This window comes from Bacillus sp. FSL K6-2861, assembly GCF_038630725.1.
GTDB lineage: Bacteria > Bacillota > Bacilli > Bacillales > Bacillaceae > Bacillus > Bacillus velezensis.
Genome location: NZ_CP152037.1, coordinates 2,287,904 through 2,343,341 on the forward strand (window position 1 = coordinate 2,287,904; position 55,438 = coordinate 2,343,341).

The 55,438-nt window shown below is 41.5% G+C and carries 67 protein-coding genes and 6 pseudogenes (2 of these 73 cut by a window edge); 31 read left to right on the forward strand and 42 right to left on the reverse strand.

Features of this window, described 5'->3' with window-relative positions; genetic code table 11:
- Positions 1-314, forward strand: the 3' portion of a protein-coding gene (locus tag NYE62_RS11160) for an SDR family NAD(P)-dependent oxidoreductase (RefSeq protein WP_003153663.1). The gene continues 112 nt to the left of window position 1, outside the view; only the last 314 of its 426 coding nucleotides appear in the window; the start codon falls outside the window, past its left edge; the stop codon is at positions 312-314.
- Between the two features lie 51 nt (positions 315-365).
- Here NYE62_RS11160 and sprB read toward each other — a convergent pair whose 3' ends face one another.
- Together sprB and NYE62_RS11170 are read right to left on the reverse strand one after the other, a co-directional pair.
- Entirely contained in the window at positions 366-542 is a 177-nt protein-coding gene (gene sprB, locus NYE62_RS11165; protein ID WP_139134430.1) for a recombination directionality factor SprB, read from the reverse strand.
- Between the two features lie 362 nt (positions 543-904).
- A complete protein-coding gene (locus tag NYE62_RS11170; RefSeq protein ID WP_342497482.1) occupies positions 905-1,249 on the reverse strand; it encodes a DUF3221 domain-containing protein in 345 nt (114 codons plus the stop codon).
- A 443-nt stretch (positions 1,250-1,692) separates the two neighbouring features.
- Here NYE62_RS11170 and NYE62_RS11175 point away from each other — a divergent pair, with 443 nt between their 5' ends.
- The 4 genes from NYE62_RS11175 to NYE62_RS11190 all read left to right on the forward strand — a co-directional run bounded on the left by NYE62_RS11175 (position 1,693) and on the right by NYE62_RS11190 (position 4,939).
- Positions 1,693-1,926, forward strand: coding sequence for a hypothetical protein (locus tag NYE62_RS11175; protein ID WP_039254812.1), 234 nt, complete (start codon positions 1,693-1,695; stop codon positions 1,924-1,926).
- 879 nt (positions 1,927-2,805) lie between these two features.
- Positions 2,806-3,234 (forward strand): hypothetical protein, encoded by a 429-nt coding sequence (locus NYE62_RS11180; RefSeq protein ID WP_144664638.1) that lies wholly within the window; start codon positions 2,806-2,808, stop codon positions 3,232-3,234.
- Positions 3,235-3,308: 74 nt separating this feature from the next.
- Positions 3,309-3,830 carry a hypothetical protein gene (locus NYE62_RS11185; RefSeq protein WP_021493934.1) on the forward strand — a complete coding sequence of 174 codons (522 nt, stop codon included), beginning with the start codon at positions 3,309-3,311 and terminating at the stop codon, positions 3,828-3,830.
- A gap of 644 nt (positions 3,831-4,474) precedes the next feature.
- Positions 4,475-4,939, forward strand: coding sequence for a hypothetical protein (locus NYE62_RS11190; RefSeq protein WP_043021832.1), 465 nt, complete (start codon positions 4,475-4,477; stop codon positions 4,937-4,939).
- Between the two features lie 519 nt (positions 4,940-5,458).
- Here the strand turns inward: NYE62_RS11190 and NYE62_RS11195 are convergent.
- The gene (locus tag NYE62_RS11195; protein ID WP_144664637.1) at positions 5,459-5,644 is read right to left on the reverse strand and encodes a hypothetical protein; all 186 of its coding nucleotides are present in this window, start codon (positions 5,642-5,644) and stop codon (positions 5,459-5,461) included.
- Positions 5,645-5,985: 341 nt separating this feature from the next.
- On the opposite strand from NYE62_RS11195, the gene NYE62_RS11200 reads away from it, so the two are divergent.
- A complete protein-coding gene (locus NYE62_RS11200; protein ID WP_015240044.1) occupies positions 5,986-6,360 on the forward strand; it encodes a YoqO family protein in 375 nt (124 codons plus the stop codon).
- Positions 6,361-6,593: 233 nt separating this feature from the next.
- On the opposite strand, the gene NYE62_RS11205 is transcribed toward NYE62_RS11200, so the two are convergent.
- The gene (locus NYE62_RS11205; RefSeq protein ID WP_094032089.1) at positions 6,594-7,046 is read right to left on the reverse strand and encodes a hypothetical protein; all 453 of its coding nucleotides are present in this window, start codon (positions 7,044-7,046) and stop codon (positions 6,594-6,596) included.
- A gap of 378 nt (positions 7,047-7,424) precedes the next feature.
- Here NYE62_RS11205 and NYE62_RS11210 point away from each other — a divergent pair, with 378 nt between their 5' ends.
- The 3 genes from NYE62_RS11210 to NYE62_RS11220 all read left to right on the forward strand — a co-directional run bounded on the left by NYE62_RS11210 (position 7,425) and on the right by NYE62_RS11220 (position 10,219).
- Positions 7,425-8,540, forward strand: coding sequence for a Rap family tetratricopeptide repeat protein (locus NYE62_RS11210; protein ID WP_043021835.1), 1,116 nt, complete (start codon positions 7,425-7,427; stop codon positions 8,538-8,540).
- Positions 8,537-8,659, forward strand: coding sequence for a phosphatase RapK inhibitor PhrK (phrK, locus tag NYE62_RS11215; RefSeq protein WP_016936664.1), 123 nt, complete (start codon positions 8,537-8,539; stop codon positions 8,657-8,659). Before NYE62_RS11210 ends, phrK begins: the two co-directional genes overlap by 4 nt.
- 540 nt (positions 8,660-9,199) lie before the next feature.
- Positions 9,200-10,219: a hypothetical protein gene (locus tag NYE62_RS11220; RefSeq protein ID WP_064115745.1), complete on the forward strand. Its 1,020-nt coding sequence runs from the start codon at positions 9,200-9,202 to the stop codon at positions 10,217-10,219.
- Positions 10,220-10,279: 60 nt separating this feature from the next.
- Here NYE62_RS11220 and NYE62_RS11225 read toward each other — a convergent pair whose 3' ends face one another.
- Positions 10,280-10,639 carry a hypothetical protein gene (locus tag NYE62_RS11225; RefSeq protein WP_047935828.1) on the reverse strand — a complete coding sequence of 120 codons (360 nt, stop codon included), beginning with the start codon at positions 10,637-10,639 and terminating at the stop codon, positions 10,280-10,282.
- 46 nt (positions 10,640-10,685) lie between these two features.
- Entirely contained in the window at positions 10,686-10,922 is a 237-nt protein-coding gene (locus tag NYE62_RS11230; protein WP_229024210.1) for a DUF4879 domain-containing protein, read from the reverse strand.
- 412 nt (positions 10,923-11,334) lie between these two features.
- Here NYE62_RS11230 and NYE62_RS11235 point away from each other — a divergent pair, with 412 nt between their 5' ends.
- On the forward strand, positions 11,335-11,424 hold the full coding sequence (locus tag NYE62_RS11235) for a putative holin-like toxin (RefSeq protein WP_076982784.1): 90 nt from the start codon (positions 11,335-11,337) through the stop codon (positions 11,422-11,424).
- A gap of 292 nt (positions 11,425-11,716) precedes the next feature.
- Here the strand turns inward: NYE62_RS11235 and NYE62_RS11240 are convergent, their stop codons facing one another.
- The 4 genes and pseudogenes from NYE62_RS11240 to NYE62_RS11255 all read right to left on the reverse strand — a co-directional run bounded on the left by NYE62_RS11240 (position 11,717) and on the right by NYE62_RS11255 (position 14,991).
- Positions 11,717-12,286 carry an SMI1/KNR4 family protein gene (locus tag NYE62_RS11240; protein WP_144664636.1) on the reverse strand — a complete coding sequence of 190 codons (570 nt, stop codon included), beginning with the start codon at positions 12,284-12,286 and terminating at the stop codon, positions 11,717-11,719.
- A gap of 14 nt (positions 12,287-12,300) precedes the next feature.
- Positions 12,301-12,792 (reverse strand): antitoxin YezG family protein, encoded by a 492-nt coding sequence (locus NYE62_RS11245; RefSeq protein ID WP_342496952.1) that lies wholly within the window; start codon positions 12,790-12,792, stop codon positions 12,301-12,303.
- Positions 12,779-13,267 (reverse strand): SMI1/KNR4 family protein, encoded by a 489-nt coding sequence (locus NYE62_RS11250; protein WP_144664634.1) that lies wholly within the window; start codon positions 13,265-13,267, stop codon positions 12,779-12,781. The genes NYE62_RS11245 and NYE62_RS11250 overlap by 14 nt, the downstream gene beginning before the upstream one ends.
- Before the next feature lie 8 nt (positions 13,268-13,275).
- Positions 13,276-14,991, reverse strand: a pseudogene (locus NYE62_RS11255) (T7SS effector LXG polymorphic toxin).
- 264 nt (positions 14,992-15,255) lie between these two features.
- On the opposite strand from NYE62_RS11255, the gene NYE62_RS11260 reads away from it, so the two are divergent.
- The 3 genes from NYE62_RS11260 to NYE62_RS11270 are packed head-to-tail and all read left to right on the forward strand — an operon-like array spanning position 15,256 to position 16,482.
- Positions 15,256-15,657: a MarR family transcriptional regulator gene (locus tag NYE62_RS11260; protein WP_222122215.1), complete on the forward strand. Its 402-nt coding sequence runs from the start codon at positions 15,256-15,258 to the stop codon at positions 15,655-15,657.
- A 13-nt stretch (positions 15,658-15,670) separates the two neighbouring features.
- A complete protein-coding gene (locus NYE62_RS11265) occupies positions 15,671-16,240 on the forward strand; it encodes a hypothetical protein (protein ID WP_064115854.1) in 570 nt (189 codons plus the stop codon).
- A 32-nt stretch (positions 16,241-16,272) separates the two neighbouring features.
- On the forward strand, positions 16,273-16,482 hold the full coding sequence (locus NYE62_RS11270) for a hypothetical protein (protein WP_064115853.1): 210 nt from the start codon (positions 16,273-16,275) through the stop codon (positions 16,480-16,482).
- Between the two features lie 186 nt (positions 16,483-16,668).
- On the opposite strand, the pseudogene NYE62_RS11275 reads toward NYE62_RS11270, so the two are convergent.
- Positions 16,669-17,102 (reverse strand): annotated as a pseudogene (locus NYE62_RS11275) (SMI1/KNR4 family protein).
- 255 nt (positions 17,103-17,357) lie between these two features.
- On the opposite strand from NYE62_RS11275, the gene NYE62_RS11280 reads away from it, so the two are divergent.
- From NYE62_RS11280 to NYE62_RS11290, 3 genes and pseudogenes are all read left to right on the forward strand, one after another.
- A complete protein-coding gene (locus tag NYE62_RS11280) occupies positions 17,358-18,335 on the forward strand; it encodes a thermonuclease family protein (RefSeq protein WP_342496953.1) in 978 nt (325 codons plus the stop codon).
- Between the two features lie 218 nt (positions 18,336-18,553).
- A pseudogene (locus tag NYE62_RS11285) lies at positions 18,554-20,238 on the forward strand (recombinase family protein).
- A pseudogene (locus NYE62_RS11290) lies at positions 20,214-20,834 on the forward strand (polysaccharide biosynthesis protein); the annotation flags it as partial. The pseudogenes NYE62_RS11285 and NYE62_RS11290, both read left to right, overlap by 25 nt.
- Before the next feature lie 40 nt (positions 20,835-20,874).
- Here NYE62_RS11290 and msrB read toward each other — a convergent pair.
- Together msrB and msrA are read right to left on the reverse strand one after the other, a co-directional pair.
- A complete protein-coding gene (gene msrB / locus NYE62_RS11295; RefSeq protein ID WP_007409536.1) occupies positions 20,875-21,309 on the reverse strand; it encodes a peptide-methionine (R)-S-oxide reductase MsrB in 435 nt (144 codons plus the stop codon).
- Between the two features lies 1 nt (position 21,310).
- A complete protein-coding gene (gene msrA, locus NYE62_RS11300; RefSeq protein ID WP_003153641.1) occupies positions 21,311-21,844 on the reverse strand; it encodes a peptide-methionine (S)-S-oxide reductase MsrA in 534 nt (177 codons plus the stop codon).
- 128 nt (positions 21,845-21,972) lie between these two features.
- Between msrA and NYE62_RS11305 the strand changes: the two genes are divergently transcribed.
- Positions 21,973-22,398: a MarR family transcriptional regulator gene (locus tag NYE62_RS11305; RefSeq protein WP_003153639.1), complete on the forward strand. Its 426-nt coding sequence runs from the start codon at positions 21,973-21,975 to the stop codon at positions 22,396-22,398.
- Between the two features lie 50 nt (positions 22,399-22,448).
- Here NYE62_RS11305 and NYE62_RS11310 read toward each other — a convergent pair whose 3' ends face one another.
- The 5 genes from NYE62_RS11310 to ilvA form a co-directional block, all read right to left on the reverse strand.
- A complete protein-coding gene (locus NYE62_RS11310; RefSeq protein ID WP_199022651.1) occupies positions 22,449-23,012 on the reverse strand; it encodes a DUF2140 family protein in 564 nt (187 codons plus the stop codon).
- Positions 23,013-23,021: 9 nt separating this feature from the next.
- Positions 23,022-23,777, reverse strand: a complete 756-nt coding sequence (locus tag NYE62_RS11315) for an SGNH/GDSL hydrolase family protein (RefSeq protein WP_060675241.1) — start codon at positions 23,775-23,777, stop codon at positions 23,022-23,024.
- A gap of 77 nt (positions 23,778-23,854) precedes the next feature.
- On the reverse strand, positions 23,855-24,436 hold the full coding sequence (locus NYE62_RS11320) for an SCO family protein (protein ID WP_099566858.1): 582 nt from the start codon (positions 24,434-24,436) through the stop codon (positions 23,855-23,857).
- A gap of 98 nt (positions 24,437-24,534) precedes the next feature.
- The gene (locus tag NYE62_RS11325) at positions 24,535-24,786 is read right to left on the reverse strand and encodes a DUF2535 family protein (RefSeq protein ID WP_007409532.1); all 252 of its coding nucleotides are present in this window, start codon (positions 24,784-24,786) and stop codon (positions 24,535-24,537) included.
- Positions 24,787-24,878: 92 nt separating this feature from the next.
- Entirely contained in the window at positions 24,879-26,147 is a 1,269-nt protein-coding gene (gene ilvA / locus NYE62_RS11330) for a threonine ammonia-lyase IlvA (protein WP_014418155.1), read from the reverse strand.
- Between the two features lie 184 nt (positions 26,148-26,331).
- Between ilvA and NYE62_RS11335 the strand changes: the two genes are divergently transcribed.
- Both NYE62_RS11335 and NYE62_RS11340 read left to right on the forward strand, forming a co-directional pair.
- Positions 26,332-27,324, forward strand: a complete 993-nt coding sequence (locus tag NYE62_RS11335) for a sigma 54-interacting transcriptional regulator (protein WP_144664630.1) — start codon at positions 26,332-26,334, stop codon at positions 27,322-27,324.
- A gap of 16 nt (positions 27,325-27,340) precedes the next feature.
- The gene (locus tag NYE62_RS11340) at positions 27,341-27,979 is read left to right on the forward strand and encodes a hemolysin III family protein (RefSeq protein WP_007409529.1); all 639 of its coding nucleotides are present in this window, start codon (positions 27,341-27,343) and stop codon (positions 27,977-27,979) included.
- A 39-nt stretch (positions 27,980-28,018) separates the two neighbouring features.
- Here NYE62_RS11340 and NYE62_RS11345 read toward each other — a convergent pair whose 3' ends face one another.
- The 10 genes from NYE62_RS11345 to NYE62_RS11390 form a co-directional block, all read right to left on the reverse strand.
- Entirely contained in the window at positions 28,019-28,642 is a 624-nt protein-coding gene (locus NYE62_RS11345) for a lysophospholipid acyltransferase family protein (RefSeq protein ID WP_342496954.1), read from the reverse strand.
- 21 nt (positions 28,643-28,663) lie between these two features.
- Complete coding sequence (locus NYE62_RS11350; RefSeq protein WP_007409527.1) at positions 28,664-29,149, reverse strand: dihydrofolate reductase; 486 nt, start codon at positions 29,147-29,149, stop codon at positions 28,664-28,666.
- Complete coding sequence (locus NYE62_RS11355; RefSeq protein WP_043021189.1) at positions 29,146-29,940, reverse strand: thymidylate synthase; 795 nt, start codon at positions 29,938-29,940, stop codon at positions 29,146-29,148. The genes NYE62_RS11350 and NYE62_RS11355 overlap by 4 nt, the downstream gene beginning before the upstream one ends.
- Positions 29,941-30,039: 99 nt before the next feature.
- Positions 30,040-30,648: a YpjP family protein gene (locus NYE62_RS11360; protein ID WP_007409526.1), complete on the reverse strand. Its 609-nt coding sequence runs from the start codon at positions 30,646-30,648 to the stop codon at positions 30,040-30,042.
- Positions 30,649-30,910: 262 nt separating this feature from the next.
- Positions 30,911-31,681, reverse strand: coding sequence for a class I SAM-dependent methyltransferase (locus tag NYE62_RS11365; RefSeq protein ID WP_017418003.1), 771 nt, complete (start codon positions 31,679-31,681; stop codon positions 30,911-30,913).
- Between the two features lie 39 nt (positions 31,682-31,720).
- Entirely contained in the window at positions 31,721-32,155 is a 435-nt protein-coding gene (locus tag NYE62_RS11370; protein WP_003153619.1) for a BrxA/BrxB family bacilliredoxin, read from the reverse strand.
- 81 nt (positions 32,156-32,236) lie between these two features.
- Positions 32,237-33,913, reverse strand: a complete 1,677-nt coding sequence (gene ilvD / locus NYE62_RS11375; protein ID WP_007409524.1) for a dihydroxy-acid dehydratase — start codon at positions 33,911-33,913, stop codon at positions 32,237-32,239.
- A 258-nt stretch (positions 33,914-34,171) separates the two neighbouring features.
- Positions 34,172-35,305 carry a conserved virulence factor C family protein gene (locus NYE62_RS11380; RefSeq protein WP_342496955.1) on the reverse strand — a complete coding sequence of 378 codons (1,134 nt, stop codon included), beginning with the start codon at positions 35,303-35,305 and terminating at the stop codon, positions 34,172-34,174.
- A gap of 68 nt (positions 35,306-35,373) precedes the next feature.
- Entirely contained in the window at positions 35,374-35,982 is a 609-nt protein-coding gene (locus NYE62_RS11385) for an HD domain-containing protein (protein ID WP_342496956.1), read from the reverse strand.
- Between the two features lie 11 nt (positions 35,983-35,993).
- Positions 35,994-36,476: a glutathione peroxidase gene (locus NYE62_RS11390; protein WP_007409521.1), complete on the reverse strand. Its 483-nt coding sequence runs from the start codon at positions 36,474-36,476 to the stop codon at positions 35,994-35,996.
- 283 nt (positions 36,477-36,759) lie between these two features.
- Here NYE62_RS11390 and metA point away from each other — a divergent pair, with 283 nt between their 5' ends.
- The 4 genes and pseudogenes from metA (at position 36,760) to cspD (ending at position 39,454) form a co-directional block, all read left to right on the forward strand.
- Positions 36,760-37,665, forward strand: a complete 906-nt coding sequence (gene metA / locus NYE62_RS11395; RefSeq protein ID WP_003153608.1) for a homoserine O-succinyltransferase — start codon at positions 36,760-36,762, stop codon at positions 37,663-37,665.
- A gap of 224 nt (positions 37,666-37,889) precedes the next feature.
- Positions 37,890-39,032, forward strand: a complete 1,143-nt coding sequence (locus NYE62_RS11400) for a diglucosyl diacylglycerol synthase (RefSeq protein ID WP_144664625.1) — start codon at positions 37,890-37,892, stop codon at positions 39,030-39,032.
- 94 nt (positions 39,033-39,126) lie between these two features.
- Positions 39,127-39,238, forward strand: a pseudogene (locus NYE62_RS11405) (hypothetical protein); the annotation flags it as partial.
- A gap of 15 nt (positions 39,239-39,253) precedes the next feature.
- Positions 39,254-39,454, forward strand: coding sequence for a cold-shock protein CspD (gene cspD, locus NYE62_RS11410; RefSeq protein ID WP_003153604.1), 201 nt, complete (start codon positions 39,254-39,256; stop codon positions 39,452-39,454).
- Between the two features lie 51 nt (positions 39,455-39,505).
- Here cspD and NYE62_RS11415 read toward each other — a convergent pair whose 3' ends face one another.
- Positions 39,506-39,688 (reverse strand): hypothetical protein, encoded by a 183-nt coding sequence (locus tag NYE62_RS11415; RefSeq protein ID WP_012117812.1) that lies wholly within the window; start codon positions 39,686-39,688, stop codon positions 39,506-39,508.
- A gap of 162 nt (positions 39,689-39,850) precedes the next feature.
- Here NYE62_RS11415 and NYE62_RS11420 point away from each other — a divergent pair, with 162 nt between their 5' ends.
- A complete protein-coding gene (locus tag NYE62_RS11420; protein ID WP_007409519.1) occupies positions 39,851-40,108 on the forward strand; it encodes a DUF2564 family protein in 258 nt (85 codons plus the stop codon).
- Positions 40,109-40,134: 26 nt separating this feature from the next.
- Here NYE62_RS11420 and NYE62_RS11425 read toward each other — a convergent pair whose 3' ends face one another.
- Together NYE62_RS11425 and NYE62_RS11430 are read right to left on the reverse strand one after the other, a co-directional pair.
- Positions 40,135-40,317: a zinc-finger domain-containing protein gene (locus NYE62_RS11425; RefSeq protein ID WP_033574700.1), complete on the reverse strand. Its 183-nt coding sequence runs from the start codon at positions 40,315-40,317 to the stop codon at positions 40,135-40,137.
- Positions 40,318-40,319: 2 nt separating this feature from the next.
- Positions 40,320-40,991, reverse strand: a complete 672-nt coding sequence (locus tag NYE62_RS11430) for a ribonuclease H family protein (protein ID WP_014418166.1) — start codon at positions 40,989-40,991, stop codon at positions 40,320-40,322.
- 81 nt (positions 40,992-41,072) lie between these two features.
- Between NYE62_RS11430 and NYE62_RS11435 the strand changes: the two genes are divergently transcribed.
- Genes NYE62_RS11435 through sspL form a run of 3 tightly spaced genes read left to right on the forward strand, consistent with a single transcriptional unit; the run spans position 41,073 to position 42,332 of the window.
- The gene (locus NYE62_RS11435; RefSeq protein WP_077392180.1) at positions 41,073-41,753 is read left to right on the forward strand and encodes a queuosine precursor transporter; all 681 of its coding nucleotides are present in this window, start codon (positions 41,073-41,075) and stop codon (positions 41,751-41,753) included.
- Between the two features lie 6 nt (positions 41,754-41,759).
- On the forward strand, positions 41,760-42,152 hold the full coding sequence (locus tag NYE62_RS11440) for a reverse transcriptase-like protein (protein ID WP_144664666.1): 393 nt from the start codon (positions 41,760-41,762) through the stop codon (positions 42,150-42,152).
- Between the two features lie 51 nt (positions 42,153-42,203).
- Positions 42,204-42,332 carry a small, acid-soluble spore protein L gene (gene sspL / locus NYE62_RS11445; RefSeq protein ID WP_003153575.1) on the forward strand — a complete coding sequence of 43 codons (129 nt, stop codon included), beginning with the start codon at positions 42,204-42,206 and terminating at the stop codon, positions 42,330-42,332.
- Between the two features lie 5 nt (positions 42,333-42,337).
- Here sspL and NYE62_RS11450 read toward each other — a convergent pair whose 3' ends face one another.
- From NYE62_RS11450 to NYE62_RS11480, 7 genes are all read right to left on the reverse strand, one after another.
- The gene (locus tag NYE62_RS11450) at positions 42,338-43,225 is read right to left on the reverse strand and encodes a 5'-3' exonuclease (protein WP_014418167.1); all 888 of its coding nucleotides are present in this window, start codon (positions 43,223-43,225) and stop codon (positions 42,338-42,340) included.
- Between the two features lie 94 nt (positions 43,226-43,319).
- Positions 43,320-43,463, reverse strand: a complete 144-nt coding sequence (locus NYE62_RS11455; protein ID WP_003153570.1) for a hypothetical protein — start codon at positions 43,461-43,463, stop codon at positions 43,320-43,322.
- A gap of 76 nt (positions 43,464-43,539) precedes the next feature.
- Entirely contained in the window at positions 43,540-43,797 is a 258-nt protein-coding gene (locus NYE62_RS11460; protein WP_012117818.1) for a YpbS family protein, read from the reverse strand.
- A 68-nt stretch (positions 43,798-43,865) separates the two neighbouring features.
- The gene (locus tag NYE62_RS11465) at positions 43,866-47,447 is read right to left on the reverse strand and encodes a dynamin family protein (RefSeq protein ID WP_144664623.1); all 3,582 of its coding nucleotides are present in this window, start codon (positions 47,445-47,447) and stop codon (positions 43,866-43,868) included.
- Between the two features lie 183 nt (positions 47,448-47,630).
- Positions 47,631-47,726, reverse strand: coding sequence for a Fur-regulated basic protein FbpC (gene fbpC, locus NYE62_RS11470; protein WP_025284905.1), 96 nt, complete (start codon positions 47,724-47,726; stop codon positions 47,631-47,633).
- A 72-nt stretch (positions 47,727-47,798) separates the two neighbouring features.
- Positions 47,799-48,305 carry an isoprenylcysteine carboxyl methyltransferase family protein gene (locus NYE62_RS11475; protein ID WP_003153565.1) on the reverse strand — a complete coding sequence of 169 codons (507 nt, stop codon included), beginning with the start codon at positions 48,303-48,305 and terminating at the stop codon, positions 47,799-47,801.
- Entirely contained in the window at positions 48,305-49,405 is a 1,101-nt protein-coding gene (locus NYE62_RS11480) for a 3-oxoacyl-[acyl-carrier-protein] synthase III C-terminal domain-containing protein (RefSeq protein ID WP_007409511.1), read from the reverse strand. Before NYE62_RS11480 ends, NYE62_RS11475 begins: the two co-directional genes overlap by 1 nt.
- 164 nt (positions 49,406-49,569) lie before the next feature.
- Between NYE62_RS11480 and NYE62_RS11485 the strand changes: the two genes are divergently transcribed.
- Complete coding sequence (locus NYE62_RS11485; protein ID WP_032866279.1) at positions 49,570-50,178, forward strand: GNAT family protein; 609 nt, start codon at positions 49,570-49,572, stop codon at positions 50,176-50,178.
- A 28-nt stretch (positions 50,179-50,206) separates the two neighbouring features.
- On the opposite strand, the gene NYE62_RS11490 is transcribed toward NYE62_RS11485, so the two are convergent.
- The gene (locus NYE62_RS11490) at positions 50,207-50,515 is read right to left on the reverse strand and encodes an MGMT family protein (RefSeq protein WP_039254759.1); all 309 of its coding nucleotides are present in this window, start codon (positions 50,513-50,515) and stop codon (positions 50,207-50,209) included.
- 221 nt (positions 50,516-50,736) lie between these two features.
- On the opposite strand from NYE62_RS11490, the gene NYE62_RS11495 reads away from it, so the two are divergent.
- Positions 50,737-51,000 (forward strand): hypothetical protein, encoded by a 264-nt coding sequence (locus NYE62_RS11495; RefSeq protein WP_032866282.1) that lies wholly within the window; start codon positions 50,737-50,739, stop codon positions 50,998-51,000.
- Between the two features lie 786 nt (positions 51,001-51,786).
- Positions 51,787-52,370, forward strand: a pseudogene (locus NYE62_RS11500) (DUF421 domain-containing protein).
- 239 nt (positions 52,371-52,609) lie between these two features.
- Here the strand turns inward: NYE62_RS11500 and NYE62_RS11505 are convergent.
- Positions 52,610-53,176, reverse strand: coding sequence for a cysteine hydrolase family protein (locus NYE62_RS11505; RefSeq protein ID WP_327973046.1), 567 nt, complete (start codon positions 53,174-53,176; stop codon positions 52,610-52,612).
- A gap of 345 nt (positions 53,177-53,521) precedes the next feature.
- Here NYE62_RS11505 and NYE62_RS11510 point away from each other — a divergent pair, with 345 nt between their 5' ends.
- A complete protein-coding gene (locus NYE62_RS11510) occupies positions 53,522-53,797 on the forward strand; it encodes a hypothetical protein (RefSeq protein WP_015417694.1) in 276 nt (91 codons plus the stop codon).
- Between the two features lie 245 nt (positions 53,798-54,042).
- Here the strand turns inward: NYE62_RS11510 and pbuX are convergent, their stop codons facing one another.
- Positions 54,043-55,347 (reverse strand): xanthine permease PbuX, encoded by a 1,305-nt coding sequence (gene pbuX / locus NYE62_RS11515; protein ID WP_012117824.1) that lies wholly within the window; start codon positions 55,345-55,347, stop codon positions 54,043-54,045.
- Positions 55,344-55,438 carry the 3' portion of a xanthine phosphoribosyltransferase gene (gene xpt / locus NYE62_RS11520; protein WP_012117825.1) on the reverse strand. Its footprint extends 490 nt past the window's final position, so the window shows 95 of its 585 coding nt (coding positions 491-585); its start codon lies beyond the right edge, outside the window — the gene reads right to left on this strand; its stop codon occupies positions 55,344-55,346. The genes pbuX and xpt overlap by 4 nt, the downstream gene beginning before the upstream one ends.

Consider the following 55,438-nt stretch of genomic DNA (forward strand, 5'->3'; position numbering starts at 1 on the left):
TAACCCCTAAAGAAGTCATTGTGTTCAGCAAAGATGACAGCAAACAATATGTGATGAAACAAAAATACGCGGATGAACAAAGACTGTCGTTTGTGCTCGGCGATGTTCGTGACTACAGAAGAGTCAACCAAGTGATGAAAGGTGTTGATATTGTCTTTCACACAGCTGCGCTGAAGCAGGTTCCGACATGTGAGGATAATCCCTTTGAAGCCATTCAAACCAACCTTATCGGCGGACAAAATGTCGCAGAAGCCGCTTTGCTGCAAGAAGTGACGCATGTGATTAATATCAGTACCGATAAAGCCGTTTATTAAGATACTTACTACAAACAAATCAAAAAAAGAAAACAAATCAAAAAAAGAAGCTTACTCTGCACTCCTTTCCAAAGCAGCCTCCAATAAATGCTGAGCAAATTGTTTATAAAATTCATCTAAGTCATCACTGGCTTCATCCTGTTCTATATAGCGGATACTGTAATTATCTTTATGGACAACCTTTATTGTTTTCTTCTTCAATTCCTCATAACGTTGGTAAGGTTCCAAAACTACACCCCCGCTTTCACAGGAGTATTATATGTATGTAATGGTTCGTCTCTTGACTGTTCTTTCTTTATCAAAACCTCGCAAGCTTGTTCAAATGTACGGTTAACTTTTTTCTTTATCCAGCGTTCAGTACCGATCTCATCTCATATGAATACGGGAATGCTGGTTTTATTCAAGGTGCCCAGTAATTCAAAAATGTGTTCTTGGCATGTGCCTTCTCTGCACTTGAGTCAACAATCGTCAAATAAATCTTGGGGCAGGATTAAGCCACCGCGAATGAGGTAAGGTTTGAAGACATTATTTCTGTTCAATATGCCGCTTCAGTTTTTTCAGCGGTATTCCTAGGAATTACAGAATATGTACTAAATACTTTCAAACTTTGAGATGTTTGTTTTTGGCGGTGAAGATTCATTTAATTTTTTATACCAAATACGAATTTTTTGTCCTTTGCTCAAGTCATCTTTATTGTTAAGTTGACTAAGTCCCAGTAATACTATATCCGATCTATACTTTTCAATAATCTCTTTTTCACTAAGATTTTCATAGTCTTTAACATCAGCTTTTTCATTAGGTATGAGAATTGCTTGATTCTCTCTTTTTAAAATGACATAGCCGACCATAGTTTGCTCAGCCTCCATAAAATGTTTGTTATGTTGATTTTGACACCCTAATGGTATACATAACGAAATGAACAACAGTAAAAACACTCTATACAAAATCAAACCGCCCTTCTTGCGTATTTGTAACAAGAGTAAAACACTGTTTAGGAACTGACAGACTAAAACGCCTCATTTTTAACGGTTTTAAACAACTTCCCCGAAGTCATGGAACACGGCGATATCTTCACCATCATAGAACCGCACAATTACATCACTAAATCCAAATTGACTGATCAACCACACACATAACCTTGGTAAGGTCTGACTTATAAGTCTATACAGCCTTTCTGCAAAATCATTTTGCTTATCTCTAAGCAGTTTACATTAACTAAGGATATGTACAGTTTTTCAGACATGTTCAGCTTGTCCTTGAAATGCCGGATTGCTTTATCTTGTTCTTTACTTAAAATGTTTATCATTTAATCATGCTGACTTAATATAATGTTTAAGTGTTTTTATATGGGGGGAATATGTGTAAGGAGGCGGTTTATTTGAAAAACGATCAGAAAATAACACTAAACTCTTCTTTTGCGTTATCCACTCTTATTGTCTTACTTATTGCATTGTACCCGTCCTATTCTTCTTGGTTTGTCACAATATTCTTTTTAGGATTTGCACTAATATACACATTTGAAAAAAAGAGCAAATCTTCAAAACTAATTGCTATTATCTCTTATCCACTATTTATTGTTGCGTTTGTTTACAGCTTAATAAACAGCATGTAATAATCCTCCCACCTAAGGCAGGATTATTTTTTATCACATTGCAGCAACTTTTGGGCCGCCTTTGTCTGTGATGATAAAGCTGTCACTCCCGATTTTTTCTTTCGATCCTTATCTTCATCAATCGTTACAAGGTGTTTTGTCATTAAAGTTGCCCCTGCCATCTTAAATTCCTGCCTATCCTTAAAGTAAACAATTTACATTCACCTAGAATGATCATATTAGCTAATCCAGCTAAATAAGATGACCAACCCCCTGTAGGCAAATTTAAAAGCAAATCCTATGTTTGAACGACAGCGGCAGTTGAGTACTTTTCAAATTTGGTATCCCGTATGTAGTTCCGGCATCCTCCCAATCATCTGCAGTTGTCGAGTAACTTAGGGTCTTAATATTTGAGGCGGTTTTAAGTTAAGTATATTGACTGATTGATTAAAGGTAGATGTTGCTTTCAGTATCATTCCTAGTCTGAGTTAGCTCTTTCGCATTAACTCCTGCCCAAAATCATAAAGCAAACCACTCCAGTAAAATTCCAATCTTGTCAATGGTGTTTCTCAAACCTAATTCCCCCTTTGAGTGTTTTAATGATATTACACTCAGACGTTACCCTGAAAATATCCATAAAACCATATTGTATTTAATTTGTTTTTGTTAAAATTACAGTTTTATTGAATCTTCTCCACGGCATAAAATGGGCATCCCCAATGAGACTTTCGGTTCTTTTTTAAAAAAGTTGTGTCTCGTATAATAACAAAAGTATGTTTTTAAAATTCTTGTTCCTTCTTTTATAACTGAAAATTTTCAGGTAATATATTGATTTTATTACAAATATCCAATATAGTTGTAAATATATTAAATTAATGGTTATTTAAGGATGGCGAAGAAATGAAGAAAAAACTTATTTCATTTATCATGGTGTTCACGTTGGCTGTGCTGACTATATCAGTTGTTTCTCCTGGCTATGCAAGTGCAGCAGAAAGTAAAAAAGCACCTGTAGTTCAAAATAGCGTACAGGCTCCTTTAGCTTCAAATTCTGAAGTACATACACAGGGCATTCCTTTCGCTAAACAAATATTAGTAAAAGCACTTAGGGTTGGCGGTCCCGCTTTAGGAAACCTTATTAAAAAGATCCCATATAAATGGGCTCAAAAAGCTGGTGATGCTTGTTCTAAGTGGGGACACAAAGCGGCGGACGTTATAGATGAACTTACAAATTTCGGAGAAACAGCTGTTACGGTGGCCTTAGTGAAAGCCGGAATTCCATTAGCTGATGCACAGTTAATTGCGAAGGTTGTTGTGTTCTTTTTGGTATAACTATACATTAAAAACAAGAGAGTGAGGCTTACAACCTTCACTCTTTTGTTTTAATTAGGTAAGGAGAGATCACCATGAATCTGCTTGTTATGACGTTATCAATTTATCTTTTATCTCTCATCGTCTTTTTTATTTTTATGTACAGAGGAGAAAAGAAAGAAGCTGCAGAAAAAAACACAAATGAAAAATTTTTATTATCTACAGTAATAGGAGCTTTGGTTTTATCACTCATTCCTACTGCAGTCATAATGGTGATAATCTTATTTGCAACAGGATCAGCAAATGTGCTTGTAAGCTTCTTTGAATTAGAAATAGAATTTAAACAGATTGTTATAACAAGTGTGTGTATGGTTGTTTATTCTTTTACTTTTGATAATATTTTTGTGGCTGTTGGAAGGCATCTCATTGGGGATAACTTCTTCAAGTTTATATTTGCCTCATTGTTTAGGTTTTTATTCATTTATATAGTGGGTATCTTATGTTCAATTGGGAACAGCGACAATTTTAAATTATCATTAGGATTAACTTTATTTTTTCTTTTGTTAGAATGTATTTTCCCTAAAAAGTCTGATCGTGCCCAGAATTTAAAATCTTAAGGACGGGCATTTGGTGAGAACATAATGCATATAAAAAAGGAATAATGTTCAAAAAGATAAAGCAGGCTTAATGTCTGCTTTATTTAATTAAAATCCCTCTTCATACAGTGCTTTCTCTAAGAAATTCAGCTCCTAAAGCTCACACTGAACCTTCATGCTTTATACTTCGTCACCACAATAAAGTAACAAGCAAGTTCCCAGAACTCTCGAATCTTGATATGCTCAATGGTACTGTTGTTTTTGCAGCCCAAGGTGGTGTTCCTGGCTTTGAGACTGTAATGGGACGCTAGCTTACTTTAATCTGCCAAAGAAAAGCATCTTGAAGGAATCGTATTAAAAAAGCCCCCATGAGATTAATAAACATTCTTATAGCTGGCTGAAAGTGATTATAGATTTAAGACTACATGGTAAACCCCGCATACATTCCTTTGAATCTTGGAGAGTATAATCTCTCCGTTACATAACTCCTTAATGCTTAGCCCCTTAAAATGAACTGAAAATTTAGTACATAATACAATAAGTTATCCTTCACCAAATGCTCTTCATATTTTGTGACAGATTCATTCCAGTTTGAATAAACCTATTGACCTCCTAAAATTAAGTGTTATTATTTACTTGAGTTTACAAATAAAGGAGTGTTTAATTTGAAAAAGTTGTTTAGTTTTATTGTTTGCACCATGGTGGCCATTCTTTCTCTGAGCTTTGCCACTGCCGCATCTGCTGAGACCGACAATTCTAGGTTTTCAACTAAGCTTACTAGCTCTGCCGAAGGTGAATTTAAAGCTTTTGGTCTTAACCCTCCTAATTCAAATAGCATTGTAAATCTTACGAAAAACAAATTGACATTCGCTGGACAAGCAACTGGCAATACATTATATTCAAACAGTTATTTTCAAGGAAAATCTTCGATAAGCTATTCAATTACAAACAATATTGGAACTAAACTAACTGTGAAAGTTTGGAATGATTCCGACTGGATTTTTGCTACTGAAACACTAACTGTAAATGCTAACGGTACAGCTACAGGAACAATAAAAAATCTAGATGCCAATGCGCTTTACTATCTATCTTTCTCTGCTCCGAGCGACTTTTCTGGCTATGTTCAATAAAACGTAATTTAAGCTCCATTCGTGGGGCTTTTTGTATTCATTAAAAACTATCGTAAGACAGAAATGGATTATTTGTAAAAATATGATATATTGGTAATACAATCGAAGATTCAAGGCTCCTACACAAAAAACAAGCCAGTGATAGAATCCTTCTTCTTTTATCTAGACTTGTTCAGCTCTCTCCAACATTTCAAAGAAATTGTGCCGCAATTAGTTTGGCATTGTAGTCTTCAACCTCTTTCTTTGTGCTGCCCAATTTATCAAAAGCTACTCGCCAATCACCATTATGAATCTGATAAAAGATTTAATCCTCAAGCCATCAAAACAAACATCTAAAATTAGCCTGTTGCCTGAAGTGCCATCAATTTTGCTAAAGGCAGCTTCTTTATTGTCACCAGCATAATGCACCTCTTTAATTGATTCATTGGTAAAGTACTATTTCCCTGGTTGCTACATAGGTTTCATTTCTTCCTCTTACTCCGTTTAAAATCACGATTTCATCTTCACGTCCTAGTGATCTTAAGTCCTTTCTCTATATATACGCAGAGCGGTATTATGAGTTCGCACAGTATTTAATGAATTGTATTTGATATCAATCACTTCAATATTAATTGACTCTGCTCTTATGAAACCATTTAATAGCCTATCAATTTCAACCCATTCATCATTGCAATATTCATCTTGGAATAACGTTATTTTAATCATTGGCTAACCCTTCCTTTAATGAACTGCTTTCGTTTAACTTACGGAAAACATATTAATCTGCTAACATTAATAGCTCATCGACTTTATCATTGTATTCACCATATTCACCAGAGTCCCATTCAACACCTACAGAACCTCGATTTGTCGTCCACAATATAATTCCCATTTCCTCCTCCTCAAAGACCTTACTTGCTCCCCTTTTTGACAACCGAGCATATTTCAACCCCTTTCTTAAAATAATCACATTTTTAAGTTAACTTTAAACTGCATTATGTTGAGAATATCACCTTTAATTGGTAAGCTGACATCTAAGGTCATACTTATACAAAGCAGGTGATATATTGAACAAAATAATCGGAATGACCGGATTAATTATCTCCTTACTTGTGCAAGGGTTCTCAGCAAGTGATTCATTGACTCATAAGATCGCCATGGCTTGTCTATTTTTGTTCTTATTGGTTTATAATTTTAACCATACTAAGGAGTTCTCTAAAAAGTCTCTGGCGATTATAGGCGCTTCCTTTATTGTGCTAATGCTTGGAATTTATCAATTGCTCTTTTTTACTGGTGATTACTTTGAAAGTCGCGGTTTAAATTTTGGATTTATCCTCTTACTTGAAATTGTTTTAGTTATTGGATTAGTGACTGCTGCGCTGAGTTTAATTAAGCATATTGCAGACCGCTTAAGGAAAACACCTGATGGTAAAGAGCGTTGACTCTTTGCCTTTTTTTAGCTAACCATTTCTTTTTATGCCGTCTTTCTATGTACAAAATCAAACGCAATATCGACTTTTGCCGGCTCTCTTCTGTCAAATGATGAATTGACTCCAGACATTCCACCTTAATGGACTCTTTTTCATTTTTCACCAGAATTTCTTGATCAATTACCTTTTTGACACTTTACAAAAGATCCAGTCGCATTTCTCTCTTTGATAAGAGCTCTACATTTCTAATAGCAAGATTGAATATTGTTTGTTAATACACTTGGCCCCAACTTTTGTGTCTTAGAATTTGAAAGGCGTACTTGCACTTTAACATTTGTCATTTCAGCCGATATGGAATCAATCCTTCCAGCCCAATTAGGACTCTCTCCCTCGGGAGTCGGATATAGTTTAAATCGCCAACTGATTTCCCCTGTTTTGGCGGCAAATCCTTCATAACCGTCGTAGCTTCCATAAGAAGATGGCTGAGGAAGGTGGACAGCAAGAATACTCATATTCGTTCTTGCAGCACTTGGCGGGTATAACTGCACTTTATAGATTAGTGCCGCACCCTTCGCATTTTTCAGTTTTTGATTTACCGGTTCGAGTACTGCACTACAAGGCATTGGACTTGCTTTCATTTGAGTTGGAGAGGCAATAACAGCAGCCAATAACGGTATAACCAAGATAAATCGTTTCATCTACATTCCCTCACATTTTTTTGTTAATTTCCCTTACTCCCGCCTTGAATATTCATCACTTTTGAATGGTTAGCTTCATTAAAAGGTGAAAAAGGCAGTACTGGAGCTAAAGGAGCTACTTGCGCTGCCGGTAAAGATCGAAAATCAGCATATGAATTAGCCGTTCAACAAGGTTTCTCTGGAACATTAGATGAGTAACTTGCTTCTCTGAAAGCAACAGCAAACTGATCACGTACCCTTCTCTAACAAGGAGGGTATTTTTTTCGTTTTTTCAAATTAGAAAATCCCAAAATCTCTACATCCTTTTACAATTTTTTCAATGACTATGTTATGATTATTCCCAAAGGATTTTTGAAATTTTCAGAAAGATGGGTTTGGATGAGTAAGATCGCTTCAGAAGTTGTTGCTACTACACTGAATGATTGGTACATTGCTATAAAGAAACAAAAGGTACATGAGTCAATAAAATATTACTCAGAGATTAAAAGCCTGTTCGATGATATGGAAGAGGATCAAGAAGTTCTTGCATATTACAGTTTATTAGAAGAAAGACACAAAATGTTGCTACACTCTTCACGCGGAGAGCCTTTACAAAAGCACACTTATTTCACTGAAGAGAATGAAAATTTCATAAAAAGAACGAACGATAAATTGGAATATAACTTTTATTTATTCGAAGCAATGTACGAGGCATACAACAAAAATTATGATCGAGCAATTAACTTATATGGATTAGCAGAGAAAAAGCTTGCAGAAATTCCGGATGAAATTGAAGCAGCTGAATTCTACTCCAAGGTCTCCTACTTATACACTCTTGTTAAACAAAGCATTGTGGCACAACACTACATCAAGAATGCAATTGCAATATATAAGCGACACCCTGATTATAAATGCAAACTGGCAACTTCAACAATGATTGCTGCTGCAAACTATTCCGATATGAAACGGTTTGAAGAGTCAGAAACATATTATTTAGAAGCAATAGACATTGCACAAGAAACAAAGGATGAATATTTGGAAGCTCAGTTATATCACAACCTTAGTATCGTGTATTCTGATTGGGACAAACCTGATAAGTGCATTAAATCTCTCGAAAAAGCTATTGGAAATGAATCTTGGATGAATTCAAATTATTATATAAATTCTTTATTCATGATAATTAAGGAACTATTTAAAATTGACGAAAAAATGAAAGCCATTAATTTTTACAATAAAGCACAGGAAAGACTCATATTAATGGAGAATAAGATATACGAAGCCAAAATTAGCATCCTATACAACCTATATTGCGGTGAATTAAAAAACAACTTCAATAATTGCATCCGTTATATTGAGTTTTTAAAACAACAAAATGACCTTGAAAGTGTAGATGAATTGTCCTACATAGCTGCAAAAAGGTTTGAATCAATAGGTGCTTTTGAAGAAGCAACAAGCTTTTTCAATGAAAAAATTTGGGCTGAACAGAAAATGAATCAGGTGGAGGGAATCTTATGAAAAAAATTGTGCTTTGCGTATCTATTTTAACTGTAATTTTAAGTGGGGTAGCTTTAACGCAATTGAGTACAGATTCACCATCTAACATCCAGGTAGCTGAAAGGCCAGTCGGAGGTTAAAAATTAATTTAGCCCTACTCATATGAGTGGGCTTTTTATTTTATGATTTGTGATCACCTGTCAAACCTGTTCTATGCAAAGCTGTGCCTCCAGGTGTATATGAAACAGCTCGTAAGATCGCTTTAGATCCGTATTTATTTCTTATCCCATCCATAACAAAATTATGGAAGCATGGGCTGGAAAAGGGGTAAGGAATTATCAGAACAACTGGGGTAAGCGATTCAAAAGCAAAAAGAAACAGTATGTTAAGGGCGCAGATATCTATGATAAGGTAAAGGCCCAGAGATATGCTAGTAGTAAAACAGGTAAGTCTTATTCAGTTGCTGCAACCAAAAAAATACAAATAAATATTATTGCTCTAAACTTGTGTGGCAATCATACAAAAATACAAAAGGAACCGACCTAGACAGTAATAGAGGCGCACTTGTCACACCTGCAGATATTGATCGTTCATCAAAAACTGTTAGCTACTAATCATTTTACTTGCAGATTTATTCTGCAAGTGTCTTTTTATTTTATATAAAAGATAAGGAGCGTTATATGAAAAAGTCTTATGTTTTATATGGGATTTCAGGAGTTCTAATTGGTGCAATAGTTATATTGTTGATCAATGCATTCTTTATAAATAAAGGTGAACACTCTGTAAGTACTTCTAAAATTAATCCAACCGAGGATAAAATCTTTTTTATCTATTCAAATCCACTTATCAAGAAAAGCGTACTCATATCCACATCACAAGGAGAAGAATTTAATAAACGATACTTTAAGGTACCGGATATACCATATATCCAGAAAAAAACCCCCTCTTCAGACGATATCGTCTTGTTAGCTGAACATGAACCATATTATTACACATTAAAAAACAACACCATTAAAGAACATAAATTATCCAATCCATTTGCTTTTTGGTATCAAGGAGAAGATATTTCTGTAAAAGCCTATAATGTCGACACCAATGGAAATGAACTGAAAGTAAATGATAAAAAGTTCAATAAAAAATATAGCCTGACTTTGCCCTCCCTAGTAACCATGGGAGAAAGCGATGATAAGTATATTTACGTCATTCAAGGAATGTCTTTGTACGTCATTGATAGAAAAACAGAAGAGATTATTAAAACGATTGGATTAGCTTCCTATGGAGATGTATTTGATCACTCTGAAAAATATGTTGTGGCTAGCTCAGAACATGAACTAACTGTAATCGAAAAAGGATCATGGAAATCAAAATTCATAAAATATCCTGATGATCTCGAACAAGCGGACGCTGTGTATTACGACAAAAAAAACGGTAAATTTTACGTTACATATATTAATAAATCCGGATACGCCTGCTTACTTGAGTACGATAAAGATTTTTCTTTTGAAAAATTCGATTTAAAATTTCCGTATATGAATGCAAAGTTTAAAGATCAAAAACTTTATGTGATTTCACAAGAGGAAAACAAAAAAGGCATTGGTGGCTATATGGGGATTTTTGATATCCGTACTAAAAAGAAACTTAATAAATTTGATTTGCCTGAAGAAGAAACAAAAGTGCAGGACTTTATGGTTTTAGATTAAACATAAAGAATAAGTTGCAAAGCAAAAGCCCCTTCCTGAATAAGGGGCTTTAATTTTAAATTAAATAGATGTTTTATACGCGTTAATGGCTTGATTTCTCAAAAGCATATTATCTTTCGTCACCATTCCAAGATTGTATGCTTGTTTGATGATATCCAGCACTTGATTATCGGTTTCAGTTACAGCTCGTCCACCCGTTATTCTAGATTTCCAGTAATCGAACTGGTGATTTAATTCTGAAGTGCTTTTAAGGTTTTGATTATCAACCACTTTTCCGTTCTCGAGCGCATCTTTAAATTCATCAAAATTAATTGAACATTGCTGATTCGAATTACTTCCTGCGCCTTCTGTCGCTAAACTGCAAAATGCTAAAAACTTAGGGTCTTTCGTAATGTTGTAAGAGTTATTAAGGCCTTCCATAACATTCACCCTCTCTCAAATTTTACAACGTTGCTGTAAATGATTTTCATGTTTTTCCCAAGTCCTTCAACTTGAATCTCTCATTTGAAGGAAGTTCGTTCATTGGAATTTCAATGTATTTGTCCCATCCTATCACTATCCTGTTTTGCCCAAGTAGAGCATCATATTTGTATATGTTTGCTTCACCTTTGTATAACAAATTCCTTCCGTCTTTGGCATTAATGACGGTCGAATTTGTATAGTCCATAAAGCGAACTTTAATATGCAGCTTGTCACCTTTCAAAACATTTGTTGCATTTGGTTTGCTGCTTGTAAGGGATTCCCAAGCAAATTTGTTGCCATCTGTGACGGAAAGAATCTAAAAACTGTAAAGCGGTGCTGCTTCAACTGCTTTTGCTTTCGATGTGTGAATGGAAAACATCGTTGTAGCAGCAAGAAGTGTAATTGTTACTAAAATAAGCACTTTTTTCAATTCCTTAACCCTCTTGGTATTATTCCACATGTCATTTATCGGTAATTCCAGCGAGGTATTTAACTTAAATACAAAAAAAGAACCTGATTCTAACTTGGTTCTTTCGTTTTAGTAACTGAATGGGTTTTTGACGACATATAAATGGAACTAGTGTATAATGTTTCCTGTACATTAAAGCATGCTCACTCAAGGGAGTCTTGCTCATCCCCTACGAAAGGGGGTAATGCTTATGTCAACATTTCAGGCATTAATGTTAATGCTTGCATTCGGGTCGTTTATAATCGCCCTGTTGACGTATATAAATAAAAAATAGACCTCCCTTGAGACTGGAATCCTGAAGAGGTCTATCACGAATAACCGCTGAGCAAGCCCTTTGATGGGCAGCTTTTTGTACAAAGCCGGGGTGTTGGTAGCACCCTGGTCTTTTTATTTTATGCATTTCACAAATCAAAATGCACAAATAATCATATAACTGTATTACCTACACTAATTATAACCACATAAAAATGGTATTTGCAATACTATTGCTTTATGGATTAAACCACTTTCACTTTGATTGAGAATCCTTGCTCCTGCTTACCTCATCACAATTGCAATACTTTTGCTTAACTGTTTAATAAATCATCATCTAGCTCAATAGATAAAATACCATCGTCTTCATCATCCTCATCTGATACCTCTTCAATAAACAGACTTTGAATGAAGTCAGAGAAAGAATTTGCGACCAAAAATGTGTCTTTTACTCCATTTGTCAATTCATGATCCCAAAAATAAACTTTCCCTGTTTCTTCTCCCTTCACACCCAGACAAATTTGGTCTCCTCCATCACCATCAGCAATCGGAATAATCCAGTCTGGCATTTGTTCTTCATAAGTTACTGTCATTGATTTAACATCAAAGTCAGTATCATCTACCCCAAACCCATAAAATAGCCCTAATCTTAAATGATTATTACTAGCCAATGGATTTTCTTCTAAGCTTGGAAATAGCACATTGTCTGCTTGTATCGTGCTTCCTCCATATCTTATTACAAATTCTTTGTACACCTCATCGAGATTTATATTTAATTCGTTTTCAAATGCTTTAATTTTTCTTTTGCTTTCTTGTTCATTTCTTGATGTGTAATGATTCAAATCAAAATTGTTCATTTTTTCAGTGATATCGTATATGCTCATTCCAAAATCCCCTCTTAAATCGGGTTTTCAGGATAATCAGCTTTATATTCCTCAATTATCCCTTTTAGAGACGCATCAGACGGTTCCTCACCTAGATACTTATGTTTCCAAATGATGTGTTGATCACTGAAGCTATAATCAGTGCTGAACCAATCAGTGTAATCAAAACTGATATTTAATTTACCTGTTCTTTCAAGGCTTAGCGTAAACGAATACCATAATTCTTGATCGTTCTCCTTGAATACTTCTCGTAGCTTCTCACTCAGATCAAACAACTTTCTCTTTTTCTCAGTAAAGTCATCTTCATCAATTGTAAAAATAAAAGGTACTTCTAAGCTATACTTGTAATTTTGTGGCTCGTCAGGGGTATTGTAATAAAAATAAGTTCCTCCTCCTGTTTGCGAAACTTGTGCATAAAACCAAAACTTTTCCCATTGCTCGGGGATCATTTCATTTATTGTTTCTGCAATCTCTTTATATAGATTGTTCAGCTCAGTCTCCGTCATATGCATCGCCCAATGTAATAAAATTATCACTTAGCCAATACCAATGCCGTCCCTTATTATCAAGCAACCGTTGAAGTAAATCAGTAAATGAAGTGGCTATTACCTGTGTTTCACCAACAATTCCATGTCGATCAAAAAAGCTATCGTAACACTTACCTTTACGATCTTCATTTAAATCAATTGTCAGATATTCTCCTTTTCCATCCGTACAAACAATATACCACTCGGATGAAATATCTTCTTCACAAAGTTCTCCAACAATAACGGGGTTAGCCAATTTAAACTCATGTGGACTTACTATATATATTGGATAATCCGCATTTTCGAATAAAACTGCTCCGCCGCATTGCTCATAAAATTCACTAACATCTCTTGGTAGTTGATGCTTCTCGTCTATTGTCGGGAGACCATCAGCTTCAAACAGCCGGCAGTCTGATGTAGAAGCAATCTTCTTGATTAACATATGAATACTCAAGTCCACACCTACTTTCTAAAATTGTATTGATTAAATGCATTATAATATTGCTGTCTCGCTTCTATAGGAACATTAGCAGCATCAAACATTTTCTCAGTAAGTTCTTGTATTTCTCTAGGGGATACTTCTTTCCAGTTTACTTTGCCGCCAACTTTCTTCCCTGTTTTTTCGAACAACCATTCTCTATATACTTTCTTGGTAGCGTTGTGTTGTTCCTTAGTTAAAGCTACTGTTGGTGTGTTACTCCCTCTACTCACATAATTCGGAACATTGTATTTAGCCCATACGTCCATTACACCGTGATGATTCTCTAAGGGACTGTTACTTGGCCTATAATCTACAACATCGAAAGGTTTTACTTCTTTATCTGACTTTTTAGCAAAACTCATTAGTTGATTTTTTAAGTTTGCTCCATCCACTACATTGTATGGCACGTCACCTGTCAGAGCAAGCTTATACTTAGGATTATACGGAAGCAAATCTGGAATCTTGACGTCCTTAATTCTCTTCCCTGCCTGCCCTACCTTGTTTATGACCTTGCCTGCTGCATCTGCTTTGTTAACGGCTCCTGCGCCTTTCGTTCCGACGACAGCAACAGCCACTGAACCGACCGCATATGTCACCCATCTTGATCTGGAATACGCATCTCCATTTACCATATCTTTTTGATACGATTCCTCGATTGCTGCCGAAACAGCATCATATGTTTTAACAGGATGAAGTACTGCATTCCCCAGTGCTGACAAGGTTTCTCCCGGATCGGTTATGAAGTCCCATAAACCGGTTACCGTGTCTTTCCCGACATCATATAGACCGACGCCGGCTCCTTTTAAAATATCCCAAGTCACTTCTCCGGCTTCTTCCAGCTGTTTTGCTTGTTCAAGCTGAATGACATATTGCTGCTGGGAAGGTTCAAGGTTTTCATAGCCGATCTTCTTCGCAATTTCCAAATATTCATCCGGATCGGTCACACCGTCAGCGAGCTTTTTCTTCAGATCCTTGATTTCCCGCTCTTTTGCTTCTTCCTTCTTAAACGTTAAATATGTGTCTGAATGTCTTGCAATCTCGCCTTTTTTCTTATGTATGTCACTTTCCCTGTATGCCTTGGCGTTATAGTGAAGCGGAGTGGCGTTTTTCCCTTTTCCCGTAGCGTTTTGGAGCTACTGAAAATCTGCCTGAATGAAATGTTCGTTTGCCTCGGTTTCTGCGTATTCTTTCGTTAGATCATGATCAAGTTTGCCGAGTTTATGTATCGTGTCGCTTCTTTTTTTATCAGCTGACTCAAGCTTTTGATCGACATCCTCTGTAGAAAAGACATCAAGATGAACGATATCGCTTATCTCGTTAAGAATATCCCTCATTTCATTGCGCTGCTCCTGCATGATAGCTTTTGATTTATTCTTCGCATGGATCAGCTCGTGTTCTAAAAATGACTCTTCCACAAACGAATCGGCTAATCCGGCATCAGCTACTTTTCCTGAAATACTGTTAAGAAAAGCAATCTTCATATCGATCAGATCAAGCCAGCTGTCTGTGACACCAGCGTGATCTTGGAAGAATGCTTTGATGTTATCAGCACCTTTACCTGAAAACTCACTGTCATCTAAATCAGCCATTCCCTGAAAAGCTTTCCTGAGATTAATAAATTGTTCTCTAATCTGATCGTATTCTTTTGCTCGCTTTTCAGCTGCTGAGATTAACGAGGATGCTTCAAATACTTTCATATCTATCTCCTTTCCACTTATTCTCATCTAAATTTTACCACAACATAAGGCATCTAAAGGACTTCTTTCTTTTTGTTAAAGTGCTTTTGTTTAGGATTCAGAACCCTTTAACAAAACCTACAGTTTCATCCGATGGTTGTACCGAAAACCTCCTGAACTTATAGTACTTCTTAATTGACAATAATGATTAGATGTTATATTATTTGCTTGCGCAAGAAAATACATTTCTGAGTTTGGAGTGGTTTGATGTCGGAAGTTAATGAGATGGATTTACTTAAATGGTTACAAATTATGCGTCGATACTATATAAAAAAATTAGATCAAAAACTCATTTCACATCATTTAAATTCTAGTCTTTATTATTATATTGTTAAATTATTTGAATTTGGTGATCTCCCCCAAGAAAAAATTGTGCAGCTTACAGGAGTAAATCCTAGTAATGTAACAAGGGCAATAAAAAAATTGATTGAGCTGAATTTTATTTGTAAAAAAGAAAATCCTAATGACCGAAGAGGTTTTTTATTATCTTTAACTAAAGCAGGGGAAAAAATGTACCCAACGATCATGGAAAGTATCGAAGAGGTAAACAATGAGTTTCTGTCTTCACTTTCACAAAAAGAAAGAAAGTATTTTATTGAATCCATAAACAAATTAGCAAATAAGTAAGGATGTCCTATTCATGAATAAAGAAGAAAAAATTCAACAAGTCGTAACTATTCCTTCTCATTATCGATTAGTGGAGAAGCGAACAGAAACAAGAAATGGTAATAATGTAACTATTTTACGCTATCAAAAAAACGGAAAATTCATTTTAAATGGACCAAGAATTATTGCTGTATTTGAGGGAGACGAAATGATCAGTTTGAAAAATCTCTCAGTCGTTCCCGAAGGTAAGTTCCTATCCACAGACCGTGCAAAAGAAATGGCTGAAGGGATTTTTTCAAAGATAAAGCCCAGTTATGCAATGGGATTGTCTTTTATAAGAATTGATAATCAACAACGTCAGTTTATTGATGAGAATGGAAAAGTTAATCAGTTCCCTATCCAATGGATTAAATTTGGTCATAGCAATGGTAGCTATAACTGGGTTACCTTAGGAGCGAACGGATCGATCATTGAAATGGAAATAGATTCTCACTGGGATTATTTCCGAGGCCGTAGAAAAACAGAAATGTGGGACAACGATGATTGGGTTCTTGCTAGAGAAGGAAAAGGCCCACAACTTCCAATTCCTAATGCACTAGCATAACAAGCAAATTTATACCGGGGGTAATGATTCATATGAATGAATTGCAATATGAAAAACAAATTAATCAGCTAGGTCAATTAAGAGAAAGACTTCGCCAACTTGAAGACGTTGATTACGTGACCGCACATTACAAAGGTTATAGCACAAGCGGAGCAACACTAGAAGAAATTAAAGAAGAAATAAGTATTTTAAAGGTAAAAATATCGAAACTTGAAAAACAGCTAGACGATATCGGTTGGTAAAAAGTATGGCAAGAAAACGTGGGTTAAATTTGAGATTCATCATCAACTTCCAAAAGAATAATGGCGGTGGAAACTAGAAAAGCAATTTAATTCCTCTTGATGTAGGAGTGAAGTAGATCCAGTGTGGCTTCCTATACAAAAAAGAAATAAGAAACAAATAATTGAAAGACTCCAAATCGGAGTCTTTTATTCTGAAACATGTTTATAATACTCTTGTATATTCGGACTCACTTCCCAATATTTCGTCCCGTTAGAAGACACTAACATATCAAACCATATCTCAAAATTAGAATCTAAGTTAACTGCATCTTCAATATCATCAATTGAATCTAGATATAGCATATAACCTAATCCGTTTCTTGATTTGTTTGTGTCTATTACATATCTTCCATCATATGATATCCAATTAGGACGTATCCCTCGGGGAAATCTTGAACTTCATTATATTCAATAATTCCTTCTGTGCTAAGTAATTCAACACCATTAAACATTTCCATTCCATTGTGTTTAAACAAAAACTCTTTGTAATCATTAGGGAAAGAAACTCCTAACTTCTTTTCTAGATTAGTTACTTCTTGAGGGTTTGCTGGATCTCTGAAATGAAAAGTAGCATCTTCCATGACATGTCCCCCATGATGAAACATAGGAAATGTACCATATTTAGAAACTGCTTTCTTAATACCATCAAGAGTCATGTGAACTAACTTTCCTTCTTTCATAAAATCTCCTCCTTCACAAACACGTCCACTAAATTTTACCACACAAAAGATGAGAACTTTTAAATAAAACCAATTTTACAATCATTGGTTTTATACTTATAATTAGGAAGATTTGTCCGATAAAGAGACAGAACAAACAAATTTGGGGGAATTACATTGAAGAAATTGTTGTTAGGTATTGGAGTTTTGTCTCTAAGCTTTTCTTTAGCTGCGTGTGGGTCTGATTCTACTTCTACAGATAAAACAGATTCCGATACAGCTAAAACATCGCAGCAAGAAGAAAAGGATGCAAAAGAGACAAAGACAGACACTCAATCAAACGACAAAAGCAATAACAAGAATGAAAAAGCCGAAAATGCTTCAAAGAAGGATTCGTCGGATAAAAAGACATCTGACAATAAGAAAAAGCTGGTCGATGTAACACTTAACAGAACAGTTGATGGGAATACAATTAAAGTTAACTATAAAGGCGAAATCAAAACAGTTCGTTATTTGCTGGTTGACACTCCTGAAACTAAAAAGCCAAACTCTTGCGTACAACCATATGGTGAGGATGCTTCAGCAAGAAACAAACAGCTAGTCAACAACGGCAAGCTTCGACTGGAGTTTGATAAAGGAGATCGTACAGACAAGTATGGCAGAATGCTGGCTTACGTTTATGTGGATGGCAAATCAGTACAAGAAACACTGCTTAAAGAAGGATTAGCTCGAGTAGCTTATGTATATGAGCCAAACACGAAGTATTTAGACACGTATAAGAAAGATGAACAGGTTGCTAAAGATAAAGACTTGAAGATTTGGAGTAAGAATGGCTATGCAACTGATAAAGGATTTAATGGCTGCGCAACGAAACCGAAGAAATCAGTAAGTGTATCTAAGCCGGCTCAAAAGTCCGTTACAACACACCAATCCGAGACACATAAATCGAGCTCAAACAGTTCACATTCAAGTAGTTCAGCATCAAGCAGCTCTTCTAACTCTGTACAAGCCTCCCCTTCTGCTGGAGGAACAGAACACTTTGCAAACTGCACAGAGCTGAGAAAGAAATATCCGCATGGAGTACCAAGCACTCACCCTGCTTATACATCTAAGATGGATCGGGATAATGACAACTTTGCATGTGAGAAGAATTAATTATTTTGAAGTCCTCTGAGGCTTCTTTTTTTATTTGGGTATTTTCTTAGGCTAAACAAAAAAAACATAAGCGTATGAGCGAGCTCTTTAGCCCAACACTTAAAGAATACAGCCCCTACAATATTTATTACGTTATTTTCGTATTCAATGTCAGACAGAATATTGTACGAATACTTCTCTTTTTACAGTAAATACAATAAAGAGGAGGTGCTGATTTTTTGGAGTTAAAAAACATCGTTCATTCTTACAACATTACAAATATTTTGGGTTATCTTAGACGCTCTCGTCAGGATATGGAGCGAGAAAAAAGAACAGGTGAAGATACGCTAACAGAACAAAAAGAACTCATGAATAAAATACTGAAGTCGATTGAAATCCCCTATGAATTAAAAATGGAAATCGGGTCTGGGGAAAGCATTGAGGGCCGCCCTGTTTTTAAAGAATGTCTTAAAGACCTCGAGGAAGGCAAGTACCAGGCAATTGCTGTTAAAGAAATAACAAGACTCAGCCGCGGGAGCTACAGTGATGCGGGACAAATTGTTAACCTTCTTCAAAGCAAGCGATTGATTATCATTACACCATATAAAGTTTATGACCCTCGAAACCCTGCAGACATGCGTCAGATTCGTTTTGAATTGTTTATGGCCAGAGAAGAATTTGAAATGACCAGAGAGCGTATGACAGGCGCTAAATACACATATGCGGCACAAGGGAAATGGATTTCCGGACTAGCGCCTTATGGATACCGGTTAAACAAAAAAACATCCAAACTAGTCCCAGTCGAAGAAAAAGCAAAAGTCGTTCAATTCATCTTTAACATCTTTTTAAATGGGTTGAATGGAAAAGATTATAGTTATACAGCGATTGCTTCTCACTTAACAAAATTACAAATACCGACTCCATCAGGAAAAAAGCGCTGGAATCAATACACAATTAAAGCAATTCTGCAAAACGAAGCGTATATCGGAACTGTTAAATATAAGGTTAGGGAAAAAACAAAAGACGGTAAACGAACAATTAGACCTGAAAAGGAACAAATTGTGGTATCGGATGCACATGCCCCTATAATAGATCAAGAACAATTTCAACAATCACAAGATAAAATTGCAAACAAAGTCCCCCTGCTGCCTAATAAAAATGCATTGGAATTAAGTGAATTGGCAGGCGTATGCGCTTGTTCTAAGTGCGGTGAACCATTATCTAAATACGAAACTAGGAGAACGCGAGAAAACAAAAACGGCACGGAAAGTGTGTATCACGTTAAATCACTCACTTGCAAAAAGAATAAATGCACTTATGTAAGATATAACGATGTTGAATATGCCATTTTGGATTACCTCTCTTCTTTAAGCAACTTAGATAATAAGACTTTAACAAAACATATCACTTCAATGATTTCTAAATACGAAGACGTAAATAGTAATGTGAAAACAAAAAAGCAAATGTCTGAACATCTTTCACAAAAAGAACAAGAGTTAAAAAACAAAGAGAATTTTATCTTCGAGAAATATGAGAGCGGCATTTACACTGATGAACTTTTTTTGAAAAGAAAAGCTGTTTTAGATGAAGAATTTAAAGAACTCCAGATTGCCAAGCATGAGCTCAATGGAACTCAAGAAGCGCAATCAGAAATAGACTGTAATACAGTCAGAAACAACATAAATAAGATAATTGATCAATATCACATTGAATCAAGCACAGAGAAAAAGAACGCGCTATTAAGAATGGTCTTCAAAGATGTTATCGTTACGATGACACAAAAAAGAAAAGGGCCGATTCCGGCTCAGTTTGAAATCACCCCTATCCTGAGGTTTAATTTTTCGCTTTCGATCTCACCGTCACTGATAGTCCCTCACAATACAGTAAATACCTTAAAAAACCGATAAAGCCGTTTCCCCGGTAAACACAATGGGAGCTACGAAGCTGTTGTCCGAGAAGCTGTTTCATCAGGCGAATCATCATGTTCAAAACCGCGGTACGGTATTTTGTTCGGTCCGCTTCGGCAATGTGCTCGGTTCACGCGGTTCTGTTATTCCTATTTTATTTGAGCAATTGATGGCAGGCGGTCCGCTCACCATTACGGATAAAAACATGACGAGGTTTTTTATGTCGATTGATGACGCCGCAACGCTCACCCTGCAATCTGCGGCGATTACAAAGGGCGGAGAAACATTTATTTTTAAAATGGAGTCCCTGAGGCTTGAAGAATTGCTTCACGGGTTTGAGGAATATGCGTCCCGGCACGGGCTGCCGCGCCCCGCCGCTGTTGAAGTGGGAAAACGCCCCGGTGAGAAGCTTCATGAAGAACTGACCTCTCCTCATGAGACGGAATCTTTATATGAATGGGGCAATCTTTACGCGATATTGCCCGACCCCGCCAAACATCCGGAATTTCGGAAGGTCAATCTCCCCAGATATCAATCCGATCAGGCGCCGCTCATCACAAAAGACACAATCGTAAATATTATTGAACGATTACATGAAGAAAAAAAAACATAGAAAAAAGGCCTGTCTGATAGGCAGGCCTCATTGCTGAGCTTTATTTTTCAAATAAATGCAGACAGGCTTCATAGCCCTCTTCCTTCAGCTTGTCTTTCGGAATAAACCGGAGTGCCGCAGAGTTAATGCAATAACGGAGACCGCTTGGCCCCGGACCGTCATTAAATACGTGGCCTAAGTGGGAATCAGCTGTTTTGCTTCTCACTTCCGTCCGGATCATCCCGTGGCTTGTGTCCAGTTTTTCGTCAACCTCTTCTTCCTCAATCGGTTTTGTAAAACTGGGCCAGCCGCAATGCGAATCGAATTTATCCAGAGAAGTAAACAAGGGCTTTCCCGATACGATATCAACATACAGCCCCTCTTCTTTGTGATCCCAGAATTCATTTTGAAACGGCGGCTCCGTTCCATTATTTTGTGTGACTTCATATTGCATGCGGTTTAATGATTTGATTTTTTCTTCTTTATTAAAAGCCATCTTATCTGTCCCTCCAATGCTCATCCAGAAAGCCTTGACGTCCGGAACCTACACGGTAGCGCCCGTAGTGATCAGGATTTTTCTTATAAAAGTGCTGATGATAGCCTTCCGCTTCATAAAAAGGCTCAGCCTTCAAGATGTCTGTCACGATCGGCTTTTTAAATATGCCGCTTTCTTCAAGCTGTTTTTTTGAGGCTTCAGCGATTTGTTTTTGTTCATCATTATGGTAATATATCGCCGCCCGATATGAACTTCCGCGGTCTGCAAACTGGCCGCCTGCATCAGTCGGGTCGATCTGCTGCCAAAACAGCTCGACAAGCTTTTCGTACGGATAAATGTCAGGTTGAAATGTGATTTGAACGGCTTCTCTGTGTCCGGTCGTTTCACTGCACACTTCTTCGTAAGTCGGATTCTCAGTATGACCTCCTGTATAGCCGGACACCACCTTTTCAATCCCGGGCTGTTCGTCAAACGGCTTCACCATGCACCAAAAACAGCCGCCTGCAAATGTGGCGATTTCTTTTTTTTCTGACATACGGGTGCCCTCCTTTGTTCATACGTGGTATTATTATATTATAGCATGTATAAACAGAATAAAAATAATTCTGCTTTCAGGGGAAGCTGAACGAATGCCACGCTGACTACATATTGGAGGTTCATGATTTGAAAGTAAGGACACAAATGATGTATGATATGGAAGCTTTGCTTCGAAAAGTGTTTAAACAAATCAGAAATGAAGTTAATGAAATTCTAGATAAAGAGCTGTCCAGGAACGAATTCACTATTTTGCGGATTCTCAGTGAACAAGGGCCTAAAAAAGTAACGGAATTCGCCCCCATTCTTGAGGTCTCCGCAAGCCATATTACCGCAGTGACCGACGCTTTAGTAGAAAAGGAATGGATCACCCGCATCCGTTCCAAAGAGGACAGGCGAATTATCAGAATCCATATTACGGAAGCCGGGGAGAAAATTGTCGATCATTTCAACCAAAAAAAAACAGAATACTTTTTTAAACGGTTTGACTGCTACTCTGATGAAGAGCTCGCAACGTTAATCAAACTGTTCAGCAAGCTGGACAAAAAACGCTGACACGAAAAAACACAAATCCCTGAAAGGATCTGTGTTTTTTTTATGAAAACTTATTGTTTCGGATGATAATAGGAAAATTCAATTTCATCCGTGTCGAGATTGATTTTATCCGCTTTTACATACATGCCGTTGTCTAAAGGCATTTCCGACAGACGGATCTCGATGCTTTTATCCCCGGAATGAACGTGCACAAATGACGGGAGTTCATAAAAGCTGTCCATATAATTCAGCACAAAGCTGATCGGCAGGCTTAATTCGCCTAAGGAAAACTTCGTCACTTTCAAAATCACATCTCCGTTCTCCTGTACGGACGGTTCAAATGTGACGACCGCGTTAATGGAGGTTGAGAATGCTTTGATTTTACCTGCCACGTGCACATCGTTATTGATGTCCACTTTGTAGTCAAGCTGATTCGATGCCTTCTCTTTTAAGTACGCATTCACAAACCTGGCAAGAGATTCTTTCGAGCTCGTGATATGAAAGCCATACTCACTTTTTGTCTGATTTTGTATTTTCGCCTGCTCTCCCGGCATAACCAATAATGTCACAATTACCGCGGCGGCAATCACATTGAGTGCGAGAAGAACAAAAAACAGCGATTTCCACTTTTTCATCATTTCACCCTATTCTGCTGGTAACCCTTGTTTTTCAATGATACCGTATAATCGGTCGGCGATGAGTGCATACCCTTTTGCGTTCGGATGAAAATCATCATCCTTTGAAATCCGTCTGCTGCCGCTTTTTTGACTGAACAAGTCTTCAACATTCACCGCGGCGGCGTGAGGATCTTTTTCCAGCTCTTTTGCGGCGATCTTGTTCCAATCCGTTACAACCCCATTAATTTCTTTTAATTCAGGCAGCGTAAACGTGAATGGGTTATACATGCTGACATACACCAGCTCCGCGTTTTCATTATATTTGCGGATTTTTGAAACGATCGCCTTGAACCGTTTTTCAAAAGGTTTCTCTTCCTTTTGGAACGGCTGAACCGTCAGCTGCATCATATTCTGGCGGAGCACCTTCATTAAGTCATTGCCGCCGATGGTAAAAAAGATATAGTCGGCGCTCTTTAATGATTTCTGAACTTTTTTATTATCAAGCTTTTCCAGCAGGTCCGACGTTTTGTCACCCTGCACCGCATAATTTTTAATATCTACCGTTTTCACATGTCCCTTTTTCTTAAGAGACTCCGCTGTCCTGCCGACGTATCCTGAACCGTCAGGATCTCCTACTCCTTCAGTCAATGAATCACCGACCGCAGCTATGACAATATGATCTTTCGTTTTCGGTTCTTCAGCGTCAGAACCGGTGCGCTGGACAGAACAAGCTGATAAAAGCAAGGCCAGTCCGGCGATCAATGAGAACATTCGCAGCTTCAATCTGGTTGCTCCTTCCCCGTCTACTAGTGGAAAGTGTAACATGTTTTTTCAGATTTGAAAATGTCTAATCTGCCAGTTTACTTGAGCTCCTCAGCCGCTCTGACATCTGAGAGGATGTCATCATACGGAACCTTCTGCACGCCGTCATAATCTTTAAGCACCTTTCCGTCAGGTCCGACTAAATAAAAAGAGGTTTTATGTATGACCTGGTCCTCTCCCTCCGGCTTTTTGACGATTGCTTTAAAGCTGTTCAGGGCAAAATCTTCAATGTCCTTTTGGCTGTAACCGGTCAGAAAATCCCAGTTGCGAAGCGAAAGCGGATATTTGGAAGCAAAGGCTTTCAGCTGTTTCGGCGTATCCTTTTCAGGATCTACACTGAACGACACAATCCGCACGTCCAGATTCTCAGCCTTCAGTTTTTTTTGCAGTTCGGTCATGTGGGCCGTCATCGGCGGACAGACCGTATTACAATTTGTAAACATAAAGTCGGCAATCCAGACATGCCCCTTCAGGCTTTTCAGTGACACTGTTTTCCCGTCTTGGTTCTGGTATGAAAACGGTTCAATCTGATAGTTCAGCGGGTCTTTTATCGTTTTCCCCCCGCAGGCGCACAAGAGCAGCAAACAAAAGACGGCAGCGAAGATTTTCATTTTTTTCATTTCCATTCCCCCCATGGATAAAACGCTTACAGCATTCATCATAAAAAAATTCCCGCACCCTCCCTTATCAAAAGGAAGGCGCTAAGGAATATGCACCGTTATGCGTTATGTTTTAAAATCTCTTGGTTGAAAACGGCCTCGTAATCTTTCCACTTCATACGGCGCTTGACATATTGTCGGAATGAATACACTGTTCTCACACTTTGTGAAGCAAAAACCTCTCTCAAATAAAGCTCAAGGTGCTGATGAATTTGAAAAAAATAATGTTCACCTTCCGTGACAACCGGTATTTCTGTCACTTTTACCTGAATCCCGTCCTGTCGTTTGAACTCTAGGCTTTTGAGTAACAAGATATCAATCCTTCTTTTTCGATTGTTTTCTTTTTATTATATACAATCTGAGAAAGCGTGTCTGTCATTTTGCGCGGCCGTTCTAAAAAAAGTCAGATTAACAGGTGGAACAGATCCTGATCTTTATTCACCTCTACGTAATGAAATCCTTTTTGATTCATCCGGGCAATGAGCGCGCCGTAATCTTCCCGATGCTTAAGCTCAATGCCGACCAATGCGGGGCCGCTGCTTTTGTTATTTTTTTTCGTGTATTCAAACCGGGTGATGTCATCATCAGGACCGAGCACCTCATCAAGGTATTCGCGAAGCGCTCCCGCCCTTTGCGGGAAATTAACAATAAAATAATGCTGCAGCCCCTCATAAATCATGGAGCGCTCCTTCATCTCCTGCATTCTGCCGATGTCGTTATTCCCTCCGCTGACCACGCAGATGACGTTTTTCCCTTTAATCTCTTCCTTGTACAGATCAAGTGCTGACACGGACAATGCACCCGCCGGCTCCGCTACGATGGCGCATTGATTATATAATTCGAGAATCGTGCTGCACACTTTTCCTTCCGGGACAAGCACAACGTCATCGACGACGGTTTCGAGCGTTTGAAAGGTTTCAGCGCCGATTTTTTTTACGGCCGCCCCATCGACAAATTTATCAATTTTCTCGAGTTCAACCACTTGTCCGGCTTTTTTCGATTCAAAATAGGAGGCTGCGCCCTTCGGCTCAACCGCTATGATTTTTGTATCCGGCGAGATGTTTTTCATGTACGTGCCGAGCCCGGACAGGAGTCCTCCTCCCCCTACGCTTGCAAAAAGAAAATGCGGTTCAACGTCAATGTCATTTAAAATTTCGATGGCAGCCGTTCCCTGTCCGGCCATGACATCGGGATCGTCAAACGGATGAATAAACGTGCGGTTTTCTTTTTCACAGCATTCCGCAGAACTCTTATACGCATCATCGAAAGTGTCACCCGTCAATATGATTTCAACAAATTCTTTTCCGAACAGTTCCACTTGGGATACTTTCTGTCTCGGTGTGGTTGACGGCATAAAAATCTTGCCGTGAATGCCGAGGTGTTTGCATGAAAACGCAACCCCCTGCGCATGGTTTCCCGCACTTGCGCATACAATTCCGTTTTCAGTCTGCTCTTTTGAGAGCTGCCTCATTTTATTATAAGCCCCTCTGAGCTTAAATGATCTGACCACCTGCAGGTCTTCTCTTTTCAAATAGATATTGCAGCCATACCTCTCAGAAAGTCTGTCATTCCTCTGCAAAGGCGTATGTATCACAACGTCCTTTACGTTTTGGTGCGCTTTTAAAATGTCTTTTACCTGGATGAGAGAGTCTTCTTTAAGCAACGGTTTCATTTACAGAGTCCTTTCTTATTTAAATCCCTATTTAATATGCCATTATAACATGAATATTCAAATAATAAGATAATTATTTTAATTTTGTAAATAAAAATAAATGAACCGATACAAGAGAAAAAGATTTTTTCGATGGCATAAACATGTTATACTTAAACCAATTAGAACCAAAAGGAGCCAATTCATGAGTGTAATTGAACAAACTGATCCTTTTTATCAGCTGGCCGGCGAACATCACACCTTTTCAGAAGCAAAACGATTGGCCTCGCAATTTGCCTTATCTGATTTGCCGGTCTTCATAACAGGTGAAGTCGGAACCGGAAAAAAACAAATGGCCAGAGCGATCCACCATAAATCCCGCAGAAACAGCGAACTATTTATTACCGTTCACTGCAGCCAAAGCGAAGAGCGGCTCGAATATGAACTGTTCGGCGCTGAAGGCGCATTAAACAGGGCCAGCCGCGGAACATTATTCTTATATGAAATCGGAGACATGCCGCTCTCGGTACAGGCCCGCCTTCTTTCCGAGCTGGATGCCGGGCTTTCCGCCCGCATCATTGCTAGCAGCACGGCGGATCTTGGCGATACCGGCGCAGAAAATACGTTCAGCCAAGATTTATTTTACAGGCTTCACGTGTTATGCCTTCCGCTCCCTGCTTTATCTGAACGAAAAAGCGATATACCGCTTCTTCTGCAGCATATGCTGACAGCCTCGGGGCAGCATATTCATATCGATCCGTCCGTTTATCCGCTGTTTGAGCGGCACACCTTTAACGGCAACATCAGAGAACTTGAAAATGCGGTGCACTATATGGCCGCGGCAGCATCCGGCAGCACGATTTATCCCGATGATGTCCCGCTATATATCAAAAACAGCCAGAAAGCGAAAACAGCTAAGAAAAAAGAAAAACGGCTGACATTGATGGAGAAAGAAGAGTTTTTGTTTATTTTGGAATCAATTAAAGACTTAAATACAAAAGGCGAACCCGCCAGCAGACGGAGCATATCCGAATTAAGCGAAAACAGCACAATGACATTATCGCCCCAGCAGGTCAGAAACAGGCTTGATTACTTAGAAAAGATGAACTATGTGACAAAAGGCCGTGGACGCGCTGGAACAAAAATTACATTAGAAGGGTTGAGCTTTTTGCAGTCACTGCAAAAGCAAATCCTTTAAAAAGGAGGACATTTGATTGTTCACAATAAAAGAAGAAATCGCAAATGCCGTCACACACGGAATCGGTGTATTGCTGTCGATTCCGGCGCTTATTTTTCTCATTATCTTCGCGGTGAAATACGGCTCGCCGACAGACATCGTCAGCTTTTCAATCTTCGGCGCTTCAATGCTGCTGCTGTATCTCAGCTCGACTCTTTTGCACAGCATTCAGCATAAAAAAACGAAAGACATTCTTGAGATTGTGGATCATTCCGCGATATACGTATTAATAGCCGGAACATATACGCCATTTTTATTAGGACCCCTAAAAGGGGCGCTCGGTCTGACCCTTTTAATTATTGTTTGGTCGCTTGCCATCGGAGGCATCGTGTTTAAAATCTTTTTCGTGAAGCGGTTTATCATTTTTTCAACGCTTGTCTATTTAATGATGGGCTGGCTGATCATCGTCGCCATTAAACCGCTGTACGCTTCGCTGTCAGGCCCCGGTTTCGGCCTTCTTCTTTTCGGCGGCTTATTGTATTCCGCCGGCACAATATTTTATATTTGGAGAAAGGTTCCGTATCATCACGCCATTTGGCACAGTTTTGTTTTAGGCGGCAGCGCCTCGATGTTTTTCTGTATTTTATTTTATTGCGTCAAAGTCCCCTTTATCTGAAATAAAAAGCACAGCCTCTCTATAGAGGCTGTGCTTTTTTTATGCACGAAGCCGTTTCTGACCGGCCGGATAATAAGCGGGCTTTATATGTAATTCAATGTCAGCCGGTTTCAGCCGTTTCAGTAATCTGCCCCGCAGCAGCCGGTCTGTTCCCGAAGTGCTGACAGGCACAATCGGGAGATCGAAACGAAGGGCCAGTTCCTCCGGATTGATTTTGCCGTCTTCGGACAGAATCAGGCTTTGCCCTTTTTGCAGACGGACTTCTGCCTCCTGAAACACGGCATCCCGGCTGTCTCCGTCACAAATGACACCCATCAGCCGCAGCCAATTTCCGAGAAACGGCATCCGGAAAGCTTTCTCGCCAGCGATAAAACCAGCCGGCTCTTCAATATGTCCCGCAAGCAGCAGAAGATCAGCCGGGCGTAATCTGGGATGCACATACAATACGGGGCCGTCCGGGATCGGCTGATCATGATGAATGCCGATTGCCGATCCCGACACGTCAATGCAGCCTCTCATAAAGGCTTTCGGCCGCTCATACACCAGCCTCATCTGTTTTTGAAAAGAAAGCCGCGGGTCAAGCTCTTTTTGATTGATATATTCCTGAATATTTTTCATGAACATAAATACAACGTACATCACAAGGCAGCCGTAACGAATCAATTCTTGTCCCCCTGCTTAAACTCAATTCTTTTTCTCGTATACAAGATACTCATAATCGTAAGGGTTTTTTTCATCTTTTACTCCCTGTTTGCGGGATGTCAATTCCCATTCAGCTTCATTAAATTCCGGAAAAAAACGGTCTCCTTCAAAGACATGGTGAATTTTTGTCATGTAGAGTCTGTCCGCATAAGGAAAGAGCGCACTGTACAGCTGGGCTCCGCCGATCACAAAGCATTCTTCATCCGCCGGGATCAGCTTGAGCACTTCCTCAGCCGAGTCGGCGGTAATACAGCCTGGGAATAAAGATTCGTCCCGTGAGGTTACAACGATGTTACGCCGGTTCGGAAGCGGGCGTCCGATTGATTCAAACGTTTTCCGCCCCATTACAATGGTGTGACCCGTCGTCACTTTTTTGAAATATGCGAGATCATCGGGAAGATGCCAAGGCAGATCGTTATCTTTTCCGATCAGCCGGTTTTCATCCATCGCAAAAATAAACGAAATCATACGCTGACAGCTCCTTTTATGTGCGGATGCGGGTCATAATCCTCAATGATAAAGTCTTCAAACGTAAAATCAAAAATAGAATCAACGTTTCGCGCAAACCGCAGTTTCGGCAGTGGACGGACATCCCTTGTCAGCTGCAAATTCACCTGCTCCACATGATTTTGGTAAATGTGGACGTCTCCGAATGTATGAACAAACTCACCCGGTTCAAGCCCCGTCACATGCGCGATCATCATTGTTAAAAGCGCATAAGACGCAATATTAAACGGCACGCCGAGAAAGACATCCGCTGAGCGCTGATAAAGCTGACACGACAGTTTTCCGTCCGCGACATAAAACTGAAACAGGCAGTGGCAAGGCGGAAGCGCCATATGATCAATTTCGCCGACATTCCAGGCGCTGACGATTAAACGTCTGGAATTCGGGTTTGTCTTGATGTCGTGAATCAGCCGGGAGATTTGATCAATGGTCTCGCCGTCCGCTCCGCGCCATGAACGCCATTGAGAACCGTAAACCGGTCCGAGTTCTCCGTTTTCATCCGCCCATTCGTTCCAGATGCGGACTCCGTTTTCCTGAAGGTAGCGGACATTCGTATCTCCATTTAAAAACCAAAGCAGTTCATGTGCGATGGACTTAAAATGGAGCTTTTTCGTCGTAAGCATCGGGAAACCTTCCTGAAGGTTAAACCGCATTTGGTAGCCGAACGTGCTGATCGTACCCGTTCCCGTACGGTCTCCTTTTTTTTCTCCGTTTTCTAACACATGACGGCACAAATCTTTATATTGTTTCATTTTTTTCATCCTTTTAAAGTAGTCTTTTAGTAGTGTAACACAATAAAAAATCATTTCTGCAAAATTTCTCAGAAATGATTTTTTTATTTCTTCTCGCTATTACACGCTCATCCAGTCAGGCGGCGTATTGCGGTCCCAGTAAATGCTGCCGAGCTCATGATGTGACTGAAATCCGTCTTCAGCGGTATGGTAATGAAAATTAAACCAGTAGCCGTCTTGCGGAGGATGATCCCGGCGGACGTGGAACCTTAAAAGATCTTCACCCGTCAGCCTGTTATACACATGAAAAATTTTTTCAGTTTTTCCGGCCGACGGTTTGCTGGAAATAACCACATCCTGATACGCTTCATCATCTTGAAACTTGGCTAAATGTCCTGTGATCACATCTTCGATTTTCGGCAGAATTTCACTTCTGTAATCATCTTCAATGACCGGAGAGATTTTGCTGCCGAATTTTAAAAATGATTGATTTTCAGCATCACCGAGAAGCTGCTGCTGATACGATTGAAACAGTAATTCAGGCTCCCGCCCTGCCTTCTCTTCTCCCGGCAGGGCGTGTTCATCATAAAAAGCGGTGTAATCATTCTGCTCAAGACTGCTCGACTGTCCTGAAGGCTTGTCTGTCATCAAAGCAGCCGGAGGAGACACGAGTCCGAACGTTACAATGGTAAACAGAACCACAAGGGTCTTTTTCATCCACAATTTCATGACAGATTGTTCCCCTCTGTTTTATTGTCCTCTTTTCCTTTATTTTAGCATAGATGAAAGCGCGGCGTCATGTCCGGCAGCGTATTATCATGCAATATGGGAAATTGGTAACTGTGACCGAGCGGATAAACCGCTTACAATAAGAAGGAGAAAAAGGAGGGGATGAGATGATTAACGTTTTATTTGCGACAGTATCACTTCTCACGCTGCTTTATTTTGTCGTTATGGAAATCACTGATTAACGAAAAAGAAGCCCATGATATCATGAGCTCACATGGATGACACCGAAGTGGAAAAGCGCCGTCTTTCTTTTCAGCACCTTGAAGCCGTATCGTTCAAACCGCGGGCTTTTCCAATGGTCTTTAAGCACTACGCATTTTTTCGCCGCCCGGACGGCTTGCGTGATGCACTCTTCGTTAAAACCCTCTTCTGCCAGCGCGCGGAGCGGTGCAATGCCGTCTGACGTTTCAACAGGTTCGTGAAACATCGGGTCAAAATAAATGACATCTACCGATGAATCAGGAAGCTCCCGCAAATAATCGGCGCAGTCGGCATGTTTGACCTGAATGCGTTTCATGGCGGTTTGGAGCTGCTCCATTCCGGTTTCCCACGTTTGAAGTCCTGTTTCAACAAGCAATGAGACAAGCTTGTTTTTCTCCAGGCCGATGACTTGTCCGCTTTTTCCGACTGCCAGGCTTGCCAAAATCGCATCGGATGCCAGCCCGAGCGTACAATCTAAAAAGGAATCCCCTTCGCGTAATCCGGCTGCTTTTAACAACGGCTCGGCTTCCCCTCTCAAAAACCGCTTTGCGCGGAACATCGCTGTATTCGGGTGAAAAAAGAACTTCTCCCCTTGCTTCGTGTAAAGTTCGAACCGTTCCTTTCCGATGACTAAAAGATCGCCAGCCGCTCGTTCCAGCATTTTTTCAATGGGCTGTTTATTGCGGCTGCAGTAAGTGTCACCCAGCCTGACACTGAGTGACTGCGCTGTGTGTATCGTATATTCGCTTGGTCGGTAACTCGTTGTGATCATCTTTTTCTCCAAAAAGAAAATGCCCGGAATTCGGGCATTTCAGCAGTGCGCATCGAAGGCATCCGTCAGATTTTTCATAATTTCCTCCATGTCATGCCCTTCGATTTCGTGACGGGGAATAAAATGAACGACCTCTTTCCCTTTTAACAGCGCCATTGAAGGCGAGGAAGGTTCCTGCCCCGTAAAATATTCACGCATTTTTGCAGTTGCGTCTTTATCTTGACCGGCAAATACGGTAACCGTATGATCAGGCGCTTTTTCATGCTGTAAAACAGCCTGAGTCGCAGCCGGACGGGCAAGACCGGCTGCACAGCCGCACACGGAGTTGACAACGACCAATGTCGTGCCCTCTGCCTGTTCCATAAAGCTTTCTACTTCTTCAGCAGTCGTTAATTCCTGAAAACCCGCACCCGTCAGCTCACGGCGCATCGGCACGACCAGCTGGCGCATATATTCTTCATAAGCCATTGACATAAAAAAGCCCCCTCTAAAATCCTTATATGAAGTCAAGGATACTATAGAGGGGGCCGGAATTCAATTGTTCAGGCCTCTGTTTTATATTTTCATGATTCCGCCCGTATTGGCGCTTGTTACGAGTTTGGAATACCGGGCCAGATATCCTGTTTTTACTTTCGGCTCGAAGCCTTTCCATTCGGCCTTGCGTTTTTCCCATTCTTCTTCAGGCACTTGTACGTCCAAAATCCGTTTTTCTATGTCAACGATGACATGGTCGCCGTTTTCTACGAATGCGAGCGGGCCGCCTTCAGCCGCTTCAGGCGATACGTGCCCGATTGAAAGGCCCCGGGACGCTCCTGAAAAACGGCCGTCTGTAATAAGCGCCACTTTCGGGCCAAGCCCCATTCCGACAATCTGAGACGTCGGAGCGAGCATCTCTGGCATGCCCGGGCCGCCCTTTGGCCCTTCATAACGGATAATGACAACATCTCCTTCTTTTACTTTGCGGTTTATAATACCTTCAAGCGCGGCATCCTGGGAATCAAAGACGACAGCGGGACCTTCATGTCTTGTAATCCCGTCCTGCACCCCGCCTGTTTTGATAATGGCGCCGTCCGGAGCCAGATTCCCAAACAGGACGGCCAAACCGCCTTTTTCGGTAAACGGATTGTCAAGCGGATGAATCACGTCATAATCCTTTACTTCATGACCCGCAATTGTTTCTCCGAGTGTGCGGCCTGTTACAGTCAGCGCGTCAAGATGAAGCGCCCCTTCTTTTTTCGCCAATTCATTAAGGGCAGCCGACACACCGCCCGCTTCGTGCAGATCTTCAATGAAGACGTCCGAGGCCGGCGCCAATTTCGATAAGTGAGGCACTCGTTCAGCCACTTCGTTAATGCGTTCTAAAGAGTACTCAACCCCAGCTTCATTGGCAAGCGCAAGCGTATGAAGCACTGTGTTGGTTGAGCCGCCGAGAGCCATGTCTAACGCAAATGCATTGTCAATCGCTTTTTCGGTGACGATATCGCGCGGCTTAATGTCTTTTTTGATGGTCTCCATCAATTGGGCCGCTGATTTTCTCACAAACTCTCTTCTCTCCGGTGAAGTTGCTAGAATTGTTCCATTGCCCGGAAGCGCCAGACCGAGCGCTTCAGACAGACAGTTCATGGAGTTTGCCGTAAACATGCCCGAACAAGATCCGCACGTCGGGCAGCCGAACTGTTCCAGCTCCTGCAGGTCGCTTTCACCGATTTTCCCGGCTTGATATGCGCCGACGCCTTCAAATACTGAAGAAAGCGAAATTTTGCGGCCGTCGCTTGTGCGGCCGGCTGCCATCGGCCCCCCGCTGACAAAAATGGTCGGAATATTAATCCGCATAGCCGCCATCAGCATTCCCGGCGTAATTTTGTCGCAGTTCGGAATGCAGACCATTCCGTCAAACCAGTGCGCCGAGACGACCGTTTCAACTGAATCGGCAATGATTTCGCGGCTCGGCAGCGAATATCTCATCCCGATATGCCCCATCGCGATTCCGTCATCTACTCCGATCGTGTTAAATTCAAAAGGCACACCGCCCGCTTCCCTGATTGCTTCTTTTACGATTTTTCCAAATTCCTGCAGGTGAACATGCCCGGGAACGATATCGATGTATGAATTACAGACCGCGATAAACGGCTTGCCGAAGTCTTCTTCTTTTACGCCGGCAGCGCGAAGAAGGCTGCGGTGCGGCGCTCTGTCAATTCCCTGTGTGATCATGTTGCTGCGTAATTCTGCCATGGTGATCCCCCTACTGTTTTTAGACTGTGCACTATTTTTAAAATTTTCAGTTTATTTAAGGGCGCGTTCTGCAAATTACCTGTTTACAGTGTCTTTGCCCTGTCTCGCTTTTCTACTCTTTCTGTATTTCGATAAAAACCCTCCAACAATTAATATTGTACTTACTATATAGAGTTTTGAATCATTTTTCAACAATATTCTAAATAATTTTTATAAAAAGTGAATTCAAATAAAAAAGGTGCATGGCGCACCTTTTTGTTATAACTGTTCTTTTTTTCTGCTTTCAGTCATCTGTTTCCAGACTGAACCTTTCGCCTCTTCTCCGTGCTCAATCCGTTCAATCGCCATTTTGACTTGCAGGCTGACTTCGAATTCCGGATCGTCTTCCGCCGCTTTTAATGCTTCCAGCGCGCTTTCATCGCCGACTTCATATAAAAACATGGCCGCGCGCCAGCGCACGAGCTTGCTTGAGTCACTGAGCGATTTCATCATGGCCGGGATGGCGCTCGTATCGCCGAGATCCGACAGACAGTCACCTGCCGTCCTTCTGACCGTCACCGTTTTGTCTTCAAGCGCTTTGTATAACAGCGGAAGCACAGACGGCTTTTCGATCATTCCCAAATAAACGACGGCTTGTCTTCTGATCGAAGTCTTCGGATCATGCAGCGCCTTTTCCAATACTAGTAAATCGTCTTCATCCGGATCCATTTGCTCAAGATGGGCATAGCGCTGTTTCCAGTCTTCGTCATCGAGCATTTCCAAAGTCACTTTATAAGCTTTCCGCTGCACTGCCGGTTTGGCCTCACCCTTTTGCTGTGCGGCTGCTTCTGTCAGGCGTTTGAGCCGCTCATCACTGTAGGCGGCCTGAAGCTCTTCTGTGACATCGTGTCCGATTTCGGTAAAATCCCCGAAGCGCACGCCTTGTTCTTTCCAAGCCCGCTCAAATACAACATTTGAAGCTTCGGAACGCAGCTTTAAAATGGCTTCTTGGAAACGTTCCGGAAGGCCGAAGCGTTCTTCACGTTCGCCGTCCGTCAATTTGACCTGCATCGGGATTCCGCTGAACATTTGTACGAAAACCTTCACTTCACCGAACGATTCCTGTTCAGAACGGCTCTCAGACTGCTCCGTATGTTCCATTCCGAAAGCGGAACGGACCTGAGGCAGAATTTCCTTCCAGTCAAAACGTGCGTTTCTCTCCACAGCCAGGAAATCGGCAACGTGATAAACGCCCTTTACTCCTTCAATGTTTAAAATATCACGTACGACAACCGGAGCATCATCTGCCTGACCGGGCTTGTAATTGTTGCTTTTCCCTGCCGGAAGCTCTTCAGTCAAAATCACTTTCATCGTGTTCGGACTCGGCGTCGGTTCTATTGATTTAATCTTCATATTGGTCCTCCTATGCACAATCTGACACTTATTCTAACATAGTCGGCACAAGCGTTCTATTGCGCCGCTTAGCTTTTGCAAATGCCGGCCTCTTTTTGGATACGGGCGGCAAACTGCAAAAGAAATTGATGTCGCTCCTCTGCTAAACCGGTCCCCGCTTTTGTATTCATTAAGCCTTTAAGCATGATTAATTTATCCTCTATATGGGCCAGCACACTTGATTGAGTTCCGTACATCGGGTGACCCTTCGCCCCGGCAAACATAAAAGCCCTGCCGATGCCCGCTGCGCCGATCGCATCAAGCATATCTGCATCCTGAACAACTTTCCCCTCCAATGAAAGCGGCCGCTTTATCAGCAGTTCCCTGTGTCTGAATGACATTCTCGTGATAATATCCGCGATCTCCTGAATGGAGCCATCCGCAATGTTGAAAGCAGCCAGCCGTTCTGTCACTTCGCCTGCCGTCAGCCTTTCGCTTTTTTCGAGCTTGGCGTCAATCAGATCATGAACCAGCGCGGCCGTCTCAGTGATAAATAAGTCGGCGCCTTCTTCTTTTGCCATATAAACAGAAAGTGTTGCGACCCGGGAAATATGAAGCCAGTCATGGCCCGTTCGTTCATTGATAAGCTTTTCTCTGACCCAATTCCTGACGCTTTCCAGCTGCTCTTTTTCGTTCACCGTATCACCTCTTATCGGGCCAAAAGCCTCTGCACCGTATCTTCCAGCTCTTTTGGGTTGACGTTCGGTGAAAAACGCCCGGTGACTTCACCGTTTCGGTCCACGATAAACTTAGTGAAATTCCATTTGACCGCTTTTGTGCCGAGCATCCCCTTCGCCTGCTCCGTCAGATATGTGAAGAGAGGATGAGCGTCTGCTCCATTGACATCAACTTTCGCAAACATAGGGAATGTGACTCCGTAGTTTTTCACACAGAACTCTTGAATTTCCGCTTCGTTTCCAGGTTCTTGGTTCATGAATTGGTTGCAGGGAAATCCCAAAATTTCAAGACCTTCCTCCCGATATGTATCATAGAGCTCCTGAAGCTGCTTGAGCTGGGATGTGAACCCGCATTTGCTTGCTGTATTCACAATGATCATCACCTTGCCTCTGTAAGCCGATAGCGTCATGTCTTCGCCTGTTATGGTCCGTACGTTTATATCGTAAATTGTCATCTGCGGCCCTCCTTTTTACATTCTTCATTTATTTTACCTGTTTTACACTGCAAAACAAACGGCAACCGCTTTTTCCTTCCACTTAACGGAAAACGTTTTTTTCGAGGAACCAAACGGCTCTTTACCCGTCATAATAAAGAGCCGCTCCGAATTTATGTCCATTTGCCGCTTTTATCCCTGTCATTATGCGTTAAATGCGGTTTATTACGCCGGGATGGATTGAAAAATGGCTTAAAAATTTCTATAATGAAGAAAATTAACGGGGAATAACGGAGGTGGCATGTTGCCTATTAATATACCAAATCACCTGCCCGCTAAGCAGGTGCTTGAAAGTGAACACATCTTTGTAATGGATGAAAGCCGGGCTTTTCATCAGGATATCCGGCCGCAGAAGATCGTGATTTTAAATCTGATGCCGAAAAAAATCCAAACGGAAACCCAGCTCCTCAGGATGCTTGGGAATTCACCTTTACAAGTTCACTTTACGTTCTTAATTCCGAGCACACATACTCCAAAAAATACGGCCAGGCAGCATCTGGATGAATTTTATACGGATTTTTCCAGCATCCGCCACAAACGGTTTGACGGAATGATTATTACCGGGGCTCCGATTGAGCACCTGCCGTTTGAAGATGTTTCTTACTGGGAAGAATTGAAGGAAATCATGGAATGGAGCAAAACGAATGTCACTTCAACCCTCCATATCTGCTGGGGCGCTCAAGCCGGTTTATACTATCATTACGGCATTGAGAAAGTGGAGCTGCCGAAAAAAATCTTCGGTGTGTTTGAGCATACCGTTCTTAAAAAACATGAGAGATTGGTAAGAGGATTTGACGAGCTATACTATGTGCCCCACTCACGGCATACAGATATTAATACGGAGCAGCTGCAATCGGCTTCGGATCTGGATGTGCTCAGCGTTTCAGAGGAAGCGGGGGTCTGTTTAATCGTTTCAAAAGACGAAAAACAGATTTTCTTAACGGGTCATCCGGAATATGATACCGATACGCTACTTCAGGAGTATGAGAGAGACATAGAGAGAAATCTTTCAAACGTAGAAGCTCCTAAGCACTATTTTGCGCCCGGCGGGAAAGAACCTGTTAACCGCTGGAAAGCTCATGCAACGTTATTGTTTATGAATTGGCTGAATTATTACGTATATCAGGAAACCCCGTATGAATGGGATTAATTTTTGTTTTGAGTGATACGGTGACAAAAATATGATAAAATACTCTTGATTCAGTATGCGTATAACAAAACTTTAAAATAATGGAACATATCAATTAAATTTAGTTTAAATATGTTGCCGCGCTTATTATAAAATGATGCACTTGTGTTATGTTTATCTATAGACAATAACTCCTTACGATGCATGAAGCTTGCTTGTTGTTGATTACATTGAGGTGAATTTACTTGAATACCAATAAAAAAGTATTAATTTTGACTGCAAATTACGGAAACGGGCATGTTCAAGTGGCCAAAACGCTCTACGAACAATGTCTGCGTCTCGGCTTAGATGTGACGGTTTCCAATTTGTATCAAGAGTCAAATCCGATTGTTTCAGAGGTTACTCAATACCTTTATTTAAAAAGCTTCTCAATCGGGAAACAGTTTTATCGTTTGTTTTATTACGGAGTTGACAAAATCTATAATAAACGCAAATTCAATATTTATTTTAAAATGGGAAATAAACGTTTAGGCCAGCTCGTCGAAGAGCATAAGCCGGACATTATTATCAATACATTTCCGATGATTGTCGTACCGGAATACAGACGGAGAACCGGAAAAGTGATCCCGACGTTCAACGTTATGACCGATTTCTGCCTTCACAAAATCTGGGTTCATGAAAATGTTGATAAATATTATGTCGCCACAGATTACGTGAAGGAAAAACTGATTGAAATCGGCACTCACCCGAACAACGTAAAGATCACGGGCATTCCCATCAGGCCTCAATTCGAGGAATCGATGCCGAAAGAGCCGATTTATAAAAAATACAATCTCTCTCCCGACAAAAAAGTTCTTCTTATTATGGCGGGAGCGCATGGTGTGCTGAAAAACGTAAAAGAACTGTGCGAAAATCTCGTTCATGACGATCAGGTGCAGGTTGTGGTGGTATGCGGCAAAAACAGCTCGCTGAAAGAATCCCTCAGCAGCTTGGAAGGTGACAATGCCGACCGGCTGAAAGTCCTGGGCTATGTAGAAAGAATTGACGAGCTGTTCCGTATTACGGACTGTATGATCACGAAACCGGGCGGCATCACACTGACGGAAGCGACGGCGATCGGAGTACCCGTTATTTTGTACAAACCGGTTCCTGGACAGGAAAAAGAAAATGCCATTTTCTTTGAAGATCGCGGTGCGGCTGTCGTGGTCAACCGCCACGAAGAAATTTTAGAGTCTGTCACCTCCCTTCTCGCGGATGAGGAGAAGCTGAACCGGATGAAGGACAATATTAAAAGCCTGCACCTCCCTAACTCCTCTGAAGTCATTTTGCAGGACATTATAAAAGAATCTGAAATGATGGCCGAAAAGGCGAATATGGCATTATCGTAAAAGAAAAGCACACGAATCGTTCGTGTGCTTTTTGTTTTTTTCCGGTTAAGCTTTGTGACTGGAAAAATAAAGATAAAAAATAGGGAGCGGCCGCTTGACGTCCGCTCCCATATGGTGTATAGTTGAACCATCATTTAACAACGTTTACATACGTACGGTTGGATGATGACAAAATTTTTTTTAGCACGAAGGTGCTACAGTACTAGGAGGAATTAAGCAATATGCAAAACGGTAAAGTAAAATGGTTCAATAACGAAAAAGGATTCGGCTTCATCGAAGTTGAAGGCGGAGACGACGTATTTGTTCACTTCACTGCTATCGAAGGAGAAGGATACAAATCATTAGAAGAAGGACAAGAAGTTTCTTTTGAAATTGTCGAAGGTAATCGTGGACCTCAAGCTTCTAATGTTGTAAAACTCTAAACTCAATACATGTTGATCAGATGACAAATAGAGGAGAGGCGTATGCCTCTCCTATTTGATTGCCGTCTGAATCTCAATTGCGACAAGATTCTGCTTGCAGCGCTGCTCAATTTCTTCAATTTGTTTCTCCATTGACGGCATTCCTTTTTTTGCCATTTCTGCTAAACTTCCCAAATCACCGTATATTTCTTTAAATGTCTGCTGAAGGATTGTTTTTAAATCTTTATCATTCACGGCTGGTTTTTCCCTTCTCTCCCAAGATACCCTGAATAATAGTAAATAAGCCCTAATTAATCAGGTTCAATAGTTATATCGGCTTATTTTCTATATTTTTTTCTATTTTCCGTACATATTTCTAAAAAAAAATCTCCAAACTATTTGCGGAGGTGTTTTTTAATGGACTCTGAATTTTTCCCAAACGGACTGACGGATAAACGCCAGCTTGAATTAGCGGTGGAAACGGCCCAGAAAACAACGGGAGCGGCTACCCGGGGCCAAAATTCAACTTTGGTGGAATCTGCTTACCAGGCGATTCAGGATGCCAGAACAATGTCACAATCCAGTGAACTGCAAGCTCTCGATCAGGATTTTCTGCAAAAGCAGCGAATGCTTCTCGACGATTGCCAGCATCAGCTCGATGAATTCGAAAAATAAAACCGCAGAAGCTGCGGTTTTATTTTTTATTGATTTGTCAGCACCTTGCCGTAGGCTTTCAGCTTCTCCCCCACCGTGCATTGCTTGATGCAGAAAGAATGAGCGTGCGTTTTTCCAAACTCTTTGCGGAAATGCTTTTTTACGAAACAGTCTTTGCAATATTCATCCTGAAGCTCTGTCAATTCTTTATAAATGCTTTTTTTATCCAATATCAGTCATCTCCGTTACCTTCTAATGTTATGCGGCTTTCAATCTGCCGGTCCGAGAGAATTTTTCTGGCAAGGTCATCCGCTTCTTGATTTTCCTTTCGGTTTACGGCTTCATATGTCGGTGTCAGCTTTAGGGATTCGAGCAGCGCTTCAATTTTATCCAGCCATTCGTTTTGCGTTTCATCATAACACGGCCAGCTGCCGTCAAGCTGATGTAAAACGACGAGGGAATCCCCTCTTATCGTGATTGAATTTCTGCTTGCGCCAAGTTCCTGCACTTCCTTAAGCGCTTCGTACAAAGCGGCATATTCCGCCTCATTGTTCGTCTGAAGCGTTAAGCTTTTGTTTTTCCGTATGCGGTGCCGCTTGCCGCCGAGAGAATAATACACGACAATTCCGAGTCCGGCGCGTCCGCTTGTTTTGTCAAAGCCGCCGTCGAAATACACTGTAATGTCGTCAGGTTCGTGCGCAAGCTCTTCAGTAAGCTTTTCTAATTCTTTAAGCGTCCAGCTCGCGCCTTTTTCATCCTCAAAATAAATGTCTTTTATATAAGGAAAGCGGCTGACTTCTCTTGCAAGCATGCGCGCTTTCGGAACGGTCAGCCAATCTTCGGAAAAAAACGCGACAGGGCCTGTTCCTTTTGCTTCTATTTCGATATACGGCTTAAGATTCATTGAAATCACCTTACCATTCATTAGTTGACGGGCGTGTGCTATAATCAAACCATTCTCAAATTGAAAGGAAGTCAGCAGGTTTTGTTTAACGATGTGTTATGGATCTTATTTGCGGTCATTCATTTTATCATTGTTCTTCTGTTTTATAAAGGATTTGGCAAAACGGGCCTATTCGTATGGATCGGTTTCGCCACGGTGTGCGCCAACTTGCAGGTTGTCAAAACAGTCGAGCTGTTCGGGCTTACGGCGACACTGGGAAATATCATGTACGGCACCGTTTTCTTCGCAACGGATGTGCTGAATGAAAAATACGGTCCCAGGGAAGCGCGCAAAGCCGTCTGGCTCGGGTTTTCCACTCTGCTCGCTTTGACATGCGCTATGCAGGGGGCTCTTTTATATAAACCGGCTGCGTCAGATATCGCACAGCCTGCCCTTGAGACGATTTTCGGTTTTCTGCCGCGTGTTGCGCTCGGAAGCCTCTTGGCTTTTATTTTCAGCCAAACGATAGATGTTTATGTATATTCAGCCATTCGGAGAATCTTTCCTTCAGACAGGCTTCTCTGGCTCAGAAACAGCGGAAGCACGGCGCTCAGCCAGCTGCTGGATACATTTATCTTCACTGCCGTGGCCTTTATCGGCGTTTATTCCGCGGGCGTATGGTTCAGCATCTTCATTTCAACTTACCTGATTAAATTTGCGGTATCACTCATTTCTGTCCCTTATGCGTATATGGCAAAACGAATGACACCGAAGGGAGAGTGACGGATGATGCCCGCTGAAATTTACGTGGACGGTGCAAGCGCCGGAAACCCGGGCCCGTCCGGTATCGGTATTTTTATTAAACATGATGGGAAAACAGAATCTTTCTCAATTCCGATCGGCGACCATTCAAATCAGGAAGCTGAATTTCTCGCTTTAATTGAAGGAATGAAGCTGTGTGCCGCCCGCGGATATGAGTCCGTGTCATTCCGGACGGATTCGGATATCGTGGAGCGGGCCGCAGATCTTGAAGCGGTTAAAAACAAGGCTTTCCAGCCGTTTGTTGACGAAATCATCCGCTTAAAGGTCCAATTTCCATTATTTTTCATTAAGTGGATTCCCGGCAGACAAAACCAAACAGCCGATCAGCTCGCAAAAAAAGCGATTCGGCTGAATAAATAACCGGAATGAAATTGCGACTCACTGTTCATCCTACAAATGAGGTGAACAGCTATGAGAAAAGAAAATAAAGGCCGGCTGACGGGGGGCGTGAATCCTCAGGGAAATATGGAAGGAAATGCGCATAAAGACCCGAAATCAGCCCTTGAAAACAACGCAAAAAAAAGCAATACAAAACGCTAGAGGGATCAGCTGATCTCTCTGGCGTTCAGCTTTTCGAGCATCCTTTCAATTCCTTTTATCTGATGACGTCTGAGCATTAATGCCGCCTCTTCCATCTTTAATGAAAAAAGCGCTTCTTCAAGCGTACAGACTAACGGCACCTCGCAATGTATTTCAGCAAGCTGCCTTGACAGCTCCAATTCTTTCAAGCTTTGCTGAATTTTCGTTTGCTGGCCCTTCGGCAAGAGAGCGAGGCTTTCTAATAAGCGGTCTATGTTTTGATATTCACGGATCAGCTTGTACGCCGTTTTTTCCCCGATCCCTTTAACGCCGGGATAGTTATCGCTCGTGTCTCCCATCAGCGCCTTAATGTCAATCAGCGCTTTTGGCGGAACTCCCGTTTCTTCTCTGAATATCTCATCTGTATATACCTTATAATTGCCGATACCCTTTTGCAGCAGCGCTACTTGAACTTGATGATTCAGCAATTGAAGCAGATCTTTATCACCCGTTACAATCGTAATTTCCGCTTCCCCGGAAAATAGGGCAGAAAGCGTACCGATACAGTCATCCGCCTCATAGCCTTTTATGCCGATGTTTAAAAAACCGAGCTCTCGCGCTGCTTCTTTCGCTAGATCAAATTGCGGAATCAGCTCTAGCGGCGGTTCGCTTCTGTTGGCCTTATAATCTTGAAACAAATCATTGCGGTACGTTTTGCTTCCCATATCCCAGCAGCAGACGACATGTGTGGGCTGAAACGTATCAACCGCCGTAATAAGATGCTTTAAAAAACCGTTGACTCCGTTTGTGGGAATTCCGTTTTCATTTATCATAAAATTGCGATGAACGGCCGTCGCGAAAAACGAGCGGAACAAAAGCGCCATGCCGTCAACGAGCAGTAATTTGTTATTCATATATCGAAACTCCTTTTTTATTCAATGTTCCTATTTTACCAAAGAAGGCGGTAAAAAAACAGCATCCCCCCATTTGGAAGATGCTGCCGTCACGTTACTCACCGTGTCTTTTATTGCTTGCCATCAGCTTTTCAGCTTCACGGCCGGCATAAGAATCAAATTTCTGTCCGAAGCCGTTTTTCTTTTTGGCATTGTTATTCTGCTGAGCATTTCTGTTTCCCAGTTTTGTTCTGCCCATGGTCATATCCCCCTTTAGAGAAGATACGGATAGTATGTACAGCAAGCGCTGATGACACACGCGGCAGGTTCATCCATTACTGTCTGCTGACGAATTCTTTCACCATCTCTTCACTTACGAATCGTCTTTGCGGCACGATGCCCTTTTTCGCCAGCTGGTTCATTTTTGCAGTGATGCCATTGATGGCATCTGTCGTGAACGGTTTATTCTGTCTGCATTTTACAATGGCTTCTTCAATGGCCTGTTCACGCTCATAGTCAAGCTGTACAAATGTTTTGACGTGCTGATGCTGTTTTGCGGAATGTGCTGAAATTGCTTTATGGACTTCTGACATAAAAGGTTTCATCTCGCTTTTTTTCATTTTAGTCTACCACGACTGTTATCTGCCCGCCAACCGGATTTTTAAATTTTCAGCATTTCATCTTTCTTTTTCCATGCTTTTTCGGCTTCGTAAAGGTGTTCAATTTCCCTTGCACTCGTATTTTCCGCGAGACCTTGTAAATAAGTGTCCCGCTGCTCGCGGATCTGGGACAGGCTTTTATCCGCCATGTTTTCTTGCAGACGGCGCACCTGCTCAGCATATCGCTCTGAAAGGCTTTCTTTCTCCTGCTCAAGCCACTTTTCTGTCACTTTTTGCAGGCTCAGCCTGAGCCCTTCTACAAACGCTGCTTTTCCGTTCTGTTCAAAAAACTGCTTCGGTGATTTAACTTCCTTTACGTGATGTGAGAATGCCGAGACGTCAATGACCGGAGCGACCTCTTTCAGCTGAACGGCAAATTCGTTTTCACCGCTCACATAAATGGAGAAATCTCCGTCTTCCATAAGCTTCTTCTGACAGTTTTCCATCCATTCCTCAGTCATATGGCGCTCAATAAAACCGGTCATCCGGATATCGAGCGTTTTCAGCTCTTGAATATATTCAAAACGGAATTCCTTGATCGCTTCATTCAGCGCCGCTGATATATTTTGTTTCCAATCACCGTTTTGAAGACCCGGATGGAAGGCGGTTTTCAGCATATCATTCGCATAAAACGTCAGGCGGTGTTTAATGTGATAGAGCTGTTCTTCCGTATCTTTCATCACTTTTCGAATGATGACCTCAGACGTACGGCGCTTTGAAATGTCAGCGAGAGCTTTTTCATAGGAAGACTCCAGACGCTGTTTCTTTTTCTCTTTTTCTTCTGCCGACTGGTGAAGAGATTCGTGAAGCTGTTCCACCATATCGCACAATTTGTCCGCCTCTGTTTTCAGCTGGGCGCAGCTGGCCCTCATTACATCTTCCTCAATAAAGTGCTCAAGCCCGGTTCTTACTTCAGAGAACCTGTTATAAAAAGCTGCTTTTTTACCCGCAAGCTCTTCTTTACTTGAGACATGATATAATTTCGGCCGGTTAATTCCCTCTTTTGAGAGTTCTGAGCGGACATAGTCTTTGACGGTTTCCAGCTCGCTTTCGGTTTTGGCCAGATCGGCGGCGTTAATGACAAAAAACATTTTATCCATGCCGAATGATTCTTTGACGAGGCCGAGTTTCTTCAGAAAGGACCTGTCTCCTTTTGAAAAAGAATGCTGATAGTACGTCATATAAAAGAACGCGTCAGCATCTTTTATATATTGAAAGGCAAGCTCCGTATGGCGCTTGTTTATACTGCTTGCTCCCGGCGTATCAACAATGGTGATGCCTTTTTGCGTGAGAGGCGAATCATAATACACGGTGACTTCTTTTACGCAGCAGGCCGTTTTTTCTTCGGCTGCGTACGGTTTTAAACCTTCAACCGGCACCGTCAGTGTCAGCCTTTGACGGATCTGTTCTTCATACGCATCAAACGCCTGCAGCATCGTCTGAATCACCGGGATGAGTTCATCCGGAATTTTCCCCTTTTTAATGGCATAATTCCATCTCTCTTTCAGTGAACGCCCCTTTACGTCAGCGTCTTTCAGCTCAGTCAGCTGAAGCATTTCAGCATCCAGCTCCTCTTCCGTTTTAAAAACGATCTCCGCAGATTTATGCGGTTTGCCGTCTTGCGGTTTCGTTATTTTGTTGATCGTAGCCGTTGTGGGCGTCGGTGATGACGGAAGCACGTATTCACCGACAAGCGCATTTGCAAATGATGATTTACCGGAACTGAATCCGCCGAATAACGCCAAGGTAAACTGACGGTTTTCAAGCCGCTCAATCCTGCTTCGAAAGGCTTCTGCCTGTTTTCCTAATATGTTCGAGGATTCAAGAATCCCGGCAAGCTCATAGAACCGATCAGTCTGCTCTTTTATAGGGAGTTCCTTCATCGCATTTTTTTCGGGCTTGCTTACTTCATGCTGTACAGCCTCTTTTGGTTTCTCTTTTTGGACGGGCACTTTCGCAAGGCGTTTTTTTCGCGTATACCAGTCGCCGCTTCCCGTATCACAGGTCAATTCTTCTTCCCACAAAGCGCGGACGCGGGCTGCTTTTTCCAAGGCATTGCGTTCTTCTTTTGCCGATTGCGCGAGCTCATCCCTTATTTTCTTTTCTTTTTCGAGCCGGTTTTTCAAGTTCTCAATGAGCGGTCCGTTTTTTGTCTGAACATAAGCGGTCAGCTCCTCAATGAGTTCCGCTGTCTGTCTTTTGGCTTCCCTTCTGATCATTTCAGCGAGGTCTTTCGTATAAGTTAATACGTATTCAGATGAAAAGGCCGCTCCCTGCTTAAGGGCCTGAGCGGTGATATCATCAGAAAGCGGTGTGCGGTACGCCTGGATTTTCTTGATCAGTTCGTCCGAATCCGCTTCATACCGCTTGGCCGCTTTCGTAAATGTGTCGATAATATGCCAATCCGCTTCCCCTTCCGTTCTTTTTTTAATATCGGCAAAAAATTCAGCATGCCTTCTTTCTTTTTCCGAAGCTGTTTTCGCTTTTGAAAAGAATAATCCGGTTTTAAATGAGGGCTGCTGTGATTCAATATAAGCAGATGCAAGCTCCCTCATCTCAAAGGGTGTCAGATTAGCGTTTTGCAATATGTTCTGCACGTCTTTTCTGATGTCTTTCTCTGCTGTTTCAGCCTGTTGAACGGCTTGTTTAAGCTCATCTTCAACAGAACGGACAAGTGCTTCTTGTTTGTCAAACTGCTCTCCGCTGCCGTTTTTATCTTCTTTTACGAGCATCTCTGTATGCTCTTTGACTAAGTGTGCAACTTTTCTCTCCGTTAAGGACCATAAATTTGTTTTTGCCTGCTGTTTCAGCTTCCACAGATGTTTTTTCAGCTGTTCCATGTCGTTTAAAGGATGGTCAGGCTCAGTGACAGACGTAAAGAAAAGCGATTCTTTCGGTATTCCCGCGCCTTCAAGCATGTCTTCCACCTGCCTGCGGTACTCTTCAAACTTCGTTTCAGTTTCATCATGCCTGTCAATTTGGTTGACGATCAGAAACAAATTCGGAATACGGTCTCTGATGGAGCTGAGAAACAGCATATTTTCTTCTGAATGAACGTGATTATAATGAACGACGTAAAATAAAGCGTCAGCCTGATGGAGAACCGAAGCGGCAGATAAAAAATGCGCTTCGTCCGTCGAATCAATTCCCGGTGTGTCAATGTAGGCCGCATAAGGCTCTGACTCCTTAAAGCCGGCATAGACTTCCACCGTTTCAATTTGCTCACCGTCTTTACAGAATTGCTGCACTTGTTCTTTATCGTAACTTCCTTTAATTTCTGCATAAGTCCCGTCCGTCGTATGAAGCACGACTTTATCTTCACCGTGCCGGATGACAACGAGGTTGGCGCTTGTGGGAATCGGGCTTGTCGGCAGTATGTCTTCACCGAGCAATGTGTTTAATAAAGAGGACTTTCCGGCCGAATAATGCCCGGTAAACGCGATATAAACCTCTTCATCAGCCGCTTTTTTCATAATGGCCGCGAGCTGATCGGCCCGTTTTTCATCCTGATGATCCAAAAATTGTGCGTATAAGGCACCCGTTCTGCTGAAAATCTCCCTGTTATGGCGTTCTTCTTCTGTCATGTGTCTTTACCCCTTTGTGTCTGTCGCATCAAATGACGTTTTTCATTTTTAGAAAGCTCTGAAAAAAACCTCTCCCCCATTTTACACAAGAATGGCTCACTTTTCTTCAGGAAACGCAAAAAAGCCGCCGATATCGGCAGCTGATAAAGAAAAAACACCCGCGGCAGGAAAAACCGCAGATGTTTAAGAAGACATCGATTTATTCGAAACTTTTTTCAATACGAAACCAATTAAAACACTGTATGTACAAACGGCTGCAAATAAAAATAACATTGTCATTTTCGGCACCACCTTGAATGAGAATCATTTTCATATTTACATCTTATCATGAGTGAGAATGATTTTCAATCTCTATTTTGCGGTGTTTTCTTCTAGCGCTTTCTCTTCGGCGCGAATCCTCACAGTGAGCATGCAGGCATTGAGAATCGAAAAGAGAAACAGTGTCCAATACGCTCCGTATAACAGCGGCAGAAAAATAAATTCTAAGATGACGACCGCGTAGTTCGGGTGCTTCATCCACCTGTACGGCCCCTTTCTGACAAGCTCCGCATCCGGCACGACAAGGATTTTCGTATTCCAATACCGCCCTAATGATAATAGAGCCCAATACCTGATCCCCTGTACAAATAAAATAATACATATAATGGCGGCCCACCTTGGAGAAAGCGTTTTTTGAAACGCCGCCACCTCAGCTGTAAGAGAGACGAAAAAGAGCACGTGCATCAGGACGAGAAAGGGATAATGTCCTTCTCCGTATTCGACTGCGCCTTGCTTTTTCACCTTTTGCTCATTGCGCCGGGCCACGATCATCTCCGCAATCCGCTGGGCCGCAAGCAGCATGATAAACAGCCAAAACATTAAGAAGCCCCCTTTTCCCAGCTGAACAGCAAAAGCTCAGACGAAAATCCCGGCCCGAGAGCGCCGATCAGCCCTTTTTCGTTTTCTTTCTGCCGTCCGTTGAGCAACTGTTCTTTTATCACATGAAAAATAGTTGCGGAAGACATGTTCCCGTGTTTTTGCAGCACCTTCCGAGATGCCGCAAGCTGCCCGGTGCCCATTGAAAGACTCGTTAAATAGGCGTCAATGACCTTTTTCCCGCCTGGATGGGCAAGAAAGGTTTTAATGTCGTGAGGACTGACACCATATTCAAATAAAAATTCATCAACATTGTCCTTCAGCCACTGTGAAACCAGGGTGGGAATGTCTCTTGAAAAAATGACTTGAAAACCGCTGTCGGTGAATTCCCAGCCCATCACATCTTCCGCATCCGGCATCATCACCGATTGAGTGGCGAATATCCGCGGAAGAAGCGGCTGTTTGACGTCGTTTCGGTTCGCCTTTTCTCCTCCCATTAGTACTGCGGCAATCCCGTCCGCAAACAGGGAAGTTCCGATTAAGTTGCTTTTTGACTTGTCGTTCGGCTGAAACGTTAAGCTGCAGAGTTCAGCCGCGATGACAAGCACGTATGCTTCAGGATACGCGCGGCAGTATTCGTACGCCCTGGACAGGCCGGCCGCTCCGCCCGCGCATCCTAAGCCCCAGATCGGTATCCGTTTTGTTTTCGCAGAAAACGGAAGCTGATTCATCACTTTCGCTTCAATGCTGGGAGTCGAAAGCCCGGTGCTGGAAATAAAAAAGATCGCATCCACTTTTTCATATGGAAAGGGATTTGTTAAACAATCCGGGTTTGTTAAACAATCAAGTGCCGCATCCGCACTGTGCTTGACGGTTTCTTCCGTATACAGCCGGTTTTTTTCTGAAAAACCCCGTGCCGTTTTATACCATTCAATCGGCCGGACAAACTGCCTTGATTCAATTTCGCCGTTTTGAAAGGCTTTTAACAGCCGATCAATATCCTTAAATGAATCGGCAAACATCCCTCTCGCAAAATCCGCCGCCGTTTCTTGCGAGACATGATACTTCGGAATGCTCGTTCCGACAGATAACACATATGCCATGCCCATCACCTCTTTACATAAAGGTTTCCGCTTTTTTCCTGAATGTATGCATAAGTTTGAATCGAGGATTTCACTGACATGCCATTTTAATAGGAAATTGGCCCTTTTGAATAAGAAACCGTTCGGCTATACTTGATCCATTCATAAAAAAGGTTGTGATTGGGATGCTGACACCTGTCATTCTTAAAGGGTCACTCGTTCAGTTAGAGCTGCTGACGATTGATCACTCTCAGGCACTTTGCGAAGCAGCTTCAGAAAATAGGACGACTTATGCTTACACCCATGTCCCTGACGGAATCGAAGAAACAAAGCGTTATATTGAGCGTGCGCTTTCCGATTATGAAAAAGGACTTGCATTGCCTTTTGCAGTACGGAGTCTTGAAACAGACCGAATCGTCGGAAGCACGCGGTTTATGGTTGCGGAAGTGTTTACGCGGCCGGCGGACGCAGCTCCGGAAGTGTGTGAGATTGGCAGCACATGGTATGCCTCTGCCGTGCAGCGGACTGGTGTCAATACGGAATGTAAACTTCTGATGCTGACTCATGCGTTTGACGTGTGGCAAGCTGTCAGGGTGACGCTGAAAACCGATGTTCGCAACCAGCGCTCACGGACTGCGATTTTGCGGATCGGAGCCCAATTTGAAGGGATCCGCCGCGCACACATTCCGGCTGTCGACGGCGGTCTCAGAGATACCGCCTACTACTCCATCCTTCGGGAGGAATGGCCTTATATCCGGCAAAACCTTTCTGGCCGGCTCAAAGCATATAACTGAAAAACCTGCCGATATACGGCAGGTTTTTTTACATATTCGGATCATATAGGTATAAATTGAGATCGATCCGTCCGTCTGACGTGACCGCTACCCCCTCAGCTTCAAGAGACAGCTTCTGTACAGAAAACATCTCTTCGTCTCTCAATCCGATTTCGCCCTTTGCATTGATGACCCTGTGCCAAGGAAGACGATGCTTTTTACTCATGGAGTGAAGAATCCTCACAACCTGCCTCGCTCCCCGCGGACTTCCCGCAAGATCGGCAATTTGACCATACGTCATCACTTTTCCTTCAGGAATCTGTTTGATAATGGCTACGGCCCGTTCCGTAAATGTCATGCAACTCCTCATTTCGCAAGAGCAGATGATTTTTGAGAAAATCAGCCACTTTCTGATCTTATATTTATAGATGATAATTGCTTCATCATCATACTTATTTCATCTCTGCGTTTAAATAGATTATCTGTTTGTTCACAAAAAATTAACAAAGATAAGCATGTACATATTTAACATAATATGTAATAATACAATTGTGTTAAAAAAGAAAAGGAGTGTTTACAATGAAAATGAAAAAAGCTTTAGCCGGCTCAGCCCTATCACTCGCTTTACTCTGTTCTGCCGCCCCTGCTTTTGCCGCAGGTCCTGCTGATACACCTTCTGCAGAAAGTAAAACGAAGGAAGTATCTGCTTTGGCGACGTTCATACTTAATGGTTCCGGCCCTGATTATCCTACTTCAATTTACCGGAATGGAATCACCTATTATTTAGACAACATCACCTTCCATGGTGCTGATGGCACTTGGACAGCCGTCTACAAAAGCTGATTTTTCATGACGCGGAATGTTTGTTCTAAGTAACAACTAAAAATAATCCGTATGTTACCGTGCCGATAAGAGAATAAATGATTGCTAACATGTACCTAAAAAGTGTCAAAATTAAAAATTGTGACAGATTCTGAATTATCTCTTGCTCTACTTGTATCAGCACCTTCTGCTTTTGCAACTGCTGGACGATATCAATTGGTATCTAAAAGGAGTTTCTTTCCGGAACGGAATCTGGTATGGGAATGATGAGCGCTGTTACTAATATGAAGGGGGCTTTGCCCCTTTTTCTAGTTTCACTTCCTTTTATAATTGATCCAACATACAGCACCTAGGTGCGTAATTTCATTTCACCCGATGATCATTATCAGTCGTACTGTTTTCTGCTTTTAGACGCAAAAACACATAATCTAAAATTCTCTCCTGCCATAGGTTTTTTGATCGGATCCTGCAGCACTTTAGTGAATCACATGTCTATCCAAAAGCCGAGCCTCAACTCTTTACGAAGAATCAATCCAGATCCTTCAGAACATTTCTATGGACGCCTGAGTTCCCCAGCTCATGTTAAGGTAACTCTATTCTTGATATATGCTGACGTAAACAAAAGGCCATGGAATGTTTTTCCTCCCCTCTTTAGTTATCAAACCTTCTTTTGGACGAGGGGCGCAGGACATCCCCGATCAGAAAAACACCTGAAAAATAAGGGCAATAATTTTTCGTGAGCAAGTACCTCATAAAACCTCTTACTTGCTCTTTTATTTTTGATAGGACACAACCCAGAGTGATAACATGAGATTTGCTTGGGAAGAATTAATTATAATTGTATTCGGAATGATCTTACTGAGAATTTCAGGGAGAAAATCCATTGCACAAATGACCATTGCACAGACACTGGTGATGATTTCAATCGGTACGATTATCGTTCACCCCATTTTAGAAACCAGTTTATTGAAAACATTAATCGCTGCGTCTATCCTTTTTAGCGCTTTGATTTTGATGGAATGGTTTCAAGTAAAAGTAAACTGGATTGAATCTTTTTAACCGGAAAATCTAAATTCGTTATAGAAGACGGCCAACTCAATATAGAAAACTTAAAGAAGCTGAGACTGACAGCAGATCAACTCGAAATGCGTTTAAGACTTCTTGGCATTTCAAACATAAACACAATTAAATATGCCACTTTAGAAGCTAATGGACAATTAGGCTACGAATTAAAAGATGACTGTAAGCCTTTAACCATCAAAGATATTAAAAATGTGATCGATCCAAAATTCCTTAACAAAGAGTCTCAGCCTCAAAAAGATGATCAAGCCAATCTATTCGAGGAAATCAAAAAACACCAGACTCAGCACAAGCCAAAAAATCTTGAATAATTCGCTGATTAGTAAAGCCTTTTGTTATTCAAAACCGAAACCGAATCAGACCGTTAACCGCCATTTTTTACCGAAACCGGTTTACAAGAAACAAAAAAAGCATCTGAAGCAGATGCCTTTTTCAATATATATTGCGACGATGAAAAGAGTCGGCAACCCCCGTATTTTCCGAAGAGGTCCTTGTATGCGCCTGAATTTCAGCCGCCTATCCCTACCGCCGGCCTTAGCCATAATGTTAATCAGTTTGTTTTTATAAAATCATTGATTAATTGATCAGTCGTTAATATTGTGGCAAATTCATCATGCAACGTGGCCAGAGATATATTATGAATAGTCTCTGCATCATAATATGTATCATTTTGGTCTCTCATTTCGAAGGCTGCTGTTGCATCTGAAATGAGGTATGTATCAAATCCTAAATTACCGCTCATCCTTGTGGTTGTTGAAACACAGTGCGGCGTAGTCAAGCCAGTGATTACGACAGTTGTTATATCATTTGCTTTTAAAAGCTCTTCTAGATTAGTCCCAATAAAGCTGCTGTTTACTTTCTTGGTTATAATGACTTCTTTATCCATAGGTTTAACGATTTCCTTTATAGCAACCCCCTCATTTTTTGGATAAAATAAAGAACCAGGTTTATCAGAAATATGTTGTATGTATATGACTGTCCATCCTTTTTCTCTCCATAATTTCAGTATTTTGCTGATATTTTCTTCCGCCTTTACGTTATTTCGGTCTCCCCACTTTTTATCATCAAAGGCTTTTTGTACATCCACAATGATTAAAGCTTTTTTCTTTTCTGCCATCAGATAACCTCCTATATTGAAAATCCGTATTTATAACATTTTAAATAAAGATTTTACTTTTGTACAATTGTTTCAGTGTTAAATTTCATATCGCACCTTCCCCGTTGGAAAAGCGCTGGAATAGCTAAAGCAAGCACTGACTCAAAGGCTGCATCTCACCAGAAGCCAGCAATATTCAACTCTTTTTCTCTATATACTTATCAATATTCTGAAATAAGCCGCAACAGTGAATGAAAGGATTGCCCCTAACTACATTCACGCTCACAAAATATTAACAAAAAAACCCTTGGTTATTTTTGCATTGTATGTAATAATACAAGTGTATTAAAAAAAGGAGTGTTTAAAATGAAATTAAAAAAAGTTTTAACTGGTTCTGCCTTGTCTCTCGCTTTACTCGTTTCCGCTGCCCCTGCTTTTGCATCTAGCCCTGGTCATACAAATAGCGACTCAACTCAAACAAAAATTTCGACACAAGCGACCAAAGATTCTTTTACAATGGATTACCTTCATAGATGGGATATCCCAAATACAACTGTTAAGAATGGTGTTACATATTACCTTAAGAAAGTAGAGATAATCGAAGGGTTCTATCGCGCAACTTTTGAAGGATGGATTAATTAAAAGAAGGGGCTTTCCCTTCTTTTCACTCTCATTTGTAAGGATCCGTGCACAAGATACTCGTTCACGTACATATAGTCCAGGACGGTTTTTCGGCGAAATAAGGCGGATGCCTCATCACTCAATTTGTTTCTTTTCAAACAATGAAACTAATAAAAAAAGAGAATGCCTCGCAAAAAGTTCATCAACTTTCGGAAGCATCCTCGATCTGGATAAAATAAGATGTTATTTTAAAGAAAAACGGATAACTAACCCTCTTGAACCCTTGTCACATCAAGGGTTTTTTTCGTTTTAGGAATCATATTATAAATAATATTCAAAAGGACGGCGGTAAAGCTTCCGGCGACGATTCCGTTTGTGGTCAGCAGATTTAAGTAAGACGGCAGGTGCTTAAACATATCGGGAACGACGGTTACACCGAGTCCCAATCCGACCGAACACGCGACAATCAGAAGGTTTTCCTGCTTTTTAAAGTCAATTTGACTGAGCATTTTAATGCCGTAGGAGATGACCATGCCGAACATGGCCACCATCGCGCCTCCCAGTACGGAAGACGGGATGATGGTCGTGAAGGCTGCGATTTTCGGAAAAAGGCCGAACAGCATTAAAAGTGCGCCCGTGACACCGATAACCGCGTTTTTCTTAATTCCCGTCAGCTGCACGAGGCCGACGTTTTGGGAATAAGCCGTGTACGGAAAAGCATTAAAAATGCCGCTGATGAATACCGCCAGGCCTTCCGCACGGTAGCCTTTTGCTAAATCACGTTCAGACAGGCGCCGGTTTGTCAGGTCACCGAGAGCGAAATAGACGCCGGTTGACTCAACAAGGCTGACAATGGCAACGATGGACATCGTAATAATCGGTGCCGCATGAAATGTCGGCGTCCCGAAGTAAAACGGTTTAATCATTTGAATTGCGTCAGCATTCGCCACATTGTCAAATTGCACTTTTCCCATAAAATATGCGATGGCCGTCCCGATGACAATGCCGATTAAAATCGAAATGGATTTCAAAAATCCTTTTGTAAACCGATAAAGCAGCACGATGATGACGAGCACCGTAAATCCGAGGGCAAGGTTAGCCGGATCACCGAAATCCTTGCTGCCTTCCCCGCCGGCAATATGATTCATCGCGACCGGCATTAAGGTCATCCCGATAATCGTCACGACAGATCCGGTTACCACAGGCGGGAAAAAGGATACGAGCTTGCCGAAGAAAAACGACAGCAGAATGACAAGCAGACCCGATGCCAAAATGCTCCCGTAAATGGCTGAAATCCCGTACTCCTTACCGATGGAAATAATCGGCGCTACCGCGGTGAACGTACAGCCGAGCACAACAGGCAAGCCGATGCCGAAACATTTATTCCTCCATACTTGAAGCAGCGTAGCCGCCCCGCACATAAAAATGTCAATTGATACGAGATATGTCAGCTGTTCTGCGTTCAGTCCCAATGCCGCTCCTACAATTAAGGGAACGACGACGGCGCCGGCATACATGGCAAGCACGTGCTGGATACCGAGGGAAAGTGTTTTGGCATAGCCGTTTTTCATGAACGGACCTCCTGTACAAATGTCACTTTTCCGTCTTCAAGCGATTGAATTCTCGCCAGTGATTCGACCCGGCATCCTTTTTTCACCAGCT

Excerpts from the sequence above, each read along its gene's own strand:
- NYE62_RS11180 (WP_144664638.1), top strand. The coding sequence starts at position 2,806 with ATGAAGAAAAAACTTATTTCATTTATCATGGTGTTCACGTTGGCTGTG.
- NYE62_RS11185 (WP_021493934.1), top strand. The coding sequence starts at position 3,309 with ATGAATCTGCTTGTTATGACGTTATCAATTTATCTTTTATCTCTCATC.
- NYE62_RS11195 (WP_144664637.1), bottom strand. The coding sequence starts at position 5,644 with ATGATTAAAATAACGTTATTCCAAGATGAATATTGCAATGATGAATGG.
- NYE62_RS11205 (WP_094032089.1), bottom strand. The coding sequence starts at position 7,046 with ATGAAACGATTTATCTTGGTTATACCGTTATTGGCTGCTGTTATTGCC.
- NYE62_RS11210 (WP_043021835.1), top strand. The coding sequence starts at position 7,425 with ATGAGTAAGATCGCTTCAGAAGTTGTTGCTACTACACTGAATGATTGG.
- phrK (WP_016936664.1), top strand. The coding sequence starts at position 8,537 with ATGAAAAAAATTGTGCTTTGCGTATCTATTTTAACTGTAATTTTAAGT.
- NYE62_RS11220 (WP_064115745.1), top strand. The coding sequence starts at position 9,200 with ATGAAAAAGTCTTATGTTTTATATGGGATTTCAGGAGTTCTAATTGGT.
- NYE62_RS11225 (WP_047935828.1), bottom strand. The coding sequence starts at position 10,639 with ATGGAAGGCCTTAATAACTCTTACAACATTACGAAAGACCCTAAGTTT.
- NYE62_RS11235 (WP_076982784.1), top strand. The coding sequence starts at position 11,335 with ATGCTTATGTCAACATTTCAGGCATTAATGTTAATGCTTGCATTCGGG.
- NYE62_RS11240 (WP_144664636.1), bottom strand. The coding sequence starts at position 12,286 with ATGAGCATATACGATATCACTGAAAAAATGAACAATTTTGATTTGAAT.
- NYE62_RS11245 (WP_342496952.1), bottom strand. The coding sequence starts at position 12,792 with ATGACGGAGACTGAGCTGAACAATCTATATAAAGAGATTGCAGAAACA.
- NYE62_RS11260 (WP_222122215.1), top strand. The coding sequence starts at position 15,256 with ATGGATTTACTTAAATGGTTACAAATTATGCGTCGATACTATATAAAA.
- NYE62_RS11265 (WP_064115854.1), top strand. The coding sequence starts at position 15,671 with ATGAATAAAGAAGAAAAAATTCAACAAGTCGTAACTATTCCTTCTCAT.
- NYE62_RS11270 (WP_064115853.1), top strand. The coding sequence starts at position 16,273 with ATGAATGAATTGCAATATGAAAAACAAATTAATCAGCTAGGTCAATTA.
- msrB (WP_007409536.1), bottom strand. The coding sequence starts at position 21,309 with ATGGCTTTTAATAAAGAAGAAAAAATCAAATCATTAAACCGCATGCAA.
- msrA (WP_003153641.1), bottom strand. The coding sequence starts at position 21,844 with ATGTCAGAAAAAAAAGAAATCGCCACATTTGCAGGCGGCTGTTTTTGG.
- NYE62_RS11310 (WP_199022651.1), bottom strand. The coding sequence starts at position 23,012 with ATGAAAAAGTGGAAATCGCTGTTTTTTGTTCTTCTCGCACTCAATGTG.
- NYE62_RS11320 (WP_099566858.1), bottom strand. The coding sequence starts at position 24,436 with ATGAAAAAAATGAAAATCTTCGCTGCCGTCTTTTGTTTGCTGCTCTTG.
- ilvA (WP_014418155.1), bottom strand. The coding sequence starts at position 26,147 with ATGAAACCGTTGCTTAAAGAAGACTCTCTCATCCAGGTAAAAGACATT.
- NYE62_RS11335 (WP_144664630.1), top strand. The coding sequence starts at position 26,332 with ATGAGTGTAATTGAACAAACTGATCCTTTTTATCAGCTGGCCGGCGAA.
- NYE62_RS11350 (WP_007409527.1), bottom strand. The coding sequence starts at position 29,149 with ATGATTTCGTTTATTTTTGCGATGGATGAAAACCGGCTGATCGGAAAA.
- NYE62_RS11355 (WP_043021189.1), bottom strand. The coding sequence starts at position 29,940 with ATGAAACAATATAAAGATTTGTGCCGTCATGTGTTAGAAAACGGAGAA.
- NYE62_RS11360 (WP_007409526.1), bottom strand. The coding sequence starts at position 30,648 with ATGAAATTGTGGATGAAAAAGACCCTTGTGGTTCTGTTTACCATTGTA.
- NYE62_RS11365 (WP_017418003.1), bottom strand. The coding sequence starts at position 31,681 with ATGATCACAACGAGTTACCGACCAAGCGAATATACGATACACACAGCG.
- NYE62_RS11370 (WP_003153619.1), bottom strand. The coding sequence starts at position 32,155 with ATGTCAATGGCTTATGAAGAATATATGCGCCAGCTGGTCGTGCCGATG.
- ilvD (WP_007409524.1), bottom strand. The coding sequence starts at position 33,913 with ATGGCAGAATTACGCAGCAACATGATCACACAGGGAATTGACAGAGCG.
- NYE62_RS11380 (WP_342496955.1), bottom strand. The coding sequence starts at position 35,305 with ATGAAGATTAAATCAATAGAACCGACGCCGAGTCCGAACACGATGAAA.
- NYE62_RS11390 (WP_007409521.1), bottom strand. The coding sequence starts at position 36,476 with ATGACAATTTACGATATAAACGTACGGACCATAACAGGCGAAGACATG.
- cspD (WP_003153604.1), top strand. The coding sequence starts at position 39,254 with ATGCAAAACGGTAAAGTAAAATGGTTCAATAACGAAAAAGGATTCGGC.
- NYE62_RS11420 (WP_007409519.1), top strand. The coding sequence starts at position 39,851 with ATGGACTCTGAATTTTTCCCAAACGGACTGACGGATAAACGCCAGCTT.
- NYE62_RS11430 (WP_014418166.1), bottom strand. The coding sequence starts at position 40,991 with ATGAATCTTAAGCCGTATATCGAAATAGAAGCAAAAGGAACAGGCCCT.
- NYE62_RS11440 (WP_144664666.1), top strand. The coding sequence starts at position 41,760 with ATGCCCGCTGAAATTTACGTGGACGGTGCAAGCGCCGGAAACCCGGGC.
- sspL (WP_003153575.1), top strand. The coding sequence starts at position 42,204 with ATGAGAAAAGAAAATAAAGGCCGGCTGACGGGGGGCGTGAATCCTCAG.
- NYE62_RS11450 (WP_014418167.1), bottom strand. The coding sequence starts at position 43,225 with ATGAATAACAAATTACTGCTCGTTGACGGCATGGCGCTTTTGTTCCGC.
- NYE62_RS11455 (WP_003153570.1), bottom strand. The coding sequence starts at position 43,463 with ATGGGCAGAACAAAACTGGGAAACAGAAATGCTCAGCAGAATAACAAT.
- NYE62_RS11460 (WP_012117818.1), bottom strand. The coding sequence starts at position 43,797 with ATGTCAGAAGTCCATAAAGCAATTTCAGCACATTCCGCAAAACAGCAT.
- NYE62_RS11465 (WP_144664623.1), bottom strand. The coding sequence starts at position 47,447 with ATGACAGAAGAAGAACGCCATAACAGGGAGATTTTCAGCAGAACGGGT.
- fbpC (WP_025284905.1), bottom strand. The coding sequence starts at position 47,726 with ATGACAATGTTATTTTTATTTGCAGCCGTTTGTACATACAGTGTTTTA.
- NYE62_RS11475 (WP_003153565.1), bottom strand. The coding sequence starts at position 48,305 with ATGTTTTGGCTGTTTATCATGCTGCTTGCGGCCCAGCGGATTGCGGAG.
- NYE62_RS11480 (WP_007409511.1), bottom strand. The coding sequence starts at position 49,405 with ATGGCATATGTGTTATCTGTCGGAACGAGCATTCCGAAGTATCATGTC.
- NYE62_RS11485 (WP_032866279.1), top strand. The coding sequence starts at position 49,570 with ATGCTGACACCTGTCATTCTTAAAGGGTCACTCGTTCAGTTAGAGCTG.
- NYE62_RS11490 (WP_039254759.1), bottom strand. The coding sequence starts at position 50,515 with ATGACATTTACGGAACGGGCCGTAGCCATTATCAAACAGATTCCTGAA.
- NYE62_RS11495 (WP_032866282.1), top strand. The coding sequence starts at position 50,737 with ATGAAAATGAAAAAAGCTTTAGCCGGCTCAGCCCTATCACTCGCTTTA.
- NYE62_RS11505 (WP_327973046.1), bottom strand. The coding sequence starts at position 53,176 with ATGGCAGAAAAGAAAAAAGCTTTAATCATTGTGGATGTACAAAAAGCC.
- NYE62_RS11510 (WP_015417694.1), top strand. The coding sequence starts at position 53,522 with ATGAAATTAAAAAAAGTTTTAACTGGTTCTGCCTTGTCTCTCGCTTTA.
- pbuX (WP_012117824.1), bottom strand. The coding sequence starts at position 55,347 with ATGAAAAACGGCTATGCCAAAACACTTTCCCTCGGTATCCAGCACGTG.